Annotated in this window: 57 protein-coding genes (1 of these 57 only partly in view); 30 read left to right on the top strand and 27 right to left on the bottom strand. The window is 71.5% G+C overall.

Features of this window, described 5'->3' with window-relative positions; translation table 11 throughout:
* A protein-coding gene (locus ACZ6SA_RS14965) for an alpha/beta fold hydrolase (RefSeq protein WP_347642526.1) crosses the window boundary here: on the bottom strand, positions 1–307 show its beginning. Its footprint begins 383 nt before the window's first position; only the first 307 of its 690 coding nucleotides appear in the window; it begins with the start codon at positions 305–307; the stop codon falls past the left edge of the window.
* Between the two features lie 269 nt (positions 308–576).
* Here ACZ6SA_RS14965 and ACZ6SA_RS14960 point away from each other — a divergent pair, with 269 nt between their 5' ends.
* Positions 577–1,749, top strand: coding sequence for a trans-sulfuration enzyme family protein (locus tag ACZ6SA_RS14960; RefSeq protein WP_465828334.1), 1,173 nt, complete (start codon positions 577–579; stop codon positions 1,747–1,749).
* Positions 1,750–1,795: 46 nt separating this feature from the next.
* Positions 1,796–2,734: a serine/threonine dehydratase gene (locus ACZ6SA_RS14955; RefSeq protein ID WP_465828332.1), complete on the top strand. Its 939-nt coding sequence runs from the start codon at positions 1,796–1,798 to the stop codon at positions 2,732–2,734.
* A gap of 50 nt (positions 2,735–2,784) precedes the next feature.
* Here the strand turns inward: ACZ6SA_RS14955 and panB are convergent, their stop codons facing one another.
* Entirely contained in the window at positions 2,785–3,615 is an 831-nt protein-coding gene (gene panB / locus ACZ6SA_RS14950) for a 3-methyl-2-oxobutanoate hydroxymethyltransferase (protein ID WP_347642529.1), read from the bottom strand.
* A gap of 134 nt (positions 3,616–3,749) precedes the next feature.
* On the opposite strand from panB, the gene ACZ6SA_RS14945 reads away from it, so the two are divergent.
* Complete coding sequence (locus ACZ6SA_RS14945) at positions 3,750–5,114, top strand: MFS transporter (RefSeq protein WP_347642530.1); 1,365 nt, start codon at positions 3,750–3,752, stop codon at positions 5,112–5,114.
* A 130-nt stretch (positions 5,115–5,244) separates the two neighbouring features.
* On the opposite strand, the gene ACZ6SA_RS14940 is transcribed toward ACZ6SA_RS14945, so the two are convergent.
* A complete protein-coding gene (locus ACZ6SA_RS14940; protein WP_443151920.1) occupies positions 5,245–5,877 on the bottom strand; it encodes a TetR/AcrR family transcriptional regulator in 633 nt (210 codons plus the stop codon).
* 120 nt (positions 5,878–5,997) lie between these two features.
* Between ACZ6SA_RS14940 and ACZ6SA_RS14935 the strand changes: the two genes are divergently transcribed.
* Positions 5,998–7,020: a hypothetical protein gene (locus tag ACZ6SA_RS14935; protein WP_465828331.1), complete on the top strand. Its 1,023-nt coding sequence runs from the start codon at positions 5,998–6,000 to the stop codon at positions 7,018–7,020.
* A gap of 116 nt (positions 7,021–7,136) precedes the next feature.
* Complete coding sequence (locus ACZ6SA_RS14930; protein WP_465828330.1) at positions 7,137–8,699, top strand: FAD-dependent oxidoreductase; 1,563 nt, start codon at positions 7,137–7,139, stop codon at positions 8,697–8,699.
* A 64-nt stretch (positions 8,700–8,763) separates the two neighbouring features.
* Here the strand turns inward: ACZ6SA_RS14930 and ACZ6SA_RS14925 are convergent, their stop codons facing one another.
* Positions 8,764–9,159, bottom strand: a complete 396-nt coding sequence (locus ACZ6SA_RS14925) for a winged helix-turn-helix transcriptional regulator (protein ID WP_347642534.1) — start codon at positions 9,157–9,159, stop codon at positions 8,764–8,766.
* A 106-nt stretch (positions 9,160–9,265) separates the two neighbouring features.
* On the opposite strand from ACZ6SA_RS14925, the gene ACZ6SA_RS14920 reads away from it, so the two are divergent.
* From ACZ6SA_RS14920 to ACZ6SA_RS14910, 3 genes are all read left to right on the top strand, one after another.
* Positions 9,266–10,132 carry an SDR family NAD(P)-dependent oxidoreductase gene (locus tag ACZ6SA_RS14920; RefSeq protein ID WP_347642535.1) on the top strand — a complete coding sequence of 289 codons (867 nt, stop codon included), beginning with the start codon at positions 9,266–9,268 and terminating at the stop codon, positions 10,130–10,132.
* Positions 10,133–10,278: 146 nt separating this feature from the next.
* A complete protein-coding gene (locus ACZ6SA_RS14915) occupies positions 10,279–11,829 on the top strand; it encodes an MFS transporter (protein WP_443151915.1) in 1,551 nt (516 codons plus the stop codon).
* 7 nt (positions 11,830–11,836) lie between these two features.
* Positions 11,837–12,445, top strand: coding sequence for a TetR/AcrR family transcriptional regulator (locus ACZ6SA_RS14910; protein ID WP_347642537.1), 609 nt, complete (start codon positions 11,837–11,839; stop codon positions 12,443–12,445).
* Positions 12,446–12,460: 15 nt separating this feature from the next.
* Here the strand turns inward: ACZ6SA_RS14910 and ACZ6SA_RS14905 are convergent, their stop codons facing one another.
* Entirely contained in the window at positions 12,461–13,237 is a 777-nt protein-coding gene (locus ACZ6SA_RS14905; protein ID WP_465828326.1) for an ABC transporter permease, read from the bottom strand.
* A complete protein-coding gene (locus ACZ6SA_RS14900; RefSeq protein ID WP_465828325.1) occupies positions 13,234–14,142 on the bottom strand; it encodes an ATP-binding cassette domain-containing protein in 909 nt (302 codons plus the stop codon). The genes ACZ6SA_RS14905 and ACZ6SA_RS14900 overlap by 4 nt, the downstream gene beginning before the upstream one ends.
* An 85-nt stretch (positions 14,143–14,227) precedes the next feature.
* Between ACZ6SA_RS14900 and ACZ6SA_RS14895 the strand changes: the two genes are divergently transcribed.
* Positions 14,228–14,989 carry a TetR/AcrR family transcriptional regulator gene (locus ACZ6SA_RS14895; protein ID WP_465828324.1) on the top strand — a complete coding sequence of 254 codons (762 nt, stop codon included), beginning with the start codon at positions 14,228–14,230 and terminating at the stop codon, positions 14,987–14,989.
* Here ACZ6SA_RS14895 and ACZ6SA_RS14890 read toward each other — a convergent pair.
* Positions 14,963–16,099: a DUF885 domain-containing protein gene (locus tag ACZ6SA_RS14890; RefSeq protein ID WP_465828322.1), complete on the bottom strand. Its 1,137-nt coding sequence runs from the start codon at positions 16,097–16,099 to the stop codon at positions 14,963–14,965. The genes ACZ6SA_RS14895 and ACZ6SA_RS14890 overlap by 27 nt on opposite strands.
* A 90-nt stretch (positions 16,100–16,189) precedes the next feature.
* Here ACZ6SA_RS14890 and ACZ6SA_RS14885 point away from each other — a divergent pair, with 90 nt between their 5' ends.
* Positions 16,190–16,861 (top strand): TetR/AcrR family transcriptional regulator, encoded by a 672-nt coding sequence (locus ACZ6SA_RS14885; RefSeq protein WP_347642542.1) that lies wholly within the window; start codon positions 16,190–16,192, stop codon positions 16,859–16,861.
* Between the two features lie 31 nt (positions 16,862–16,892).
* Here ACZ6SA_RS14885 and ACZ6SA_RS14880 read toward each other — a convergent pair whose 3' ends face one another.
* Positions 16,893–17,255, bottom strand: coding sequence for a MerR family transcriptional regulator (locus ACZ6SA_RS14880; protein ID WP_347642543.1), 363 nt, complete (start codon positions 17,253–17,255; stop codon positions 16,893–16,895).
* A gap of 90 nt (positions 17,256–17,345) precedes the next feature.
* Here ACZ6SA_RS14880 and ACZ6SA_RS14875 point away from each other — a divergent pair, with 90 nt between their 5' ends.
* Complete coding sequence (locus ACZ6SA_RS14875; RefSeq protein WP_465828320.1) at positions 17,346–17,978, top strand: SDR family NAD(P)-dependent oxidoreductase; 633 nt, start codon at positions 17,346–17,348, stop codon at positions 17,976–17,978.
* Positions 17,979–18,090: 112 nt separating this feature from the next.
* Here the strand turns inward: ACZ6SA_RS14875 and ACZ6SA_RS14870 are convergent, their stop codons facing one another.
* The 4 genes from ACZ6SA_RS14870 to ACZ6SA_RS14855 all read right to left on the bottom strand — a co-directional run bounded on the left by ACZ6SA_RS14870 (position 18,091) and on the right by ACZ6SA_RS14855 (position 21,030).
* The gene (locus ACZ6SA_RS14870) at positions 18,091–18,786 is read right to left on the bottom strand and encodes a GNAT family N-acetyltransferase (protein WP_465828318.1); all 696 of its coding nucleotides are present in this window, start codon (positions 18,784–18,786) and stop codon (positions 18,091–18,093) included.
* A 185-nt stretch (positions 18,787–18,971) separates the two neighbouring features.
* Positions 18,972–20,069: a DNA alkylation repair protein gene (locus ACZ6SA_RS14865; protein WP_465828316.1), complete on the bottom strand. Its 1,098-nt coding sequence runs from the start codon at positions 20,067–20,069 to the stop codon at positions 18,972–18,974.
* A 74-nt stretch (positions 20,070–20,143) separates the two neighbouring features.
* Positions 20,144–20,656, bottom strand: coding sequence for an SRPBCC family protein (locus tag ACZ6SA_RS14860; protein ID WP_465828315.1), 513 nt, complete (start codon positions 20,654–20,656; stop codon positions 20,144–20,146).
* Positions 20,653–21,030, bottom strand: a complete 378-nt coding sequence (locus tag ACZ6SA_RS14855) for a metalloregulator ArsR/SmtB family transcription factor (protein WP_465828313.1) — start codon at positions 21,028–21,030, stop codon at positions 20,653–20,655. The genes ACZ6SA_RS14860 and ACZ6SA_RS14855 overlap by 4 nt, the downstream gene beginning before the upstream one ends.
* A gap of 128 nt (positions 21,031–21,158) precedes the next feature.
* Between ACZ6SA_RS14855 and ACZ6SA_RS14850 the strand changes: the two genes are divergently transcribed.
* Entirely contained in the window at positions 21,159–21,515 is a 357-nt protein-coding gene (locus ACZ6SA_RS14850; RefSeq protein ID WP_347642549.1) for a hypothetical protein, read from the top strand.
* 14 nt (positions 21,516–21,529) lie between these two features.
* Here ACZ6SA_RS14850 and ACZ6SA_RS14845 read toward each other — a convergent pair whose 3' ends face one another.
* Entirely contained in the window at positions 21,530–23,302 is a 1,773-nt protein-coding gene (locus tag ACZ6SA_RS14845; protein ID WP_347642550.1) for an NAD+ synthase, read from the bottom strand.
* Between the two features lie 61 nt (positions 23,303–23,363).
* Complete coding sequence (locus ACZ6SA_RS14840; RefSeq protein ID WP_347642551.1) at positions 23,364–24,578, bottom strand: MDR family MFS transporter; 1,215 nt, start codon at positions 24,576–24,578, stop codon at positions 23,364–23,366.
* 58 nt (positions 24,579–24,636) lie between these two features.
* On the opposite strand from ACZ6SA_RS14840, the gene ACZ6SA_RS14835 reads away from it, so the two are divergent.
* On the top strand, positions 24,637–25,602 hold the full coding sequence (locus ACZ6SA_RS14835; protein WP_347642552.1) for a DUF5937 family protein: 966 nt from the start codon (positions 24,637–24,639) through the stop codon (positions 25,600–25,602).
* 30 nt (positions 25,603–25,632) lie between these two features.
* Here the strand turns inward: ACZ6SA_RS14835 and ACZ6SA_RS14830 are convergent, their stop codons facing one another.
* Both ACZ6SA_RS14830 and ACZ6SA_RS14825 read right to left on the bottom strand, forming a co-directional pair.
* A complete protein-coding gene (locus tag ACZ6SA_RS14830; protein WP_347642553.1) occupies positions 25,633–26,619 on the bottom strand; it encodes a terpene synthase family protein in 987 nt (328 codons plus the stop codon).
* Positions 26,620–26,651: 32 nt separating this feature from the next.
* Entirely contained in the window at positions 26,652–27,197 is a 546-nt protein-coding gene (locus tag ACZ6SA_RS14825; protein ID WP_347642554.1) for an EF-hand domain-containing protein, read from the bottom strand.
* Between the two features lie 187 nt (positions 27,198–27,384).
* On the opposite strand from ACZ6SA_RS14825, the gene ACZ6SA_RS14820 reads away from it, so the two are divergent.
* Complete coding sequence (locus ACZ6SA_RS14820) at positions 27,385–28,746, top strand: glutamine synthetase family protein (RefSeq protein ID WP_347642555.1); 1,362 nt, start codon at positions 27,385–27,387, stop codon at positions 28,744–28,746.
* 27 nt (positions 28,747–28,773) lie between these two features.
* Here the strand turns inward: ACZ6SA_RS14820 and ACZ6SA_RS14815 are convergent, their stop codons facing one another.
* Both ACZ6SA_RS14815 and ACZ6SA_RS14810 read right to left on the bottom strand, forming a co-directional pair.
* Positions 28,774–29,118 carry a YciI family protein gene (locus tag ACZ6SA_RS14815; RefSeq protein WP_347642556.1) on the bottom strand — a complete coding sequence of 115 codons (345 nt, stop codon included), beginning with the start codon at positions 29,116–29,118 and terminating at the stop codon, positions 28,774–28,776.
* Between the two features lie 97 nt (positions 29,119–29,215).
* The gene (locus tag ACZ6SA_RS14810; protein WP_347642557.1) at positions 29,216–29,833 is read right to left on the bottom strand and encodes an AAA family ATPase; all 618 of its coding nucleotides are present in this window, start codon (positions 29,831–29,833) and stop codon (positions 29,216–29,218) included.
* A 548-nt stretch (positions 29,834–30,381) separates the two neighbouring features.
* Between ACZ6SA_RS14810 and ACZ6SA_RS14805 the strand changes: the two genes are divergently transcribed.
* Positions 30,382–31,095, top strand: coding sequence for a PaaI family thioesterase (locus ACZ6SA_RS14805; protein ID WP_347642558.1), 714 nt, complete (start codon positions 30,382–30,384; stop codon positions 31,093–31,095).
* A 40-nt stretch (positions 31,096–31,135) separates the two neighbouring features.
* On the opposite strand, the gene ACZ6SA_RS14800 is transcribed toward ACZ6SA_RS14805, so the two are convergent.
* Positions 31,136–32,317: a mandelate racemase/muconate lactonizing enzyme family protein gene (locus ACZ6SA_RS14800; protein ID WP_347642559.1), complete on the bottom strand. Its 1,182-nt coding sequence runs from the start codon at positions 32,315–32,317 to the stop codon at positions 31,136–31,138.
* Positions 32,318–32,396: 79 nt separating this feature from the next.
* Here ACZ6SA_RS14800 and ACZ6SA_RS14795 point away from each other — a divergent pair, with 79 nt between their 5' ends.
* The 3 genes from ACZ6SA_RS14795 to ACZ6SA_RS14785 all read left to right on the top strand — a co-directional run bounded on the left by ACZ6SA_RS14795 (position 32,397) and on the right by ACZ6SA_RS14785 (position 37,166).
* The gene (locus ACZ6SA_RS14795) at positions 32,397–33,077 is read left to right on the top strand and encodes a type 1 glutamine amidotransferase (protein ID WP_465828307.1); all 681 of its coding nucleotides are present in this window, start codon (positions 32,397–32,399) and stop codon (positions 33,075–33,077) included.
* Positions 33,078–33,151: 74 nt separating this feature from the next.
* Positions 33,152–36,067, top strand: coding sequence for a bifunctional [glutamine synthetase] adenylyltransferase/[glutamine synthetase]-adenylyl-L-tyrosine phosphorylase (locus ACZ6SA_RS14790; RefSeq protein ID WP_347642561.1), 2,916 nt, complete (start codon positions 33,152–33,154; stop codon positions 36,065–36,067).
* Positions 36,068–36,131: 64 nt separating this feature from the next.
* Complete coding sequence (locus ACZ6SA_RS14785; RefSeq protein WP_465828305.1) at positions 36,132–37,166, top strand: hypothetical protein; 1,035 nt, start codon at positions 36,132–36,134, stop codon at positions 37,164–37,166.
* Here ACZ6SA_RS14785 and ACZ6SA_RS14780 read toward each other — a convergent pair.
* Entirely contained in the window at positions 37,150–38,502 is a 1,353-nt protein-coding gene (locus ACZ6SA_RS14780) for an aminotransferase-like domain-containing protein (protein ID WP_465828303.1), read from the bottom strand. The two genes, ACZ6SA_RS14785 and ACZ6SA_RS14780, sit on opposite strands and share 17 nt — an antisense overlap.
* A gap of 118 nt (positions 38,503–38,620) precedes the next feature.
* Here ACZ6SA_RS14780 and ACZ6SA_RS14775 point away from each other — a divergent pair, with 118 nt between their 5' ends.
* The 8 genes from ACZ6SA_RS14775 (at position 38,621) to ACZ6SA_RS14740 (ending at position 45,028) form a co-directional block, all read left to right on the top strand.
* Positions 38,621–39,562: a type 2 periplasmic-binding domain-containing protein gene (locus ACZ6SA_RS14775; protein WP_465828301.1), complete on the top strand. Its 942-nt coding sequence runs from the start codon at positions 38,621–38,623 to the stop codon at positions 39,560–39,562.
* Positions 39,559–40,359 carry a deaminated glutathione amidase gene (locus tag ACZ6SA_RS14770; RefSeq protein ID WP_465828299.1) on the top strand — a complete coding sequence of 267 codons (801 nt, stop codon included), beginning with the start codon at positions 39,559–39,561 and terminating at the stop codon, positions 40,357–40,359. Before ACZ6SA_RS14775 ends, ACZ6SA_RS14770 begins: the two co-directional genes overlap by 4 nt.
* Positions 40,352–41,290, top strand: coding sequence for an ABC transporter substrate-binding protein (locus tag ACZ6SA_RS14765; protein WP_347642566.1), 939 nt, complete (start codon positions 40,352–40,354; stop codon positions 41,288–41,290). Before ACZ6SA_RS14770 ends, ACZ6SA_RS14765 begins: the two co-directional genes overlap by 8 nt.
* The gene (locus tag ACZ6SA_RS14760; RefSeq protein ID WP_347642567.1) at positions 41,287–42,195 is read left to right on the top strand and encodes an amino acid ABC transporter permease; all 909 of its coding nucleotides are present in this window, start codon (positions 41,287–41,289) and stop codon (positions 42,193–42,195) included. The genes ACZ6SA_RS14765 and ACZ6SA_RS14760 overlap by 4 nt, the downstream gene beginning before the upstream one ends.
* Before the next feature lie 8 nt (positions 42,196–42,203).
* Positions 42,204–42,956, top strand: coding sequence for an amino acid ABC transporter ATP-binding protein (locus tag ACZ6SA_RS14755; RefSeq protein WP_465828624.1), 753 nt, complete (start codon positions 42,204–42,206; stop codon positions 42,954–42,956).
* Positions 42,957–42,961: 5 nt separating this feature from the next.
* Positions 42,962–43,306: a GNAT family N-acetyltransferase gene (locus ACZ6SA_RS14750; protein WP_465828296.1), complete on the top strand. Its 345-nt coding sequence runs from the start codon at positions 42,962–42,964 to the stop codon at positions 43,304–43,306.
* A gap of 253 nt (positions 43,307–43,559) precedes the next feature.
* Positions 43,560–44,252 carry a B3/B4 domain-containing protein gene (locus ACZ6SA_RS14745; RefSeq protein WP_347642569.1) on the top strand — a complete coding sequence of 231 codons (693 nt, stop codon included), beginning with the start codon at positions 43,560–43,562 and terminating at the stop codon, positions 44,250–44,252.
* 302 nt (positions 44,253–44,554) lie between these two features.
* Positions 44,555–45,028, top strand: coding sequence for a hypothetical protein (locus ACZ6SA_RS14740; protein ID WP_465828294.1), 474 nt, complete (start codon positions 44,555–44,557; stop codon positions 45,026–45,028).
* Between the two features lie 138 nt (positions 45,029–45,166).
* On the opposite strand, the gene ACZ6SA_RS14735 is transcribed toward ACZ6SA_RS14740, so the two are convergent.
* Positions 45,167–45,655, bottom strand: a complete 489-nt coding sequence (locus tag ACZ6SA_RS14735; protein ID WP_347642571.1) for an Lrp/AsnC family transcriptional regulator — start codon at positions 45,653–45,655, stop codon at positions 45,167–45,169.
* Positions 45,656–45,748: 93 nt separating this feature from the next.
* On the opposite strand from ACZ6SA_RS14735, the gene ACZ6SA_RS14730 reads away from it, so the two are divergent.
* A complete protein-coding gene (locus ACZ6SA_RS14730) occupies positions 45,749–46,222 on the top strand; it encodes a rhodanese-like domain-containing protein (RefSeq protein ID WP_465828291.1) in 474 nt (157 codons plus the stop codon).
* 273 nt (positions 46,223–46,495) lie between these two features.
* Here the strand turns inward: ACZ6SA_RS14730 and glnA are convergent, their stop codons facing one another.
* A complete protein-coding gene (gene glnA, locus ACZ6SA_RS14725; protein WP_132512635.1) occupies positions 46,496–47,920 on the bottom strand; it encodes a type I glutamate--ammonia ligase in 1,425 nt (474 codons plus the stop codon).
* A 185-nt stretch (positions 47,921–48,105) separates the two neighbouring features.
* Between glnA and ACZ6SA_RS14720 the strand changes: the two genes are divergently transcribed.
* From ACZ6SA_RS14720 to ACZ6SA_RS14710, 3 genes are read left to right on the top strand one after another with little or no spacing between them, the layout of a single operon-like run.
* The gene (locus ACZ6SA_RS14720; RefSeq protein WP_347642573.1) at positions 48,106–48,567 is read left to right on the top strand and encodes an RDD family protein; all 462 of its coding nucleotides are present in this window, start codon (positions 48,106–48,108) and stop codon (positions 48,565–48,567) included.
* A gap of 39 nt (positions 48,568–48,606) precedes the next feature.
* Positions 48,607–49,263: a TetR/AcrR family transcriptional regulator gene (locus ACZ6SA_RS14715; RefSeq protein ID WP_465828289.1), complete on the top strand. Its 657-nt coding sequence runs from the start codon at positions 48,607–48,609 to the stop codon at positions 49,261–49,263.
* The gene (locus ACZ6SA_RS14710; protein ID WP_465828287.1) at positions 49,241–50,179 is read left to right on the top strand and encodes a hypothetical protein; all 939 of its coding nucleotides are present in this window, start codon (positions 49,241–49,243) and stop codon (positions 50,177–50,179) included. Before ACZ6SA_RS14715 ends, ACZ6SA_RS14710 begins: the two co-directional genes overlap by 23 nt.
* Here ACZ6SA_RS14710 and ACZ6SA_RS14705 read toward each other — a convergent pair.
* The 5 genes from ACZ6SA_RS14705 to ACZ6SA_RS14685 form a co-directional block, all read right to left on the bottom strand.
* Positions 50,160–50,924, bottom strand: coding sequence for a class I SAM-dependent methyltransferase (locus ACZ6SA_RS14705; RefSeq protein ID WP_465828285.1), 765 nt, complete (start codon positions 50,922–50,924; stop codon positions 50,160–50,162). The two genes, ACZ6SA_RS14710 and ACZ6SA_RS14705, sit on opposite strands and share 20 nt — an antisense overlap.
* Positions 50,924–51,604, bottom strand: a complete 681-nt coding sequence (locus ACZ6SA_RS14700; RefSeq protein ID WP_132595668.1) for a DUF4191 domain-containing protein — start codon at positions 51,602–51,604, stop codon at positions 50,924–50,926. Before ACZ6SA_RS14700 ends, ACZ6SA_RS14705 begins: the two co-directional genes overlap by 1 nt.
* Positions 51,605–51,745: 141 nt before the next feature.
* Complete coding sequence (locus ACZ6SA_RS14695) at positions 51,746–52,558, bottom strand: alpha/beta fold hydrolase (RefSeq protein ID WP_347642577.1); 813 nt, start codon at positions 52,556–52,558, stop codon at positions 51,746–51,748.
* Positions 52,534–52,920 carry a VOC family protein gene (locus tag ACZ6SA_RS14690; protein WP_465828283.1) on the bottom strand — a complete coding sequence of 129 codons (387 nt, stop codon included), beginning with the start codon at positions 52,918–52,920 and terminating at the stop codon, positions 52,534–52,536. The genes ACZ6SA_RS14695 and ACZ6SA_RS14690 overlap by 25 nt, the downstream gene beginning before the upstream one ends.
* Positions 52,921–53,027: 107 nt before the next feature.
* Positions 53,028–53,987 (bottom strand): AraC-like ligand-binding domain-containing protein, encoded by a 960-nt coding sequence (locus ACZ6SA_RS14685; protein WP_347642579.1) that lies wholly within the window; start codon positions 53,985–53,987, stop codon positions 53,028–53,030.
* Positions 53,988–54,434: the final 447 nt, after the last annotated feature.

Raw genomic sequence — 54,434 nt, 5'->3', positions numbered from 1 at the left:
CGTCGCGCGGCGGGAGGCCCGCGTCGGCGAACACGCAGGCCACCACCTGCCCGTCGAGCCCTTCCTTGATCAACGGCAGGTAGAGCCCGGCGTTGCTGTGCCCGGCCAGCACCACGCTGGTGCCGGGAGGGGTGGCCGCGCGCACCTTCTCCACCACCCGCGGCCAGTAGGGCGCCTCTCCCGCGGTCACGCCGGTCAGGTCGGGCACCACCGCCGCGTGCCCGCGGCGCTCCAGCGACTCGGCCACGGGAGCCCAGGTCGAGGGCCCGACCGCTGGGCTGTGCACGAGTACGAAGGTCGTTTTCATGACCCCACCCTGTCAGATGACCAGGGTCCGATGGGAGACCGATTTGTCCGAATTCTTGAAGACGTCCCAGGCCGCTGCCAGGGTGTTCACCGCCCGCGAAAGGCCGTCCTCGGGACTGCGCGCGGTCGCGCCCGCAGCCTGGCGGCGAGCAGCGAGTACGGCGGCCCGCGTCCCGGCGGATCGACGGGGTCATCATGGCCGGCCTCTCCGGAGCGATTCCGGCGCATGGGCTCTGCCGTGGAGTCCCTTTTATGGGCGATCCTTAACCTATGAGCGAATTCCGACCTGAAACGCGGGCCGTGCACCCGCCACAGCCGGCCGTCGAGGGCAGCCGCCCGATCAGCGTTCCCATCTATCAGACCTCGGGGTTCGTGTTCGATGACCCCGCCGTGATGGCCACGTCGATGGGCCGCCCCGACGGCGCGTTCGTCTACGGGCGTTACACCAACCCCACCGTCCGCTCCCTCGAACTGGCCGTCTCCGGGCTCGAAGGCGGCGCCGGAGCGGTGGCCACCGGATCGGGCATGGGCGCGATCAACACCGTCCTGCTCGCCCTGCTCAAGCCCGGCGACCACATGGTGGCCCAGCGATCCCTCTACGGGGGGACCGCCGCCATGCTCAACGAGCTGACGGGCAGGTTCGGGATCGCGGTCACGTACGTGCCGGAGAACGACCCCGCGGCCCTGCGCGCCGCCGTGCGGCCCGAGACCAGGCTCGTCTACCTGGAGACGATCAGCAACCCGATGACCCTCGTGGCCGACCTGCCCGGGATGTGCGCGGCCGCACGCGAGCTGGGCATCCTGTCCGTGGTCGACAACACGTTCGCCACGGCCATGCTCTGCCGGCCGATCGAGCACGGGGCGGACGTCGTGGTCCACTCCACGACCAAATATCTGTCCGGGCACACCGACGTGGTCGGCGGGCTCGCCGTCTTCGCCGACGCGGCACTCTACGAGAAGGTGTGGCACTTCTCGATCGAGCTCGGGGCCTCGGCCGACCCGTTCGCGGCCTGGCTGACGCTGCGCGGGCTCCAGACGCTGGGACTGCGCATGGAACGCCACTGCTCCAACGCCCGTCACCTGGCGGTCCGGCTCGCCGAGCACCCCGCCGTGACGGCGGTGCACTGGCCGGGGCTCGCCTCGCACCCTTCGTACGAGCTGGCGGGCAAGCTGCTGCCGGGGTTCGGCGGGGTGTTCGCGTTCGACCTGGCCGGCGGGCGGGCGGCCGGTGAGAAGTTCATGAGCTCCGTACGCCTGGCGCTGCTCGCCCCCTCGCTGGGCGGCGTCGAGACGCTCATCCTGCACCCCGCCACCACCTCGCACCGGTCGCTCAGCCCGGAGGAACTGGCGCGCAGCGGCATCGGCGAGGGCACGGTGCGCATCGCGGTGGGCATCGAGCACCCCGAGGACCTGTGGTCCGACATCGCCCAGGCGCTGGCATAGGGTCGGGTTCTGCGATCAGATCCGCAACGACGAACAAGGGGACACCGTGACCACCGTCGCCCACGAGCACGTGCTGGCCGCCGCCAGGAGGATCGGCGGCCTCGCGCTCCGCACCCCGGTGCTCGAGATCTCGCCCGGGCTGTTCTTCAAGCTCGAGCTGCTCCAGCACTCGGGGTCCTTCAAGGTGCGCGGGGCGTTCAACCGCATCCTGTCGGCGGGCGAGCTGCCCGCGGGCGGAGTGATCGCGGCCAGCGGCGGCAACCACGGGCTCGCGGTGGCGTACGCGGCGCGAGAGCTGGGTGTGCGGGCCGAGATCTTCGTCCCCGAGGTGACCAGCCCGGTGAAGGTGGCGGGGCTGGAGGCGCTGGGCGCGCACATCACGCAGACCGGCGCCATCTATGCCGAGGCCGCCGAGGCCGCCGCCAAACGCGCCGCCGAGACCGGCGCGCTGGCGGTGCACGCCTACGACCAGCCCGAGGTGATCGCCGGGCAGGGCACCACCGGGCTGGAGATCGTGGAACAGACCGGTGGCGTGGACACGGTGGTGGTGGCCGTCGGCGGCGGCGGCTTCGCCGCCGGCGTCACGCTGGGCACCGCGAGCACGGCGGGCGGTTCCGGCGCGGGACCGCGGATCGTCGCCGTGGAACCCGAGCGGATCCCGACCCTGGCGGCGGCGCTGCGGGCGGGCCGGCCGGTGCCCGTCGAGGTGAGCGGCGTGGGGGCCGACGCGCTGGGCGCCAGCAAGATCGGCGGCCTGGCCTTCGAGATCCTCTCCGGCCCCAGGGTGGAGAGCGCGCTCGTGACCGACGAGGCCATCCTGGCCGCCCGTCGCACTCTCTGGCAGCGGCACCGGATCGCGGCCGAGCCCGCCGGCGCGGCCGCGTACGCGGCGCTCCTGTCGGGCGTCTACGCACCGAGCCCGGGGGAGCGGGTGGGGGTCGTCGTCTGCGGCTCCAACACCGATCCCGCCACCCTGGCCGCCTGACTGCCCGTGAGCCGCCCCCGCCCCGACAGGAAAGCGCCGGTGCGCCGCGGTCAGCGGTAGGTGTGCTCGGGCGCGGGGAAGGCGCCGGATGCGACGTCGGCCGCGAAGGCGCGGACGGCGCGGTCCATCTCGGCGGCCAGATCCGAGTACTGCCTGACGAACTTGGCCGGCCGCGGCGTCAGTCCCATGAGGTCCTGCCACACCAGCACCTGCGCGTCCGTCGACGGGCCCGCTCCGATGCCGATGGTCGGGATCGCGAGCGACGTCGTCATCCGCTGCGCCAGATCGGCCGGCACGCACTCCAGCACCACCGAGAACGCGCCGGCCCCTTCCAGGTCCTTGGCGTCCGACATGAGCTCGTCCCCCGCCTGCCCGCGGCCCTGGACGCGGTAGCCGCCCATGACGTTGACCGACTGCGGGGTCAGGCCCAGGTGCGCCATGACCGGGATGCCCGCCGAGACGAGCGCCTCGACCTGGGGAACGACCCGGCGGCCGCCCTCCAGCTTGACCGCGTGCGCGCCCGCCTCCTTCATGAAGCGCGCCGCCGTCTCCAGCGCCTGCCGCGGGGAGGACTGGTACGACCCGAACGGCAGGTCGGCGACCACCAGCGCGCGCGACGACCCGCGTACGACGGCCGCCGTGAGCGGCAGCAGGTCGTCGACCGTGACGGGGAGCGTGGAGTCGTGGCCGTAGACGACCATGGCCGCCGAGTCGCCCACCAACAGGACGGGGATGCCCGCCGCGTCGAACACCCTCGCCGTCATCGCGTCGTAGGCGGTGACCATGGGCCACCGCTCTCCGCGCTCCTTGGCGGCGACGAGGTCGCGGACGGTGACGCGGCGTCCGGCGGCGCCGCCGTACAGCGTGGTTGAAGAGGACATGTGTCATCACTCCAGAAAGGTCTCGAGGCGCCCCGGCGGCGTCCCCGGACTCCTCCGATGATGGCACGCGCGGAAAACGAGTGGCAGAACTGTCGGTGCCTCTTGCCAGAATCAGCGCGGAGGTAACGAACACCATGGCTCTTGACCCCTACCGGCGCCTGCTCAGGATTCCGGGTCTCCCCACGTTGCTGCTGGTGGGGCTGCTGGCGCGCATCCCGTCCACGGCGGTCGGCATGGCGCTGACCCTGCACGTCGCCACCACGCTCGATCTGGGCTTCGCCAAGGCCGGGCTGGTCACCATGGCCAGCACGATCGGCATGGCGATCGGCTCGCCCCTGGCGGGCAGGTTCGTCGACAAGCACGGGCTGCGTCCCGTGGTCGTCGTCACGACCGTGGCGCAGGCGGTGTTCTGGGCGTGCGCGTGGGCGCTGCCGTTCCCCGTCCTCGCCGTGGCGGCGGCGGTGGCGGGGCTGCTGGGGCTGCCGGTCTTCAGCGTGACGCGGCAGTGCCTGGCCGCCATGGTGCCCGAGCCCCAGCGGCGCAGCGGCTTCGCGCTCGACTCGATGCTGGTCGAGCTGTCCTACATGACCGGTCCCGCGCTCGCGGTGGCCGGCGTCACGACGCTCGGCAGCGGCCCGACGATGGCCGTCATCGGGCTCGGGGTGACGTCGGCGGGGGTGGGGCTGATCGTGCTCAACCCGCCCACCCGCTCGGCCGACGAGATGGCGGAGCAGGCGGTCAAGGTGCCCAGGAGGCAGTGGGTCACGCCGGCGTTCGTGGCGCTGCTCGGCACGGTCGCGGCGGCCACGTTCGTGCTCACGGCGGCCGAGCTCGCTCTGGTCGCCACCATGGAGCACGCAGGCCAGACAGCGTGGGTCGGGCTCGCCGTGGCTATCTGGGCGGTCTACTCCCTGATCGGTGGTTTCCTGTACGGTGGCCTGTCCCGCGGCTTCTCGCCGCTGGTCCTCATCGGAGCCATGGGCCTGCTGACCGTCCCCGTGGCGTGGGTGGGCGGCGGCTGGCACTGGCTGGTCCTGGCGTTGCTGCCCTCGGGCATGCTCTGCGCGCCGTCCCTGTCGTCCACCGTCGACGTGCTCAGCCGCTGGGTGCCCGCAGGGGCGAGGGGAGAGGCGATGGGCTTCCACGGCACCGCGCTGCTGGTGGGCGGTGCCGTCTCGGCGCCGATCGCGGGGGCCGTCATCGACGGGACGGGTCCGGCCTGGGCGTTCGCCGTGGCCGGCCTGGTGGGGGTGGCCACGGTGATGATCGCCCTCCCGTTCTGGCGCCGCCGCCCGATGACATCCACCGCGCTGAGCCGGTCCGCTGCGCCGCGGCCGGAGGGCGGGTCCGCGGCGGCGGTGGAGGGGACGTCCGGCGTGCAGGGACATGAGGTCGTCCGGGCACTGGAGAACGACGCCTCGCTCACGCCGATGGGGGAGCCTCCGGTCCTGGTGGAGGACGCTCCGCTACGTCAGGAAGGACCCGCCGCACTCACTTGAGCAGGTCGTCGCGGGTCCGCGTGGTCGCACGTGAGCGGGCGCGGTCTGATCGGGGGTGTTCGGCGGGTTCCCACGCGCCTGCGACGCCCCGGCGGCAGAGGCCGGGGCCGCCGCTTCTCGAGGCGGGAGGTCACCGATGCCGGCGGTGGAGTGCTCGTTGCTCGGCGGCGTCGAGTGCGGGTGCGAGGGGTGCGAGCGTGGTGCGAAGGAGGTCCGGTAGCGAGCCGGACGGCACGACGAGCCCGCTGGTCGTGAAGGACGAAGCAGTCGTCTGCAGCCACTGCTCGAGCGCCACGCGAACTGCGGCGGCCACGCTCGCCGCGAGCACCCGTGCGGTGTGCGGGTCGCCATCGCCCAGACGGTCGGCGATCGCGTCGGTAAGAGGATGTTCGATCGCGGTGGTGGTTTCGACGAACGCGTCGCGCAGTGCGGGACGGGTGGTGATCAGCAGCAGCGCGTCCCGGCCGGATTCGTCCGGGACGGTGTACTGATCCACGATCGCTTCGATGACGGCGTCGGCGAGGCCGACGCCGGCGGGCCGATCGGCCACCGCCGCCGCGGCTCGCGCTTCCCGTTCGCCGGCGACGGCGGCGACGATCGCCTGCTCGCGGCTGGAGAAGTAGTTGTTGTACGTCCTCGGTGAGACGCCGGCGGCCTCGGCGATGTCATCGACGCGCACGTTGTCCGGCCCACGCTCGAGGGCCAGCCGCAGGGCCGCCGCGCGCAAGGCCTCTCGGGTGGCCTGCTTCTTCTGCTCGCGCAACCCCGTCCGTCTCGTCGTCACCGTCCCAGCATTCCAGCTTGAATGCGTGTGCGCAAACTTGCGTGCACGCAAGTTTCTTCATAGCCTGGGCGTCCTCATCCCACAGGAAGGACCCGTGCAATGAGGGCCAAGGGCATCACCTACGACACCGGCTTCATCCGCAACAGAGGGTCCTCCCGCGAGCGCTTCGACCCGGACGTGGTCAAGCGCGAGCTGGAGATCATCAGGGACGACCTGCACTGCACCGCGGTCCGCGTCATCGGCGGTGACCCCGGGCGGCTGGAGCTGGCCGCGACGTACGCCGCCGACCTCGGCCTGGAGGTCTGGTTCTCGCCCTACCCTCTGGAGCTGACCTCCGAGGAGACGCTGTCGCTGTTCGCCGACTGCGCTGAGCGGGCGGAGCGGATCCGGCAGCGGGGCGCCGAGGTCGTGTTCGTCGCCGGCGCCGAGCTGAGCCTGATGAACAAGGGATTCCTGCCGGGCGACACCCAGGAGGACAGGCTCGGGCTGCTGGCTCGGCGAGATCGGCTGGCCGAGCGGGCAGGCGAGCTCAGCGCGCGGGTCAACGACTTCCTGTCCGGCGCCGTGGCACTCATTCGCGAGCGATTCGGCGGCCGGATCACCTACGCCTCCATACCGCTCGAGCGCGTCGACTGGGCCTCCTTCGACATCGTGGGCGTGGATCTCTACCGGTCGGCCGAGGTCGCCGGCCCGTTCGCCGAGGCCGTACGCACCCTCGTCGCGCAGGGGAAGCCGGTCGCGATCACCGAGTTCGGCACCGCCGCCTACCGTGGCGCGGGTGACAGGGGCGGCCGCGTACTGGAGGTCGTCGAGTTCGGCGAGGACACCGGCGTGCCGGTCCGGCTGAACAGCGAGTGCGTCCGCGACGAGCCCGGCCAGGCCGCATACCTGCGGGAGCTGTTGGAGATCTACGACGCCGCAGGTGTCGACAGCGCCTTTGTCTTCCTCTTCGCGCTCGACAACTTCCCGCACCGCCCCGACGGCGATCCCCGCGACGATCTCGACCTGGCCAGTCCGGGCATCGTCAAAGTCCTCGAGGACCGCCGCGGGGACACCTACCCCGACATGTCCTGGGAACCCAAGGCCGCCTTCATCGCCCTCGCTGAGTGCTACCGCGGCTGACCGCGTCGCCATGCCCGCGTCTTGCGGCGAGCCTCGCCGGCCGCCGCCCGCCGGCCGGGCGAGCGCTTCAGCGCCTCATCCGACCCGCCCCCCTGCGGGCGAACAAGGGAGTACATATGATCACAGATGTTGTCATCGTCGGCGGCGGCCCCAACGGGCTGATGCTGGCCTGCGAACTGAGCCTGGCAGGGGTCCGGCCGCTCGTGCTGGAGCGGCTGCCCGAGCCCAGCCGGGAACCGAAAGCGAACGGACTGCTCGGTCAGGTCGTGAGGATGCTCGACCACCGCGGGTTGCACGAACGTCTCAGCGGCAGCCAGGAACCGCCGCGGCCGAACTCCGCGTACTTCATGTTCGGCGCGATGGGCCTGGACCTGAGCCTGCTGGAGGACAGCCCCGTCCACGCCCTGCCGGTGCCGCAGCGACGTGTCGTGCGGGTTCTGCAGGAGCGAGCGGTCGAACTGGGCGTGGACATCCGGCGGGGGCACGAGGTCGTCGGCCTGGCGCAGGACGACGACGCCGTCACCGTCGACGTCACGAGCCCGGACGGGGAGTACCACCTGCGGGCCCGGTACCTGATCGGTGCCGACGGAGCCCACAGCGCCACGCGCAAGCTCTCCGGCATCGGGTTCCCCGGAATCACCCACGACCGGATGACCGTTCGCTCGGCGCATGCGACGATCCCAGAGGACTGGGTCGATCCCGCGACCGGCGCGCTGAACGTGCCCGGCTACGGCGCCGTCATGCCGTTCATGCCCCACCGCACCGATAACGGGGGGTTCTCCTACGCGCCGATGCCCGGCCATCCACCGCTGGTCAGCACCACCGAGTGGGACCAGCCCGCGACCGACGCTCCGATGAGCCTGGAGGAGCTGGGGACGAGTATCCGCCGCGTGCTCGGCGTCGACGTGCCGCTCGGGCCACCCGACGGCCAAGGACCGCACGCGCTGCGCCGGCTGACCGGCGGTAACACCCGGATCGCCGAACGGTTCGCCGACGGCCGGGTGTTCCTGATCGGTGACGCCGCCCACGTGTACGCCGCCACGGGAGGCGGTCCGGGGCTCAACCTCGGCCTGCAGGACGCGGTCAACCTCGGCTGGAAACTCGCCGCCGAGATCCGGGGAAGCGCCCCGCCCGGGCTGCTGAACAGTTACGAGACAGAGCGGCGATCGGCCGCCCGGCGCATGGTGCTGAACGCGCAGGCACAGGCGGCCCTGATCGCCCCCGGCAGCGATGTCACCGGACTGCGCGAGGTGTTCGCCGAACTGCTCCGCGACCCGAGCGCGGTGCGGCGCCTGGCCGGACTCACCGCAGGCGCCGACGTCCGCTACGACATGGGCGTACCCGAGGCGCACCCGCTGACCGGCCGGTTCGCCCCGGACATGGACCTGCACACCGCGACCGGGCCGGTCCGGCTGGCCGAGCTGACCAGAACCGCACGCCCTCTGCTGCTCGACCTGACCGAAGAATCATCACTGGCGGAGACACTCGCCCTGGGGCACGACCAGGTCGATGTCGTCACGGCGCGCTCCCAGACCCCCGCGCCCACCGCCCTGCTCCTCCGGCCGGACTGTTACGTGGCCTGGGCATCTGCATCGCCTCGGCCCGATCCCACGGAGATCGGGACGCTCCGAGCAGCCTTGCAGCGGTGGTGCGGAGTCATCAAGCCCGCCCGCACCTGACTCGGGCACCTACGGAGGCAGCCGACGCGGGCCGGTGGCAGGCTTGCGGAGGGCCGGGACGGGGTCAGGACCCGGCTGCGGCGCGGTGGGCGCGGATCTCGTCGTGGTGGTCGGAGGCCCAGCCGATCAGCTGTTTGACGATGTCGAGCAGGCCACGGCTGAGGGGGGTGAGGGTGTACTCCACGCGCGGCGGGACCTCCGCGTAGGCCGTGCGGGTGATCAGCCCGTCCTGCTGAAGCTGGCGCAGGGTGTGGCTGAGCATGCGCTGGGAGATGCCGGGGACGTCGCGCTGCAGGTCGGTGTAGCGCAGGGCGCCGTCCTCCAGGATCGCGATGATCAGCATGCTCCACTTGTCGCCGACCCGGTCCAGGATCTGGCGGATGAAGGCCATCTGGTCGGCCGGGATCGCCGCGCAGGGCCCCCGGCTCGCGGCGGCCGCCGATCCCCCTGCGTGCTCCATGACGCACATTCCTCTCCGTGACGCACAGTGATGTGCCTTTTGTAGGCCCCTCCATGCTGTCCTATCTTGACGTTACGCACAAATAGTAAGAATTGGAGGGGATGCCATGAAGGTCGAGCTCTGGTCCGAGGTGGCCTTCCCCTGGTGCGGGCTGGGCGGCCATCGCCTGGCGCGAGCCGTCGAGCACGTGGAGGTGGTCACCTCGCCCCCGGCGGCCATGCTCCTGCCTGCGCTCCGACGGCTGCGCCGTCCCCTCCGCAACCTCCTGACCCCGTACTCGAGAGAAAGTGAACTGATCATGCCTGCTCTCGCCATCGTCGGCGCCGGCCCCGGCATGGGCCTCGCCATCGCCCGCACCTTCGGCGCCCAGGGCTACGATGTCGCTCTCATCGCCCGCAACCGGGCCAAGCTCGACGACCTCGTCGGCCGGCTCACCGCGGAGGGCATCACCGCCGCCGCGTTCCCGGCGGACGTGCTCGACCACGACGCGCTGGCCCAGGCCCTCAAGGACGCCGCCACTCTCTTCGGCGGCATCGATGTCCTGGAGCACTCCCCGGCCCCGAGCGTCGGCTCCATCGCCCTCGCCTCGCCGTCCCAGACCAACCCGTCCGACGTGCAGTGGCTGATCGACTTGCTGCTCTACAGCGCCATCACCGCCACCCGGGCCGTCCTCCCCGCGATGCGTGAGGCCGGCGCGGGCACCCTGCTCTACACCAACGGAGGCGGCTCGCTCGACCCGCACCCGATACTCGGCAACGTCAACGCCGCCCAGGCGGCGCTGCGCAACTGGGTGCTCAACCTGCACAAGGAGCTGGCCGGCACCGGTGTCCAGGCCGCGCACGTCGCCATCGACGTGTGGATCGGCGGGGGCGGCCCTCCCGGAGCCCCGACCGCGGAGCCCGAGGAGATCGCCCCTCTCTACTGGGACCTGCACACCCGACGCGACGAAGCCGAGCGCGTCTTCTCCGGCTGACGTCTCGCGTGGCGGGGGTGGCGGCAGTGATCCGGTTCGGTCGCGGAGTTCGCACGGATTAACGAAACGGGACCGTTGCGTATCGGAATGCATTGCGCTACGGTGTCGTTGCGAAACTTGGGCGTATCGAAATTAAGGACCTTGTCATGGACCCGAAAACGGGGCATCCACGCCGATGGGCGATTCTCGGCGTGCTGGTGTTCAGCCTGCTGGCCGTCGTGTTGGACAACACGATCCTCAACGTCGCGATGAAGACCATCGCCGACGAGACGGTGGGCTTGGGGGCGACGCAGAGCGAGCTCGAATGGGCGATCAACTCCTACACGCTGGTGTTCGCCGGCTTGTTGTTCACGTTCGGCGTGATCGGCGACCGAACAGGGCGAAAGCGCATGCTGTTCATCGGCATGGTGCTGTTCGGGCTGGCCTCGCTGGCCAGCGCCTACGCCCAGGATCCGACGCAGCTGATCCTGGCGAGGGCGGCGATGGGCATCGGCGGCGCGGCCATCATGCCGGCCACGCTGGCGATCATCTCCAACGTGTTCCCGCCCGGTGAGCGTGGCAAGGCCATCGGCGTGTGGGCCGGCGGCGTCGGTCTCGCGGTGGCGATCGGCCCGATCACGGGCGGCCTGCTGATCGAGCACTTCTGGTGGGGCTCGGTGTTCCTGGTCAACGTGCCGATCGTGCTGGTCAGCCTGGTCCTGATCTCCATGGTCGTGCCCGAGTCGCGTGACCCGAAGCCGTCCAGGCTCGACCCGCTGGGCGTGGCGTTGTCGATCATCGGTCTGGTGGCCATCGTGTACGGCATCATCCGCGGCGGCGAACTCGCCACCGTGGCCAGCGCCGAAGTGCTGGTGCCGACGTTGTTCGGCCTGGCGGTGCTCGGCGTGTTCGTGTGGTGGGAGCGGCGCATCGACCACCCGGTCTTCGACGTCCGTAACTTCGCCAACGTCCGCTTCAGCTCGGCCATCGGCATGATGGGCATCGTCTTCTTCGCGATGATGGGCGGGATGTTCTTCCTGACCTTCTACCTGCAGATCGTGCTGGGGTTCACGCCGGTGCAGGCGGGAGCGCTGATGATCCCGTTCGCCGCGGCGCAGCTCATCTTCGCGCCGCTCAGCCAGCGGGTGAACGAGCGGTTCGGCGCCAAGCTGTCGGCCACGGTGAGCATGATCGTGGTGACCCTGGCGTTGAGCAGCTACGCTCTGATGGACCAGAACACGCCGATCCTGCTGATCGAGATCGTCTTCTTCGTGCAGGGTGCGGCGATGGCCAACATCATGCCGCCCGCGACCACCGCCATCATGGAGTCGCTGCCCAGGGAGAAGGCCGGTGTCGGATCCGCGATGAGCAACACCGTCCGCCAGCTGGCCGGCGCGCTCGGCGTGGCGGTGCTCGGCTCGGTGCTGTCCTCCAGCTACCGGGGCGAGATGGCGCCGGTGCTGGCGGGCCTGCCCGCCGACGCCCAGCACGCCGCCGGTGAGTCGATCATGGGGACGATGGGCGTCGCCCAGGCTCTGGGGGAGCAGGGCCAGGCGCTGATCAAGCCGGCGTTCGCCGCGTTCGTCGAAGGCATGCACGTCACGGCCATGGTGTCGGCGGTGGTCGGCTTGCTCGGCATCGTGGTCGTGGCGAGGTGGATGCCCGGCAAGCCGCGACCGGTGCGGCAGACGGAACAGAGGGAACCCGCTACAGTGTGAGGCCGCGATGACGATCCAGGAACCAGCGGTTGCCCGCCCGGCGGGCCGTCCGCGCAGCGAGAAGGCCGAGAAGGCGATCATCGAGGCGACCCTCGACCTGCTCGGCGAAGGCATGGGTGTGTCCGAGCTGTCCATCGAGGCGATCGCGTCGAGGGCCGGCGTCGGCAAGACCACGATCTACCGGCGCTGGTCCAACAAGGAAGATCTGGTCGTCGACGCCCTCGCCACGCTCAAGGCGCCGCTGCCGGAGCTCGGCGGCACATCGGTGCGCGACGACCTGATCAGCCTGCTCGACGCCATGCGCAGGGAGGCGGGCCAGCCCCGCAGCCGCTGCGTGATGAACATCGCGATGAGCGAGGCCGATCGATATCCGCAGCTGATGGAGCGGTTCGTCAAGCGGGCCATCACACCTCGCAGGGAGGCGATGCGCGCGGTGATCGAGCGCGGCATCGCCTCCGGCGAGCTCAATCCCGACCTCGACGTCGACATGGGCATGGCGTTGCTCTCAGGGACGATGCTCTGGCACACCAAGTGGGGGCCCGGTGGCGAGCTCGCTCCCGACCTCGCCGTACGGGTGGTCGACGTGGTCCTGGCCGGGATGACGCCCAGGCCCTGATCGGCGGAGCGGCCGTCAGGCGGCGGTCCTGCGGCGGAAGAGCAGGGCCGCGACCGGGACGCTGATCACCACCACACCGATCAGCCACGCCGCCGCCACCGCCCCCGACGAGCCCACGGGCCGGTCGAGGAGCAGTGCCCGCAGCGTCTCGATGATCGGTGTGGCCGGCTGGTTGTAGGCGAAGTCGCGCAGCACGCCCGGCATCGTCTCCGCGGGGACGATCCCGTCCGAGACGTACGGCACGAAGAGCACCGCGAAGCTGAACGCTCCCGCCGCCTGGGCCGACTTGACCAGCAGCCCCCACACGACCGCGAGGGCGGACATCGCCAGGACGTATCCCGCGACCAGCGCCAGCACCAGAGCCCAGCCGGTGAGGGTGGCCTCGGGGCGGAACCCGAGGACGATCGCGGCGAGCAGGGCGATGGCGGACGATGCCACGTTGCGCACGACCGATGCCACGACGTGCCCCGCGGGCACCACCCACCCGCTGATGGGCAGGGTGCGGAAACGGTCGATCATGCCTCCGGTCAGGTCCTCGGAGATGTTCACGGCCGACAGGGCGGCTCCGTACCCGCCTGACATGAGCAGCACGGCGGGGACGACGAAGTCGATGTAGGCCAGGCCGCTGGAGCCGGTGGTGATCGCGCCGCCGAACACGTACACGAAGAGCAGCATGATGATCACGGGCAGCGCCGTGTTCACGATGAGGCCGTCGAGGACGCGCAGTTCGCGGCGCAGGTCGCGGACGACGAGGCGGCGAAGGTCGCCCGCCGAGGTGACGAGGGCGCTCACGCCGCGGCCGCCGTGAGCTCGAAGAACACGTCGTCCAGGGTGGGGGCGCGCAGGGCCACGTGCTCGACGTCGATCGCGGCCCGGTCGAGCAGGTCCAGCGTCCTGTGCAGGTGCCGGGGGTCCTGGACGGCCACGGTGACCTCGCGGGAGTCCTGGCCGAGGTGGGCGTCGGCGAGCGCGGCCCCGGCACGGGGCACGTCGTCGGCCCGCGACAGGCGCATCACCAGGCGTTCCGCGCCGACCTGGCGTTTGAGCGCGGCGGGGGAGTCGTCGGCCACGACCCGCCCGCCGTTGATCACCACGACGCGGTCGGCGAGGTGGTCGGCCTCGTCGAGGTACTGGGTGGTCAGCAGGATGGTGGTGCCGGAGGCGAGCAGTTCGCGGATCACCGACCACAGTTCGGCCCGGCTGCGCGGGTCGAGCCCGGTGGTGGGCTCGTCAAGGAAGAGAATCCTGGGGTTGGAGATCATGCTGGCGGCGAGATCGAGGCGGCGGCGCATCCCCCCGGAGTAGGTGGAGACCTGACGGCCGGCCGCGGCGGTCAGGTCGAAGCGTTCGAGCAGTTCGCCCGCTCGCCGGCGGGCCTGCCTCCCGCCGAGGTGGTAGAGGCCGGCGAACAGCTCGAGGTTCTCCCGGCCGGTCAGCAGCCCGTCGACCGTGGCCTGCTGAGCGGTCAGCCCGATCACGCGGCGTACCGCGGCACCCTCGCGGGTGACGTCGTGGCCGCCCACGGTGACGGTGCCGCCGTCCGGCGCGAGCAGGGTGGTCAGGATGCGCACGGTGGTGGTCTTGCCGGAGCCGTTCGGCCCGAGCAGGGCCAGCAGGGAGCCGGTGGGCACGGTCAGGTCGATCCCCGCGAGCACCGGCCTGCCGCCGAAGGACTTGGTTAGTCCTCTGGCGTGCACAGCTTCTGTGAATGGCGTACTGTGTATGACGTTCATAGTTTTAAGGTAATGCAGAATCCTAGGAGTGAGTCAAGGAGGAACCCGAATGTCGCAGGAGCGGTCGTTGCCGCCCGTGGTGGAGCGGTTGTGGGGGCGCGAGCCGGTCTCGCGCCGAGGCCCGAGGCCGCGGCTCGACCTGGCCACGATCGCCTCGGCCGCCATCGAGATCGCCGATGCTGAAGGCCTGACCGGGGTCTCGATGGCGAGCGTGGCCTCGCGGGTGGGGGCGGCGGCGACGGCGCTCTACCGCTACGTCGGGAGCAAGGAGGACCTTCTCACCGCGATGGCCGACTTCGTCGTGCCGATGCCGCCCGACCCCGCGGGCCGGCCCTGGCGCGACTATCTCGAGCTCTGGACCCGCGCCCAGCGCGACACCCTCCTTGAGCACCCGTGGTTGTTGCCGATCTCGCGGCTCACCCCGCCGCTGGGCCCCCGGCGGCTGCTCTGGCTCGACCGCCTGCTCGCCGCGCTCGACGGCATGGGGCTGGACGGCGGGGAGAAGGTCAACGTGGCCAGTGTCCTGGCGGGCTACGCGCTGACCGACGCGGCGCTCGTGGCCACGTCCGGAGAGCCGCAGGCCGACGGCCCGGGCGTCGAGGGAGCCGAGGACTACGGCGAGGCCCTGGCCGGGCTGCTCGACGCCGGGACCTACCCGGCGCTGTCGGCCGCCGTGCGCGCGGGCGCGCTGCGCGGCGCCGAAGGGTGGGTCGACGACAGCGACTTCCGCTTCGGCCTGGAGCTGCTGCTCGACGGCGTCGAGGCGCTGATCGCGCGGCGCGCGTCAGGCGATGACGTCGGCGGGAAGTAGCTGCTCGGTGAGCAGGCGGCGGACCCGGTCGGGGGTGGTCGCCCAGGGCCGCAGAAGCTCCCATCCATGGAAATATCCCAACAGGTACGGGCTCGTCGGCGACGGCTTGATCAGCCCCATGGCCAGCGCCACCTCGCTCTCGCTGTACAACGCCCACCGGCCCAGGTACGCGGCCAGCTCCGCCTCGCCCCTCCCCTCCTCCGCCATGAACACGGCGTTGCCCCAGACGCCCCACAACACGTTCTTCGCGTGGTGGATCGCGGCCAGGTCGCTCCCGTCGGGCCGGATGCCGGCCTCGGGAAAGACGTGCTCGTCCAGCCAGGCCCGCGCCTGCTCGCCGGGGAAGACGAGCTCCTCGGCGAGCAGGCCGAGGCCCTCGCTGAGCACGAACGACGGCGACAACATGAACCGTACGCTCTGGCCGTCCCGGTGCTCCTTGAGCAGCGACTCGGCGATGTGCCCGGGATGGCCCTCGTGCGCGATGACGTACAGCAGATCGGCCAGGTTGAACGGGATCGCCTTGTTGACGTGGATCGTGGACTTCAGGCCGCCCTCGTACGCGCCGGCCGCGTGGAACGCCACCCCCTCCACGAGCCGGACCTCCACACTCTCCTCCGGCAGCGCGATGATCGCGCTCGTCCGCGCCCGTGTCTCGGCCACCGCCCTGGCCGCCAGCTCCGGCAGCCGCTCGATCGGCTCCAGGGTGTGGGCCGCCTGCCACGCCCGCATCCGGTCGGCCAGCGACCCGCCGGTCCTCGGGAGCGCCGCGTCCAGCTCCGCGTGCGCCTGCTCGAACACCTCCTCGGGCAGCCGTCGCGGCTCCAGGCCCAGGCACTCGCGCGCGTACTCGGCCAGGGGCAGCCGCTCGCCGTCCAGCCGGCGGGCGACGGCCCGCAGCGCGCGCACCTGTGCGGCCAGGTATGCCGACGGGGCGGACTCCAGCAGCCGATCCGCCTCCCCGGCCAGCTCGCCCGGGGCGGCGGGCGGCTCCGACTCCGCCGTCGCCCTCCACGCCGCCGGACCCGAGTAGATGAGCATGCCGCCGCCCAGCGCCTGGTCGACCCGCAACGCCAGCATCGCGAAGTCGTGCTGCCACCGCTGCTCTGCCATGGATTCTCCTCCTCTGTCCTGGGCGCCCTAAGCTAGCCGTACGGTTTTCCGTACAGTGCACGGAAACGCGCGCGGAAAGGGAGCGGGAGCGTGCCGGAATCCATCTGGTTCCGCGACGACGACCGGCCGCGCCGGCCACGGCTGACGCGCGAGCGCATCGTCACGGCCGCCGTCGCGCTCCTTGATGCCGAGGGCGTGGCCGGATTCTCGATGCGGGCGCTGGCCGCGCGCCTGCGGGCGGGGACGATGTCGCTCTACGAGTACGTCAGGAGCAAGGAGGACGTCCTCGACCTGGCCCTCGACGAGGTGATCGGCGAGATCGAGCCGGCGGAGGCGGGCCCGTGGCGAGAGCTCCTGGTGCGCCAGCTCGCCCAGAGCAGGCAGGTGATGCGCCGCCACCCCTGGGTGCCCGCGCTCACCGCCACGCGTCCCCTGCTCGGGCCGAACGCGGTGGCCCGCTCCCGCGTGTTCTACTCCGCGCTGGCCGGCGCCGGGCTGAGCGGCGCCACGCTCGTCGCCGCCGTCGGCACGCTCAGCTCGTACGTCAACGGCTTCGTCGCGTCGGAGAACACCTGGTGGGACACCGTACGCACGGCCGGAGCCGACGCCGAGATCCGCGGCAAGGTCACCCGGCATCTCGACGACCACGCCGGCGAGCTCGCCCGGCACGCCCAGGTGGACAACGGCGACTTCGACGCCCAGTTCCTGCTCGGGCTCGACCTCATCCTCGACGGCATCGCGACCCGCCTGCCACCCGGCTGAGGTCGCCGGCTCGGGCCGGGCCCGTCCGCGGTCACCGCTGTTCCGCGACGGCGGCCAGCAGGGAGTCGAGGGCGCGCTGGGACGTCTGGAGCCGTTCGATGGTCTCGGCGAGGCGCCGGCGTTCCCTCCGCAGGCTGCCGGCCATGCCCTGGCAGCCGGACGGCACCATCCGTCCGCCGTCGTCATGCACGCAGTCGAGCAACCGCGCGATCACCGACGTCGGCAGTCCGGCGGCCAGCATCATCCGGATGTGGCGGACGGCGGCGACGTCCGCGTCGCCGTAGTCGCGGTAGCCGTTGGGCAGCCGCACGGGCCTGAGCAGGCCCTGCTCCTCGTAGTAACGCAGCAGCCGCCTGCTCACCCCGGTCTCCCGGGCCAGGTCACCGATCCGCATGTGCTCCCTTGTCCCTCACACTTGACCTTCACATCGATGTGACGCCTTACCGTCCCATTGTTCTAGAGCAACAACACGAAGGAGCTGATGATGCCGGGTGCGGTGGTGATCGGGGCAGGACCGGGGATCGGGCGGTCCGTCGCCCGCCGGTTCGCGAATGAGGGCATGGAGGTCGCCCTCGTCTCGCGGTCAGGGACGACGCTGGACCTGGAGGGTGCGCGCGCCTACCGGGCCGACAGCGCCGACGAGGACGAGTTGCGCGCGGCGCTCGACGCGGCCGCCGCCGAGCTGGGCACGCCGGACGTCGTGGTCTACAACGCGGCCGTCATCCGGCCCGACACGCCCGCCGAGGCGAGCATGCGCTCGCACCTCGACGCCTGGGCGGTCAACGTGGTGGGTGCGCTGATCGCGGCCGCGCACGTCGTACCGGCCATGGCCGGGCGCGGCGGCGGCTCGTTCCTCATCACCGGCGGGATGCCCGAGCCCAAGGCGGCTTACACCAGCCTCTCGCTCGGCAAGGCCGGCGTGCGGACCCTGGTGGACATCCTCGACCAGCAGTGGGGATCGTCGGGCGTGCACGTGGCCGGCGTCACCGTGGCCGGGCCCGTCGCGCCCGGCACGGACTTCGACCCCGACGACATCGCCGAGCACTACTGGCGCCTGCACACCCAGCCGAGGTCCCGCTGGGACCGGGAGGTGCTGCACGGCGGCGCCGGCGGGTGAGCAGGAGACCGCCGATGGCGGGAAGGGAGCTGGTGCAGCAGGTGGCGGGGTGCCCGCATGCGGCGACGGTCAGCGAGGTCGCACCGGGCGGGCGGGATGTCCGCGGGCCATGTCAGCGGGTGAGCTTCCACAACCAGCCGATGGAACGGAGCCCGAGCCGCGCCGCCACCCGCTGCGAGGAGTGGTTGTCCGCGCCCGTGCTGTAGAACAGGCGGGTGCCCGGCAGGAGACCGGCCCAGGTGGCGGTGGTCGCCGCGGCGAGGCCACGACCACGGAACGCGGGTGCGGTCCACACCCCGGCCTCGGCGCCGGCCGCTGTCAGGCGCGCGGTGTGGCAGACGGCGGCCACCTGGTCGTCCGCCGCGACCATCGCCCAGGGCGCGCCGTCGCAGCCGTCGAGGAGGTCGTGCCACTCGTCGCGGGCCCAGTTCGCGGGCCGCAGGGGGCGTACGCGCTCGGCGTGGGCCGGGTCGTCCGACCGCAGCACCTCGGCTGCGGGAGCGTCGAAGGGCACCGGTGGCGGCGGGATCAGATAGCACGGCCCGCCGGACACCGTCGCCTCTCCGAGGAGCGCGCGGCACCGCTCCAGCACTTCCGGCGGCCGGCCTGGGGAGGAAGGGAGGCCGCGGGCGACCAGATCGAGCAGCCGGGCGGCGAGCGCGCCGGGCACGTCGGGCCCCACCGCCGCGGTCATGCCGTCGGCCGCCACACCCACCACCAGGTCTTCCGGCCCGGGCAGGCGGCCGCGGTCGTCGAGGCGCCAGATGACACCGATCTCGATGGCCAGCAGGTCGACGTCGGGGGTCACGGTGGGTCCGCCTCCAGGTCGGTGCGACGGCTGCGAACAGCCCGGGGCAATTTACCTGAAAGCCGCCTGCCTTGCCCGCTGGTTTCCGCGCCGGCCGCCGGATCCTTCTGTCTTTACGAGCACGACGACTACAAAGGCGGCCATATCTGTTTCACAGGCAGTGACGTGTTCCTGAAGAGGGACAACTAGCCGACGCTTCCACGTGGCCCGGGTGCGGGATCGACGAGGGTGAACGCGGTCGTCGCGGCCACCCTGCCGTTGACGATCACGTCGAGCTCCCTCCCGCCCGGCGGCTCGTCACGGGTGGTGACCGGGCGGAAAGAATGGCTCTTGCGCAGGGTGAAGACCGCGCCGGATCCGTCGGCCGCCCGCTGGCCGAGGTGGAACACGCGGCGCGAGCCGGGCCGCCGGATCGCGTATTTCAGCAGCATCGGCCCCGGCGCGCCGGCCGTGACCGTGACGGTGAAGGACAGCTTCCCGCCGATGGTCACGGTGTCGGCCTCCAGGGCCAGAGCGTCGACCGCGCCGCTGCCCGGGGTGACGCCCATGAGCGCGAGCGCCTCGGGGTGGCCCGTGCGCAGCAGCCCGCGCGCCGCGTGCCGCAGCACCTTCTCCACGTGGGAGCCGCCGTCGGAACGCCAGCGGGCGAGCAGCTCCAGAGCCACCTGGGGATGGTCCTTGGCCAGGTCGTTGACGTGGTTGGCGACCGAGCGGCGCACGTATTCGCTCGGGTCGTCGCGCAGGCGGTCGAGCAGGGGCAACGTCGGCCCAGGCGTCATCAGCCAGGCCACCCGCCCGGCCCACGGCAGCCGGGGCCGTGAGCCCTCTGAGGCCAGACGGCGCAGGTGCTCGTCGGGGGACTCGGCCCAGGCACGCATGATCCTGAGAGCGTCGTCGCGGTAGCGCTCCAGAAAGGGGCGTACGGCGAACTCGCCCGTCGCGTACGGCGTGAGCGCGGCCAGCGTGGCCATCGCGGGCTCCAGATGATCGAGCCCCGCCGCGGCCGTGTGGTCGGTGGCCGGCCAGCCGCTCCACATGTCGAGCCGCACCCGCGACGCGCACGCGCGCACGATCTCGGCGGCCTGGGGATAGGGCAGCGGCAGCGCGTCGTGCAGCGCCGCCGAGACATGCCTGACGCGGTCCTTGAGCTCCAGCCCGCCGAGCCCGGCCAGGGCGCGCTCGGTGAAGCGGGCGCGGGGGAACGGCGCCCAGGCCGCGCTCAGCCCGTCGGCCAGGACCTGCACGGAGGCGGAGTTGATCATTTCTTTCAGGGGTTGAGCCACGGCGATACTGTGCCAGCCGCCACCGACAGTTCTCACCCCCCTGGAGAAGCCGCGGGCGGCGCCGCGCCGGCGACCTATGCGCCGTTCGGCGTCTGCGGCGACAGGCCGCGGTAGTACGCCTGCATGGCGGGGTGGTAATCGTGGAAATCAGGTGCGGGGGAGCCGTCGCGGGAGGCCACCAGCATGTCGAGGTAGTACTCCCAGCCGGGTCCGACGTCGCCGGCCAGGTCCGTGCCGTCCAGGTGCTGGACGAAGCGCAACTCCGTCATGCCGGCGGTCTCCGACAGCAGCAGGTCGATCCGCCAGGCCCCGTACGCGTCGAGCGCCGACACGGTCAGCCGGTGCGGCGGCTCGCAGGCCTCGATGCGCAGGTCGTACCAGGGCTCCTGCTCCTCGTGCACCATCCGCACCTTGATCGTGCGGCCGGGCGCGGCCTCGCCCTCCCAGGGCCCGAACCAGCGGGCCGTTCGCTCGGACTCGGTGATGCTCGCCCACACGTCCTCGGCGGGTGCGCGGAACGTCCGGGTGAGGACGAGATCGTTTCCTGAGGCCGTGCCGAACAGCCTGCCGGTGGGGATCGGGCTCATGCGGTGTTCTCCTCGCTGCTGGTGCTGGCGCTGGCGCTGGTGCGGCGCTCGCGGCGCGTTCGGTGCACCTCCGTCTCCAGCGCGTCGAAGCGGTGCTCCCACCCGGAGGGCCGGGCGAACTGGGAGAGCCAGGCGAGCAGCTCGCCGAGCCTGCCGGGGTCGAGCGCGTAGAGGCGCTGCCTTCCGACCAGCTCGTCGCGCACCAGGCCGCTCTCTCTGAGCACGCGCAGGTGACGGCTCACGGCCGGCCTGCTGATCGCGAACTGCCCGGCGATCTGACCGGCGATCTGACCGGCGGACAGCCGCCCGTCGCGCAGCATCACCAGGATCCGCCGCCGCACGGGGTCGGCGATCGCTCCCGCCACTTCGTCCACCCAGAAAGCGTAACCTACTGGTTACGTGTTCGGTCAGAGTTGGGGTGCCACGTCGGGGCAACCTCCCGTGGGCCCAGATACATGAAGAACCTTCTTCGCAGCGGCCACGGATGGCGGAGGTACGCAGCATGAGCAAGCCGCAGGGCGCCGTAGACCTCTCCGCATCGATCGACCACGGCGGCGCGGGCTCTCCCGGTGTCACCGATGCGCCGGATCGGGCCTTCCGCTCCCATCCGACCCTCCAGCCGGCCGTCCGCCAGCTCCAGGTGCTGCGCGACACCTACCCGGGGTGGCGGATCTGGCGCGAGCGCACCTCCACGGCCGTGGTGTGGCACGCGGAGTTACGGCGGCAGGTCAGCGCGGGCATGCGCGGTGCCGGGGTGGCCGAGCGGATCCAGCGCGGTGGAGCCCTGGAGCTCGCGTCCGCGCTGGCCCACCAGGCGTCGCTGGTGCACAACTCCCGGGCCTGGGCCCGGTCGTCATGAGCCGGGGTGGGGGATCAGCTCGTGGTCTCGCGCCACCTGTTGGTGATCGGCAGGCGGCGGTCCCGGCCGAAGTTCTTGGGAGTGATCTTGGGGCCCGGCGGATACTGCCTGCGCTTGTACTCGGCCACGTCCACCAGCCTGATCACCCGCGTCACGAGCTCGGGATCGTGGCCGGCCGCGATGAGCTCCCGCGAGCCCATGTCCTTCTCCACGTAGTCGTCCAGCAGCCGGTCCAGCACCTCGTACGGGGGCAGCGAGTCGGTGTCGCGCTGCCCTGGCCGCAGCTCGGCGCTCGGCTCCTTGGTGATCGAGTTCTCCGGGATCGGCCGCTCGGCCTGCAGCAGGAAGGAGGGGTCGGAGTGGGTGTTGCGCCACTTCGACAACTCCCAGACCATCGTCTTCGGCACGTCCTTGATCGGCGCGAAGCCGCCCGCGGAGTCGCCGTACAGCGTGGAGTAGCCGGTCGCGAGCTCGCTCTTGTTGCCCGTCGTCAGCACCAGGTGGCCGTGCTCGTTGGACAGGCCCATGAGGATCATGCCCCGCACCCTGGCCTGGATGTTCTCGGCGGCCAGGCCGGACAGGTGGATCTCCTTCTCGTACGCGTCGACGATCTCGGCGATCGGCACGACCTGCGACTGCACCCCCTGCCTGCGCACCAGCTCTTCCGCGTCGCGCAGCGAGTGGTCGGAGGAGTAGCGGGACGGCATGGGCACCACATGGACCCGCGAGGGCCCGATGGCGTCCGCGGCGATCGTGGCCGTCAGCGCCGAGTCGATGCCCCCCGACAGGGCCAGGATGACCGACTCGAAGCCGTTCTTGGCCACGTAGTCGCGGACGGCCAGCACCAGCGCGGAGTAGACCTCGGCGTGCGGGTCCAGCCGCTCGGCGATGGGGGCGGGCACCGGGGGATAGGGGGCGACCGGGTCGGCCGACACCACCAGGCGCTCGACCGTGATCGTGGTGCCGTCGCCCGCGTCGTACGGGAACGTCCCCGTCTGCGCCTGCGAGGGCGGCAGGTCGAGATCCACGACCAGCAGCTCCTCCTTGAACTGCCCGGCCCGCGCCAGGAGCTCTCCCGAGCCGTCCACCACGATCGAGTCGCCGTCGAAGACCAGCTCGTCCTGCCCGCCGACCTGGTTGACGTAGACGAGCGCGCAGCCTGCCTCGCGCGCCCTGCGCGCGCACAGCTCCAGGCGGACGTCGTCCTTCTCCTTCTCGTACGGCGAGGCGTTCGGGACGACGAGCAGCCCGGCTCCCGCCTGCCCGACGACGGACACAGGACCGCCGTCCTGCCAGAGGTCCTCGCACACCGCGATGGCCACGTCGACCCCGTGCAGGCGGAAGACGGGCAGGCGATCGCCGCGCACGAAGTAGCGGTACTCGTCGAACACCCCGTAGTTGGGCAGGTGGTGCTTGGCCGTACGGGTGACCACCTCGCCCTTGAACAGCAGCGCGGCGGCGTCGAGCGGCGCGCCCTTCGGCTGGCCGGTCCTGGGAGCCCGGGCGGCGCGGTCGACGTAGCCGACCACCACGGGCAGATCGCCGAGCCCTTCCCGGTCCAGCCTGCGCGCCACCTCTTCCAGGGCCCTGATGCTGGCGTCCACGAACGACGTACGCAGCACGAGGTCCTCGACGGGATAGCCGGTGAGGAACATTTCGGTGAAGACGACCAGGTGGGCACCGCGTTCGGCGGCGTCGCGGGTCCACACGATCAGCCGGTCCGCGTTGGCCGCCAGATCGCCGACGGTCGGGTTGGTCTGTGCCAGGGCAATCCGCAGTTGAGCCACGCGCTCAGCCTAATACGTCACGCTTTTTATCGTCCAAGCGACGAAAAGTGATATATGTCGCTCAGCGGCGCCGGATCGCGGGTCCGAGCGCCAGCATGCCGAGCGCCGACACCGCGCCGACCCCGCCGACCGTGAACCACAACGCCTTCGAGCCCAGCTCCAGCAGCGGGCCGCCGATCAGCGGCGCCAGCACGGCGGCCATCGACCACGCGAAGCCGAACAACCCCGCGTACCGACCGCGCAGGTGCGCGGGCGCGAGCGCGGCCACGACGGCGCCGGGGACGCCGGCCGTGATGATCTCCCCCGTCGTCCACACCGCGATCGTCACGACCAGCCCGAGGGTGCTGGTGACGAACGCCGTCATCGCGAACCCCAGACCCATCACGGCCAGCCCCGTCGCGAGCGTGCGGGAGGCGTCCCTGCGCCCGAGCCAGCCCGACACGAGCGGCTGCACGAGCACGATGAGCACCCCGTTGAGCGCCATGGCCAGCCCGAACTGCCCCGGCGACAACTTCACGACCTCCGTCATCGCCACCGGCAGCATGGTCATCGTCTGCCCGTAGACCAGCGCGTTGCCCAGCACGACCAGCGTGAACCCCACCATCACCCGGTCGCGCAGGACCACGCCGAAGCCGCCGGCCGACTCCCTCGCCTCCGGCCTGGTCTCCGGGACCGCCCGCCACACCAGCGCGGCGAAGACCAGGCAGGAGACCGCGTCGATCCAGAACAGCCAGACGAACCCGAGCTCCGCCAGCCGGCCGCCGCTCGTCATGCCGATCGCGTAGCCGAGGTTGATCCCCCAGAACAGCAGCCCGTACGCCCGGGGCCGTTCCGCGGGGGAGACCAGGTCGGCGACCAGGGCGGTCGAGGCGGGCCTGTAGACGTCGATCACCAGGCCGAGCGCGAACATGGAGACCAGGATCGCCGGCAGCGTGGAGCTGTAGCCGAGCGCCAGCATGCTCACGGCGGTGGCCACCATGCCGCCCGACAGCGTGGCCCGGCGCCCGATCCGGTCCGTGAGGATCCCGGCGAGCAGTTGCGACAGCAGCGAGCCCACGCCGTAGACGCCCATCACGAGGCCCGCCGCGGCCAGCGACAGGCCACGGCTCTGCGTCAGGTAGACGCCGGTGAAGGGGACGACCATGGTGCCCAGGCGGTTCACCAGGGTGCCGCCCCACAGGGCCCAGAACGGGCGGGGCAACCCGCCCACCATGGACTGGAGGAAGGACGGCTTCCGCTGCGGGTCTGACGGCTTCTCGGCGGTGGTGTGTGACACGCAGGAATCGTGATGTTTGGGTCTTTAGGGTGCGAACGATTTAGGGGAGACTAAAAGCATGTCGCTTACCTGGGCGCTCACCCCGGAGGACGTCGCCCGCATCCGGTTCGCGTTCTCGCCCATGTGGGAGCTCGTCGCGAGCCTGCGCACCCTCCAGAGGCCCGCCCGGCAGTCACTCCACCTGCAGTGGATCAAGGCCGTCCGGCCACGGCTCGCCGGGCTCGACCTCAGCGAGCTGTTCGCGCTCGTCCCGCCCTCCGGCTACGTGGCCGACTTCATCACCCCGCCGCCCGACACGCCGATGCCCGACTTCACCGCCGAGCTCGACCGGGTCAGGCGTACGCCGCCCGAGACGGCCCGGCGGGAGGCCCTGCGGGTCGAGGGGACCGACCGGGCGGTGATCGAGCGGTTCACGGCCGACCCCGAGGCGGGCGTGGCCAGGGTCGCGCGGGCGCTGGAGGCGTACTGGGAGACGTGTTTCGCGGAGTTCTGGCCGCGCGTGTACGGGCTGCTGGAACGCGACGTGCTGCGCCGCTCCCGCCTGCTGGCCGAGGGCGGCGCGCGCCAGTTGTTCGCCACGCTCGACCCCGCCGTCACCTGGACGGGCGAGAAGCTGCTCATCGACCGGCCGTGGTGCGCCGACGAAGCGGTGCGCGGTGACGGCCTGGTGCTGGTGCCCAGCGCGTTCTGGTGGCCGTCGGTGGGGGTGATCGCGCCGCCGTACCAGCCGATGCTCGTCTATCCCGTGCTCGGCGTGGGCACGCTGTGGGAACAGGGGCCGCCGCCCGCGCCCGGCGCGCTGGCCGCGCTGATCGGCAGGAGCAGGGCGCAGATCCTCCTCGCGCTCGCCGAGCCCGCCACCACCTCGGCCCTGGCCGCCCGGATGTCGCTCACCCCGGGCGCCGTCAGCCAGCACCTCGGCGTGCTCAGCGGCGGCGGGCTCGCGGTGGGGATGCGGGTCGGCAAGCAGGTCGTCTACCGCCGCACCCCCACGGGCGACATGCTCGCGTGCGGCGCCGCCTAGCGCCCAGGCGCCGCGGCCGTGACCGTGCGGTCAGGCGTAACGCTGGGACTCCAGGAGCCAGTCGAGGTGGGCGCGCGGCGCCGCCAGGTAGGCGCAGGCGACCTTGCTGACGTCCCTGGCCGCCTTCGGCGCGAGATCCGCGAGGGGCAGCCGCCTGGCCGCCTCCTGCATGTCCTGGCACCGATCGGCGATCCGGTCCAGCACCCACGCGGTCGCCTCCCGCTCGCCCAGCCCGAGCTGGCGCATCGCGAGCACGACGAAGTTGTGCACGTCGCCGCGCTCCTTCGGCCGGGAGGCGACGTCGTTGCACCACGCGGTGACGTCGCTGCAGGCGTCCACCAGCCGGCGCCAGGGCTCGCCGTCGTGGACCCAGCCCGGCACCTCCACCCGCAGGCACGGCTCCACCAGGTCGTACAGGTAGGGCCCCACCGTGCCCCTGCGGAGCTCGGGATATTCCTCCAGCGTCGGCATGCGGCCGGCCGCCCTGTTGTCGGCCTCCGTGCGGCACGCGTCGTGCTGGCGCTGCAGCCCCACCGCGAACCTCGACCGCCACCGGTCGCTCATCCGCGCGCTCGTCACCCGCCACAGATCGGCGAAGGCCGCCTCCAGCGGATGGCCGGCCGCGCCCCTGAGCATGCCGTCGAAGATGTCCAGCCGGCACGACCCCTCGTCCAGCTCGTCGTCCAGGTGGAACAGCCACGTCAGCCACTGCGCGAACAACGCCGCCGCGGCCGCGTCGAACTCCGCGAAGGCCCGGCCCGCCATCCGGTGGAAACCGACGCCGGGGTCGGCGCGCAGGCCGGTGCGCCTGGCCCAGTCGATGACCGCGGCCTCGATCGCGTACACGGCCGGGTGCATCCGGCACGGAGCCGCCATCGCGGGCACCCGCTCGGTGAGCGGCAGCAGCGCCACGGCGGCCGAGTGGCCCCTGCGCGGCAGGGGCAGCATGGACGTCAGCGCGGAACGCAGCGCGGTGCGCACCGTGGCGAACACGGTGGGGCTCGCGGTGGTGTTCACACTCGTCCTCACGGTCGTCTTCAGCGGAGTCTTCACAGCGGTCCGAAGAGCCAGTTGCCCGCGGCGTTGGGGTCTCCGCTCGTGTAGTAGTCGCAAGCGGCCCGGACCAGCCCGTCCACGGTGAGCGTGCCCCTGCCCTCCCTGTCGAGCCGGTCGAACGCCTCGTCCACGTCGTCGTAGGCCACGCCGAACGCGCACAGCAGCGTACGGAACTCGGCGGGGCCGATCTCTCCGTCGCCGTCGGCGTCGCACAACTCCGCCACCGCCACCGTCGCCGGCCTGAACACCGGGTCGTAGCGGTCGCCGGTGACGAACGCCGCCGTCATCCCCTTGCGGAAATCCTCCCGCGCGATGCCGGAGTCGCCGTCGCGCTCGAGCGCCAGCGACAAGGTGGACCAGATGCCGTCGAAGCTGCCGACGAGGCTCGCCCCGGTGACCGAGGTGGGGGACTCCCCGAAGCCCACCAGAATGCGGGCGCCCAGACCCAGCAGGTCCTCACGCTCGACGACGCCGTTGCCGCTCGCGTCGATGTGGTCGAACGCTCGATCGAGCTTGTGATTGAGCAGGTCGATAGCCACCAATGCCTCCCCCGAGACTGACTGCGTGATCACAGTAAGTCGGGGCGGGCCCTTTGTCAGCGAGGCTCGCACCGGCTTGTTCACGGGCTCCTCCGCGGGAGCCTTCCCCGGCACCCCCCGTAACGTGTGCGAAACACGGACACGGCATGCTGGTAGGGGACCCGTACTGTCGTCTTGAGGGGATGCCGTGGACCGCCAGCAGGAGTTCGTGCTCCGCACGCTCGAGGAACGCGACATCCGGTTCATCCGGCTGTGGTTCACCGACGTGCTCGGCTTCCTCAAGTCCGTCGCGATCGCCCCCGCGGAGCTGGAGGGCGCGTTCGCCGAGGGCATCGGCTTCGACGGCTCGGCCATCGAGGGCTTCGCCCGGGTCTACGAGTCCGACATGCTCGCCAAGCCCGATCCGGCCACGTTCCAGATCCTGCCCTGGCGCAGCGAGACGCCCGGTGCGGCGCGCATCTTCTGCGACATCCTCATGCCCGACGGCTCGCCGTCGCACGCCGACCCCCGCTGGGTGCTCAAGCGCACGCTCGCCAAGTGCGCCGACATGGGCTTCACCTTCTACACCCACCCCGAGATCGAGTTCTTCCTGCTGAAGAACCGGCCCGAGCCGGGCGGGCGGCCCGAGCCGATCGACTCGGGCGGCTACTTCGACCACACCCCCCACAGCGCCGGCCACGACTTCCGGCGCCAGGCGATCATGATGCTGGAGTCGATGGGCATCTCGGTGGAGTTCAGCCACCACGAGGGCGCGCCCGGCCAGCAGGAGATCGACCTGCGCTACGCCGACGCGCTGACCACGGCCGACAACATCATGACCTTCCGCCTGGTCATGAAGGAGGTCGCGCTGGAGCAGGGCATCTGGGCCTCGTTCATGCCCAAGCCGTTCACCGAGCACCCGGGCTCCGGCATGCACACCCACATGTCGCTGTTCGAGGGCGACCGCAACGCCTTCCACGAAGCCGGCACCGACTACCGCCTGTCCAAGATCGGCCGCTCGTTCATCGCCGGGCTGCTCAAGCACGCCGCCGAGATCACCGCCATCACCAACCAGTGGGTCAACTCCTACAAGCGGCTCTGGGGCGGGGCCGAGTTCATCGCCGGTCAGGGCGGCGAGGCGCCCTCCTACGTGTGCTGGGGCCACAACAACCGGTCCGCGCTGGTCCGGGTGCCGATGTACAAACCACACAAGGGCGGCTCGACGCGCATCGAGTTCCGCTCGCTCGACTCGGCGTGCAACCCCTACCTGGCGTTCGCGCTGGTCCTGGCGGCCGGGCTGAAGGGCATCGAGGACAGCTACGAGCTGCCGCCCGCCGCCGAGGACAACGTGTGGACGCTGACCAGCGCCGAGCGGCGGGCCCTCGGCATCCAGCCGCTGCCCGGGTCGCTCGACGAGGCGATCGCCGTCATGGAGCGCAGCGAGCTGGTGGCCGAGACACTGGGCGAGCACGTCTTCGACTTCTTCCTGCGCAACAAGCGGGCCGAGTGGCGCGACTACCGCCGCACCGTCACCGAGTTCGAGCTCGGCCGCTACCTGCCCGTGTTGTGACGAGGCCCGTTCCGGGGCGGAGCCTGCTCAGCCCTGGAACTCGCGCACCTCGATGGGGAGCAGCGCCACGGCCCTCGCCATCTTGCGGCCCCACCCGAGCGCGGCCTCCATGTCGGCCGCCCGGATGATGGTGAAGCCGCCGACGTGCTCCTTGCCCTCGGTGTACGGGCCGTCGGTGGTGAGCACCTCGCCCTCCCTCAGCCGCGCCACGGCGGCCTGGTCCGGCGGGCGCAGCCCGCCGGAGAAGACCCACACGCCGGCGTCCTTCATCTCCTGCTCCAGCGCCCCCAGGTCGCGCATGACCGGGTCGAGGATCTCGGGTCCCGGCGGCTCGCCGTCGGGCTGGTACATGGTGAGCACGTAATGCCTCATCGCGGTGTCCTTTCCTCGGAGTTCACCCTTCACACGAACGGCCCGCGCCCGGATCGACACGCCACGCGGAAAAAATCGGCCGTGTTCCGGCCCGCCGTCATCCGTCGTGGTCGGGCGACGATCCGGTGATCCGGATCTCGCGCAGGCGGTCGTCGTCCCCGCCGTCGAAGGTGATGGCCTCCAGCAGGGCCGCCTCCGCCCTGTCGAGGATCAGCACGCCCGCCGCCGGCGTGGGGTCGCCGCCCTTCACCCGCGCGACCAGGCGGGCCCACCGCCGCTGATGGCGGGCGAACGTGCGCGGCGCCACCACCCGGCCCCTGGCCCGCTGCCCGGCCAGCGCCGCCTCCGGCGTCGCGTCCAGCAGGAGCAGGTGCAAGCGGGAGTGGTGCCGCCGCGCCAGCCACGCGAAGCCCCTCAGCACGTACGGGGCGCAGCCCCGGTTGTGGGCGATGACCGAGCGGCCGCCGGCGAGCGCCCCCCGGATGCGGCCCACATGGGTGGCGAACACCAGGGCGCGGCGCACCGGGCCTGGCATCCAGCCGAGCCTGCCGTGCCAGTGCCGCTTGGCCTGCGCCGAATCGATCACCGCGACCGCGCCCGCGGTGACGGGCAGGCTCTCGGCGCCGCCCAGGCCGTACAGGCGGCGGAGCAGGGTGGTCTTGCCCGCGCCCGGAAGCCCGGTCAGGATGACCAGGGATCCGGGCGGGTATCGCAATCTCGACCCTTGCACAGGCCCACCCCCGATGATCAACGTACATGTCCCGGTGCCGTGCCGGCGAGGGGACCGCGTGCCTAAGAGACTCGTCGAAGCCGGGCCGTGGCGCGCGGCCCGGCCGCCATCGGCGGGCCAGGCGTGTGGTCAGGGAGCCCGGCCGATCCGTCCCGGCTCCCTCTGCCTGTGGCTCTGGGCCGGTATCGGCGGATTGGTCGCGGGAGGCGGAGGAGGCGGGATAGGCTACTGCCCGACGCCTTGATCGGCCTCACTCCCGGCAGCGGTTCGGAGTGAGGCCGATTTTCGTTACTTCTCACCCCCGGCTCACGTCCGCGCGATGTGGGGCGCCCACCATCTCTCGGTGGGCGTGACGGCAGGCATGGCCGCGCGACGGGCGGGAAGCAGCGGACCTCGTCGAGGCGTTGTAGGTCATGTCGATCAGCCGTGAGACCCCCGGCATCTGCGGGGATCGGGAGTCTGGGTAAAATCGGCCTGCCTCTATTGACATTTACGGACTTTTCGCCCTGTGCGGCGATATAGGAGGGTGTGGCATGACGACGGCTGCCTTGCAGACCGTGCTGACCGTTCCCGAGCGCTTCCGTGGCCCGGTGGGGGTCGCCAACGGCGGCTGGATAGCGGGCACCATGGCGGAGGCTCTGAACGGTGGCCGATCAGCCGTCGAGGTCACGCTCCACGCTCCCACCCCGCTGGAGACCGAGTTGCGCCTCGAACACGTGGCCAACTCCGTCTCCCTCTCCCACGGCGACCGGCTCCTGGTCGAGGCGATCCCCGTGGCCGAAGACCTGGAGGGCCCCGGCTTCGTGCCGTTCACCGACGCCGCCCGCGCCGAGGCGGGATTCGTCGGCCTGCGGGCGCACCCGTTCGCCGAGTGCTTCGCCTGCGGCATGCGCGAGCCCGGCGACGGCCTGCGCATCTTCCCCGGGCCCGTCGAGGGCTCCGACCTGGTGGCGGCCGGATGGCGGGTGCCGTTCAACGTGACGGGCGAGGTCGGCGTTCCCGCCTCGATCGTCGGGGCGGTGCTCGACTGCATCACCGGCTGGGCCCACTTCGGCCCGGGCGAGAGCGCGCTGCTCGGGCGGCTCGGCGTGCAGATCCACCGGCCGGTCCAGCCCGGCGCACGCTACTCCGTGGTGGCCCGCCCGACCGGCCGCGACGGGCGCAAGATGTTCGGGCAGAGCGCCATCTACGAGGACGACGGCACCCTGGTGGCCGCGGCCCGCGCCACCTGGATCGCTCCACGCTGACACCGCGCCGTCACCGCCGGTCGCCGGCTCGCATCGATCGTCAGGGCGGCAGGCGGGAGACGCGCCGCTGCGCGGCCAGGTCGCCCTCCCGCAGCCGTACACCGTGACCGGGCTCGCGGCCCGGCGTGACGACGCCGTTCTCGATGACGGGCAGCCCGGTGACGAGCTCGCCGTACCAGGTGTGCAGGAAGGCCCTGACCGTCTCCTGGATGAGCCCGTTGGGCTGGCCGCACACGAAGTGCACGCAGCCCGCCAGCGTGGCGGGCCCGGTGCAGTCGTGCGGCGCCACCGGCACGCCATAGGCGTCGGCGAGGGAGGCGACCTTGCGGGCCTCTGTCAGGCCGCCCGTCCACTGGACGTCGAGAGTGAGGACGTCGACGGCGCCGGAGTCCAGCAGCGGCTTGAAGCCCCGCCGCCCGACGCACGTCTCCCCGGCGGCGATCGGCACGGGCGACTCGAGGCGGGCGTAGGCGTCGGCGGCGTCCGAGCGCAGCGGGTCCTCCACCCAGAACGGCCGGTACGGCTCCAGCGCGGCCAGGATCGTCTCGGCGGCGGGCCGGCTCCACAGGCCGTGCAGCTCGACCATCAGCTTCATGTCCTGGCCGGCCTCCTCCCGGATCGCGGCGATCACCTCGAGCCCCTGGTCCAGGTCGGCCCGGGAGATGCCGGCGCCGCCCGTACGCTCGGCCGCGGTGTCGAACGGCCATACCTTCATGCCGCCGATGCCCTGCTCGCGCAGGTCGCGGGCGAGCCGGGCCGGGTCGGTGAGGAAGGCGTCCAGGTCCTCGTAGCGGCCGGTGGCCAGGCCCCAGTTGCCGCTCTCCTGCCGGGCCGAGGTGGCGATGTACCCGGGGCCCGCGCAGGTGTTGTAGATGGGCATGCCGTCGTGGACGGCGCCGCCGAGCAGGTCGACGAGCGGCAGCCCGGCGGCCTGTCCGAGCAGGTCCCAGAGGGCGAGATCGACGGCGCCGTTGCCGCGTGTCTCGGCGCCTGAACCCTGGTAGCCGGTGTACGGGGTGAGCAGGCGGGCGACCCGTTCCGGCGTGGGACCGGCCAGGCCGAGCAGGACGGGGGCGACGCTCTCGTGCAGGTACGCCTCCACCGTCAGCGCGCCGAAGAACGCCTCGCCGAGCCCGGTCAGCCCGGAGTCGGTGTGCAGGCGGACGAACAGCAGGTTGGGTTGGACGGCGGGCCGGACGGTCTCGAGGGCGACGATCTTCACGAGTTCCCCTTTCAGCTCTAAGACCGGATATACGCAGGTGACATGGCCACCAAACGAAATTTCCGGATAATGGGCCGATATGAGCGTTACCGTCATCCAGCACGAGGCCGACGCCGGGCTCGGATATCTGGGCGAATGGCTGGGACTGGACTTCGACGTCGTGCGGCCGTACCTGGGCGATGAGATTCCCGTACGCGCGGGCGACGGGCTGATCGTGCTCGGCGGCGCGGCGGCCGCCTGGGAGGACGAGCGCAGCCCCTGGCAGCCCGCCACCCGCGACCTGCTGCTGCGGGCGGTAGAGGAGAGCACGCCCACGCTGGCGATCTGCCTCGGGGCGCAACTGCTGACCATGGCCTGCGGCGGCGCCGTCGATCGCGGCGCGTACGGGCTCGAAGTGGGCGCCCGCGACGTCGCCGCCCTGCCCGGCGCCGCCGCCGACCGGCTCTTCTCCGGAATCGGCACGGCCGTGGCCGTGCAGTACCACCAGGACGTCATCACGCGGCCGCCCGGCGGCGCGGTGCCGTTGATGACCGGCACTCCGTACCCTCACCAGGCCTACCGGCTCGGGGATGCCGCCTGGGCGGTGCAGTTCCGCCCGGAGGCCACCCCCGAGATCTTCGCGTCCTGGACCGGCGAGACGGCCCTGGAAGGGGCCGGGGAGCTCGACGCCGAGGTCAAGGCGGCCGAGGCCGACCTCATCGCGACCTGGCGCCCGGTGGCGAGGGCGTTCGCGGACGTGGTCCGGGATCCCGCCCGCTGACCTGGTGCGGCCACGGGCCGAAACGGAGGCCGGCCTGCTACGGCCCGCGGCGGGGGAACTGCCACTATGGAGGGGTGCCCAGGATCGAATCCACCGCCGCGAGGCTCGCCAAGCTCGGTTTCGCCGACGGCGCCAGGGCGGCCAGGCTCGTCGGCCAGGCCGGAGCCGATCTGGACGACCTGCTGGAGCCGCTGGTCGACGTGGCCGACCCCGACCTGGCGCTGGCCTCGCTGGCCCGCCTGGCCGAGCGGGACCCGTCCGTGCCGGGAAAGCTCCGCGCCGACGGCGAGCTGAGGGCCAGGCTCGCCGCCGTGCTCGGGGTCAGCGAGGCGCTCGGCGACCACCTGGCACGCCACCCGGAGCAGGTGGCGCTGCTCGCCGAACACCGCCTGGGCGATCCGCGCGAGGAGCTCCTCCGGGCGGTCGGCGCCGGCGGGCCGGACGCGCGGAAGCGTGACGGGGCCGAGGCGATGACGGCGCTGCGGGTGGCCTACCGGGGCAGGGTGATGCACCTGGCCGCGCGCGACCTCACCGGCCAGGCCACGCAGGCGGAGGTCATGGCGGAGCTGTCCGACCTGGCGGGCGCGGCGCTGGAGGCCGCGCTGGCCATCGCGCGGGCCGAGGTCGACGCCGCCGACGTGCGCCTGGCCGTGATCGGCATGGGCAAGTGCGGCGCCCGCGAGCTCAACTACATCAGCGACGTCGACGTGATCTTCGTGGCCGAGCCGCGGGAGGGCGCCGACGAGGAGAAGGCGCTGCGCTCGGCGACCCGGCTGGCCCAGGCCATGATGCGGACCTGCACCGCGACCACCCCCGAGGGCTCGCTGTGGGAGGTGGACGCCGGGTTGCGGCCGGAGGGCCGGTCGGGGCCGCTGGTGCGCACGCTGGCCAGCCACCTGGCCTACTACCGGCGCTGGGCGAAGACGTGGGAGTTCCAGGCGCTGCTGAAAGCCCGGCCGGTGGCCGGCGACCTGGAGCTGGGCGCGGCCTACGTCGAGGCGGTCAACGAGCTGGTCTGGTCGGCGGCCACCCGCGAGCACTTCGTCGAGGACGTGCAGGCGATGCGCCGCCGGGTGGAGGCGCATGTGCGCGCCGAGGGCGAGCGCCAGCTCAAGCTGGGCCCCGGCGGGTTGCGCGACATCGAGTTCGCGGTGCAGCTGCTGCAGCTCGTGCACGGCAGGCTCGACCCGCTGCTGCGCCGCCGGGGCACGCTGCCCGCCCTGGCCGCGCTCTCCCGCGGCGGCTACGTCGGGCGTGACGACTCGCGCGGCCTGGCGGAGGCGTACGCGTTCCTGCGCCGGGTCGAGCACCTGCTGCAGCTGCACCGGCTGCGGCGTACGCACATCGTGCCGGAGGACGAGGCCGATCTGCGCAGGCTGGGCCGGGCGCTGGGCATGCAGGCCGACCCGGTGGGGGAGTTCACCGCCCGGTGGCGGCGGCACGCGATGGAGGCGCGGCGGCTGCACGAGAAGCTGTTCTACCGCCCGCTGCTGCAGGCCGTGGCCCGGCTGCCGGAGTCGGAGGCGCGCCTGTCGGCGACGGCCGCCGCGGCCAGGCTGGAGGCGCTCGGCTACGACGACCCCACCGGCGCGCTGCGCCACATCGCCGCGCTCACCACGGGGGTGTCCAGGCGGGCCGCGATCCAGCGCACGCTGCTGCCCGTCATGCTCGGCTGGTTCGCCGACACGCCCGACCCGGACGCGGCGCTGCTCGGGTTCCGCCAGGTCAGCGACAAGCTGGGCAGCACGCCGTGGTATCTGCGGCTGCTGCGCGACGAGACGGCGGTGGCGGCCAGGATGGCGCGCGTGCTCGGCACCAGCCGCTACGCGACCGGCCTGCTCATGCACGCGCCCGACGCGGTGGCGATGCTGGGCTCGGACGAGGAGCTGGCCGTGCGCTCGCGCGAGTCGCTGCTGGGCGAGGCGTCCGCCGCGGTGTCGCGGCACGCGGGCGGCCCGGAGAACGCCGTCGCGGCCGTGCGGGCGCTGCGGCGCAAGGAGCTGTTCCGTACGGCCGTCGCCGACATTGCCGGGCTCATCGACATCGAGACGGTGGGCACGGCGCTGTCGCGGCTGACCGACGTGACCCTCCAGGCCGCGCTCGACGCCGCTTCTGACAGGGCCGCGCGGGTCACCTCGTTCGCGATCGTCGCGATGGGCCGGCTCGGCGGCATGGAGTGCTCCTACGCCAGCGACGCCGACGTCATGTTCGTGCACTCGCCGCTGCCGGGGGTGGACGAGCGCGAGGCCACCGACGCCGCCCACGCCGTGGCCAACGAACTGCGCAGGCTGCTGTCACTGCCCGCCCCCGACCCGCCGCTGGCCATCGACCCCGACCTGCGGCCGGAGGGGCGGCAGGGCCCGCTGGTGCGCACGCTGGCCTCCTACCGCGCCTACTACGCGCGCTGGTCGTCGCCGTGGGAGGCGCAGGCGCTGCTGCGGGCCAGGTTCTCGGCCGGCGACCCCGAACTGGGCGCCGCGTTCGTCGCGATGATCGACGAGCTGCGCTACCCGGGGCAGGGCCTGCCCGACGACGCCGTCAGGGAGATCAGGCGGCTCAAGGCCCGCATGGAGGCCGAGCGTCTGCCGCGCGGCGCCGACCCCGCCCTGCACACGAAGCTCGGCCCCGGCGGCCTGTCCGACGTGGAGTGGGTGGCCCAGCTGCTGCAGCTGCGCCACGCGGGCGGGCTGCCGTCCCTGCGCACCACCCGCACGCTGGAGGCGTTGCGCGCGGCCGTGGCGGAGGGCCTGCTCGACCGGGCGGACGAGGAGGTGCTCGCCGAGGCGTGGCGTTTCGCCTCCCGCGTCCGAGACGCGATCATGCTGGTCAAGGGCAGGCCGGGCGACAGCGTGCCGCGCGACTCGGGGGAGCGCGGGCTGATCGCGCAGGCGCTCGGCTATCCGCCGGACGGCTCCGAGGACTTCCTCGACGACTACCGCCGCGTGACGCGCCGCGCCCGCCAGGTGGTGGAGCGCGTCTTCTACGCCTGACGGCCCGCCGCGACAACCCGGTGAGGGCTTGCTCGCTCGATCCGGCGGGGTGTATCAAAGCGCGATGCTCTCCGTTTACGTGGACCTGGCGCTCGGCCTCGCCGTGTCGTTCCTGCTGCTGTCGCTGCTCGTGAGCGGCTTGAACGAGGCCGTGGTGCGGCTGCTGTCCATCCGCAGCAAGTTCCTGTGGGCCTACCTCAGGGACACCTTGGACGGCTCGGACGCCCAGGGCCGGTCCTGGTTACCGGCCGGCGTACGCGACGTGTTCGCGGCGCTGCCGTTCCAGCGCGACCCGCGCCCTCGGCACAGGGGCCGGCCCGCCCCCGCGGAGGCGGGAGAGCTGCCCGCCCGCGCGGGCGAGTCCGACGACGCCCTGGTCACCCTGCTCTACCAGCGGGTGCGCGAGATCGACCACCCCAAGAGGGGCCGCACCAGCATCGCCGACCTCCCGCCTGGGCGGTTCGCGGTGGCCGTGATGGAGCTGGCGGCGGGCGCGCCCGGCGGCGTCGAAGGGTTCCTGGCGAAGCTGAAGGAGATCGGCAGCCCGCTGCACGGGCCGCTCAACGGCGTGTGGGAGACGGCACAGCGCGACCTCGACCGGTTCAGGCAGGGCGTGGAGGCCTGGTTCGACGGCGAGATGCAGCGGCTCACCCTGCTCTACCGGCGTTATGTGCGGTGGGTCGTCACCGTGTTGTGCGTCGCGGTGACGCTGCTGTTCACCGTGGACGGGCTGGAGCACGCCAAGACGCTGCTGCGGGACAACGCCTTCCGCGCCTCGGTGACGGCCGTCGCCGAGGCGGGGCCCGCCGCGTACGACGAGCTCAGGGCGCGGTGCACGGGCGGCGACCCGGTGTCGTGCGTCTCGGAGACGCTCAGCCGGCCGGCGCTGGCCAGGATGCTCGGCCAGGCGCCGCTCAGCGTGTCGATCCCGGAGCGGGGCGATCCGGTGTTCGCCTGGAACGGCGGCGTGTGGTGGGACCGGCTGACCACGCCGAGCCACTGGCCGGGATTCCTGCTGACGTACGTGGCGTTGTTGTTCGGTGCCCCGTTCTGGTGGGACGTCCTGCGCCGGCTGACGGGGATCAGGTCGAGGCGCTGAGCCGCGAGCCCGTGGCCGCCAGCGCGATCACGTCGGCCAGCTCCGCGAGCTCGCCGGGGTCGTCGGTCAGCCGGGCCGTGGCCAGGCGCAGGTGGGGAGCGGGCGCGGGGTCGATCACGTAGCGGCTGCCCGGCGCCGCCGAGATCCCGTGCGCCGCGAGGGTGACCAGCGCCGCGGACTCCTCGCGTACCGGGACCCACAACACCAGGCCGTCGCGCCCGCCCGTACGGACGCCGCGGGCGGACAGTTCCGCGGCCAGCCGCGCGCGCCGGCCCGCGTAGGTGTCACGGGCGCGTTCGACGCCGGCCCGTGCCGCGGCGTCGCCGAGCAGGTGGGCCAGCGTGTCCTGCAGGATCCTGCTGGTCCAGCCGGTGCCGAAGCTGCGCAGCACGCGCACCCGCTCCACGGCCTCGGCCGCCCCGCCGACGATCGCGATGCGCAGGTCGGGGCCGTGGGACTTGGAGTACGACCGCACCAGCACCGTACGGTCGGGAAAGCGCGTCCCCATGCTCACCATCGGCGAGACCGACAGCTCGCCGATCCCGTCGTCCTCGACGATGAGGGTCGCCGTGGGCTCCAGCAGGGCGGCCAGCTCGGCGGAGCGCTCCGGGGTGACGGCGTGGCCGCAGGGCGACTGGCCGCGCGGCTGGTAGACGAACGCCACCGGACTGGCCCGCAAAGCTCTGTCCAGCGCGCCGGGCAGCGGGCCGTCCTCGTCGCAGGCGACCGGGATGATCTGGACGCCGATGGTCTCCAGGATGTCCAGCAGCCGCGCCGCCGTCGGCTCCTCGATCGCTATCCGGTCGCCGGGCAGGGCCGCGGTCTGGCAGAGCAGCTGCACGCCCTCGTAGCCGCCGCCGACCGCGAGCCAGCCCTGGGCGGCGAACGGCCAGTCCGGCTCCACGGCGGCGCGCAACCGCGGCGTGATCGTCTCGCGCGTGTAGTCGTTGAGCCGGTCGGTGCGGGCGGCCGCGGCCAGGGCGCTCTCCAGCGGCGGCAGCAGCGCCGGGTCGGGGGAGGCGATCGCCAGGTCGATGGCCAGCCGGTCGCCGAAGTGGCCGATGCGCTCGTACCGGATGGGGCGCGGCACGTCGGGCGGGCCGAGCACCACCGTGCCCCTGCGGCGGTCGGTGCGGATCATCCCGTGCCGGCGCAGCTCCGACCAGGCCTCGGCGACGGTGCCCGAGCTGACCCGCAGCTCCCTGGCCAGGGCGCGCACGGTCGGCAGGCGGGTGTCGGCGGTCACCGTGCCCTGCCTGATCAGGTCGGTCAGGACGGTCGCGATCCCGCGAGCACTCGGTTCGCCGATGCGTTCCGCCAGCCATGCGGCGTCCACTCCACCCCCATGGGTTCCGCAAATCTTTGTTCAGCAACAAAGATCGTCTTGTGTTGGCCTTTCCCCTGAACATATGGTTCTTCGCAATTCGGGGCAACTAATGTCGTTTGGGGGGTTTGTGGCCGAGATTCGGATTCGGCTGGCGGCGCGGGACTGGGACCACCTCGTGCCGATCGCGACGGAGGCGGTCAAGCCCGAGGGTTTCGCCCTCGACCTCGACTCGCGTGCCGTCACGCCGGACGTGCTGGGCGAGCCGGGGCTGGACGGCGGCGAGACCTCGTTCAGCAGGTACGTGCTCGGCCGCGCGGCCGGCGACGACCGGCTCGTGGGCCTGCCCGTCTTCGTCATGCGCGGCTTCCGGCACCGCTGCGTCCTCGTCCGCCGCGACAGCGAGCTGACCTCGCTGGAGGAGCTCAAGGGCGCCCGCGTCGGGCTCACCGGCTGGCCCGACTCGGGCAACACCTGGACCCGCGCCCTGCTCAGAGCCGCGGGCGTGGACCTCGGCGGCATCGACTGGACGGTCGGCCCGCTGGTCGCCGGCGAGACCGGCAAGGACAGGACCGGCCCGGTCCCGCTCCCCGGCAACGTCTCGCTGACGGACGAAGGGCTCGCCGAAGGGCTCGCGGCCGGCCACCACGACGCGATCATGACGCCGTTCATGCCTCCGGAGCTCTTCACCCCCGAGAGCCGCCTGCGCCACCTGCTGCCCGACCACCGCGCCGCCGAACTCGCCTACTACGAGCGGACCGGCTTCGTGCCCGGCATCCACCTGGTCACGCTCAAGCGCGAGAGCGTCGAGCGCCACCCGTGGCTGCCGCAGGCCGTCCAGGACGTGTTCGAGCGCTCCAAGCGGCACTGGCTGGCCCGGCGGCGGCTGCTCGCCGACACCACGCCGTGGCTGCTGTCCGACCTGACCGCGACGGCGCTGACCTTCGGCCACGACTGGATGCCGTACGGCGCCGCCCCGAACGCGGCCATGGTCGCCGCCTTCTGCGCCGAACTGCACGCCCAGGGCATCTCACCCCGCCCCATCGGAGCCGAGGAGGTCTTCGCCGCATGAGAATCGCCGTCGGACAGTTCGCCTCCGCGGAGGACTGGACCCAGAACCTCAAGACCTGCCAGGCCCTGATCGACGAGGCCGTTGCGGGCGACGCCGGACTGCTGGTGCTGCCCGAGGGTTCGCTCGCGCTCTTCGTCGACGAGCCCGCCCGCATCAGGCAGGCCGCGCAGCCGCTGGACGGGCCGTTCGTCAGCGGGCTGGTCGAGCGCACGCGCGGCTCCGCCACCACCGTGATCGCCGGCGTGCACATCCCGGCGGACGACGGGCGCGTGTACAACGTCCTGGTGGCCGCCAGGGACGGCGAGCTCGTCGCCACCTACACCAAGCTCCACCTGTACGACGCCTTCGGCAAGCTCGAGTCCGACAACGTCGTCCCCGGCACCAACGCCCCTGTCGTGATCGACTGCGCGGGCTGGAAGGTCGGCATGATGACCTGTTACGACGTGCGCTTCCCCGAGATGGCCAGGCTCCTGGCCGACCAGGGCGCCCAGATCATCGCGCTGCCCACCGCGTGGGTGCGCGGCCCGGCCAAGGAATGGCACTGGGAGGTCATGGTCACCGCCCGCGCCCTGGAGAACACCTGCTACGTGGCCGCCTCCGGCGAGTGCGGCCGGCGCAACATCGGATCCAGCATGGTCGTCGACCCGCTCGGCATCACCCGGGCCCGCCTCGGCGCCGCGCCGGGCATGCTCTGGGCCGACGCCTCGGCCGCCGAGCTGGCCGACGCCCGGCTCACCCTGCCCGTCCTCGAGAACCGGCGCTTCGCCGTCGACCCGCGATTGGAGCGACATGACTAGGCACACGACGCCCAGAGGCGTGACGGCCGCCCTGCTCGGCGCGGCCCTCCTGCTGGCCGGATGCGGCGCCAACCCCGAGGAGGCGGAGGGCGTGCTGAACTCCCAGCAGCCCCAGGGCACGACCGCCGCCCAAACCAAGGACCAGGCGCTGTACGACCGGCTGCCCGACAAGGCCAAGCAGGCGGGCAAGCTCGTCTCGGTGAACAACGGCTCCTTCCCTCCGTACGAGATCGCCGGGGCCGACGGCAGGTCGCTGACCGGCGCCGCCGCCGACATGTCCGAGGCACTCGGCCAGCTGCTCGGCGTCAAGATCGAGCACGTCACCGTGGACGGGCTGCCCAGCTCGCTCACCGGCATCGCCTCCGGGCGCTACGACTTCGCCATCGGACCCGTCGGTGACTTCCGCGAGCGGCAGAAGTCCAACGACTTCGTCGACTGGGTCAAGGAGTTCGTCGTCTTCGCCGTGCTGAAGGGCAACCCCAAGAACATCGGCTCCCTCGCGGACACCTGCGGGCTGAAGATCTCCGTCATGGCCGGCGGCTCCGCCGAGAGCGTGATCAAGGGCCAGTCGCAGACGTGCGTCAAGGAGGGCAAGCCCAAGATCAACGTCCAGTCGTACAAGGACCAGCCCACCTCCGTGCTGGCGGTCAGCTCCGGGCGGGCCGACGCGTTCTTCTCCTCCCAGGCGCCGCTCACCTACTTCGTGGACCAGGCCGGCGGCAAACTCGAACTCGCCGGCAAGGGGCAGTCCAACGGGTTCGACGACCTGTACCAGGGCGCCGTCGTGGCCAAGGACTCTCCGCTGCGCGACGTGCTCAAGGACGGCATCCAGAAGCTGATGGACAACGGCACCTACGACAAGATCATGGACAGGTGGGGCACGTCCGACAACAAGCTCGACCAGGCCGGCGTGAACCTGGCGGAATCATGAGCCTGCCCGACGTCGACGTCGCGGGCGCCGCCCGCACCCGCCACCCGCTGCGCTGGGTCGCCTCGATCGTCCTGCTCGTGCTGGCCGTCCAGCTCGTGAGCCTGCTGGTCACCAACCCCAACTTCCAGTGGGACGTGGTCGGCCGGTACGTCAACGCCCAGATCATCGGCCAGGGCATCTTCACCACGCTGCTGCTCACCGTGATCGCGATGGCCGTGGGCGTCGTCCTCGGGGTGCTCCTCGCCATCGGCCGGCTGTCGGAGAACCCGGTCGCGCGGGCCGCCTGCGGCCTGTACGTGTGGTTCTTCCGCGGCACTCCGGTGCTGGTGCAGCTCGTGCTCTGGTACAACCTGTCGTACCTGCTGCCGGAGATCTCGTTCGGCGTCCCGTTCGGGCCCGAGTTCGTCAGCGCCGACACCAACGTGCTCATCACGCCGCTGCTCGCCGCCATCCTCGGCCTCGGCCTCAACGAGGGCGCCTACATGGCGGAGATCATCCGCGGCGGTCTCATGTCGGTCGACCACGGCCAGACCGAGGCCGCCTCCGCGCTCGGCATGAGCGGCGCCAGGACGTTCCGCAGGATCGTGCTGCCCCAGGCGATGCGCTTCATCATCCCGCCCACCGGCAGCCAGGTCATCAGCATGTTGAAGGCCACGTCGCTGGTCAGCGTCATCGCGCTGGCCGACCTGCTCTACACCGTGCAGTCCATCTACAACCGTACGTTCCAGACCATCCCGCTGCTGATCGTCGCGTGCGTCTGGTACCTGGTGATCACCTCGATCCTGTACGTCGGCCAGTCGTTCATCGAGCGTCACTACGCGCGCGGCGCCACCAGGAACGCCCCGCAGAGTTTCTGGTCGTTCCTGACCTTCCGCCGCCGCCCCACCCCGGAGGTGCCCTCGTGACCGTACCCATGGTCAGCGCCCGCCGCGTGCGCAAACACTTCGGTCACCTGGAGGTGCTCAAGGGCATCGACCTGGAGGTGACGCAGGGCGAGGTGGTGGTCGTCCTCGGGCCGTCCGGATCGGGCAAGTCGACGTTCCTGCGCTGCGTCAACCACCTGGAGACCATCGACGGCGGATCCATCCACGTCGACGGGGAGCTGATCGGGTTCGAGGCGTCCGGAGGCCGGGTGCGGCACCTGCGCAAGCGGGAGGTCACCCGCCAGCGCAGGGAGATCGGCATGGTCTTCCAGCAGTTCAACCTCTTCCCGCACTTCACCGTGGTGCAGAACGTCATCGAGGCCCCCGTCGGCGTCCGCGGCGAACCCCGCGACCAGGCCAGGGAACGCGCGCACGCGCTGCTGCGCCGGGTCGGGCTGGAGGAGAAGGCGGGCGCCTACCCCCGCCAGCTGTCCGGCGGGCAGCAGCAGCGCGTCGCCATCGCCCGCGCGCTGGCCATGCGCCCCAAGCTGATGTTGTTCGACGAGCCCACCAGCGCCCTCGACCCCGAGCTCGTCGGCGAGGTGCTCGCGGTGATGAAGGGCCTGGCGGAGGACGGCCTGACCATGATCGTGGTGACCCACGAGGTCGGGTTCGCGCGGGAGGTGGCCGACCGGGTGGTGTTCATGGACGACGGCGTCGTGGTCGAGTCGGGCGCCCCCGCGGACGTGATCGACCGCCCGGCCAGCCCGCGGACGAAGGCGTTCCTGAGCCGGGTACTCTGACCCGGGTGGAGACCGAGCGGGCCCTTCATCGGCTTCGCCGGGCTGGCCCCGCAGACGTCGACGCTCCCTTCCTGCCCGCCGTGGAGATCGGCCGGCGGCAGGCCCGCCCGGCGTGGGGGCGCGGCTACGCCACCGAGGCGGCCAGGCGGGCCGCCGCGTACGCGTTCGCCGAGGCGGGGCTCGACGTCATCATCTCCATGACGGCCGTGCGCAACGCGCGCTCGCGTGCCGTGATGGAGCGCCCGGGTATGACCCGCGACCCGGCCGAGGACGTCGACCACCCGAGGGTCCCCGGGAACAGCCCGTTGCGCCGCCACGTCCTCTACCGGCTCAGGCGCGACACCCGGTGAAGACGATCCCCGGCGTGCGGTCCCGCACGCCGGGGCCCAGCCGGCCGGCAGGGCGGCCTTGATGAGCGGTCCTGGAGAGCGGCGCTGGAGAGCGGCGCTGACGAGCGGTCCTCGCGCGTGGTGCTGGTGAGCGGCGGGACGGCCTCGGCCGCGCGCGCGTCCGGCGTGTCCGTGTCGCGCCTTCCGCGTTCCCGCACCGGGGTGCGGGTATTGTGATCGGCCCGTCCTCCCTGGCCGAGACGACGAGGTGACCGTGCACTTCCAGCATTCGACCGACATCTGGCGCGACTTTCCCGAGCTCGTCCCGGGGGTGATGTCCGTGGCCGGCGTCACCAAGGACGTCCGCGTGGACGACCGGCTCGCGCACTACGGCGAGCTCGCCGCCAGGCGCCTGGCCACCGCCTCCGAGGGCGAGTTGCCGGAGATCAGGGCGTGGCGGCGGGCGTTCTCGGCGATGGGCCTGAAGCCGACGCAGTACCGCTGCGCCTCGGAGTCGCTGCTGCGCCGCTTCAGGAAGGAGGGCGCGCTGCCGCGGTTGCACCCGCTGATCGACCTGTGCAACGCGGTGTCCCTCGCGTACGCGGTCCCGGTGGCCGTCTTCGACGTCTCCCGGATCTCCTCCTACGTCGAGGTCCGGTACGCGGCGGGTGATGAGACGTACGTGACCTTCTCCGGCGAGACGGAGCGCCCGCCGGCCGGGGAGGTCGTCTTCGCCGACGCCGACGCGATGGCCCACGCCCGCCGCTGGACCAACCGCCAGAGCGGCCGGTCGGCCGTGCGCGACACCACGACCGACGTCCTGATCGTCGCGGAGGCCCTGCACGGTACGGCACGCGCGGACATCGAGGCGCTCACCGCCGGACTGGCCGGTGAGGTGCGCGGCCTCTGGCGGGCGACTCCGGAACCCGTCCTCCTGACCGCCTCGGCGCCTCGCTTCACGTTCTGAGATTCCGTACGGGACACCGCCGGTGCGACGACTCCTGGAGATATGTCCCGGAACCCGTAAGTTCTGTCCAGATCATTATTGGACGTTTAGGTTTTGACGGGACGTTTGGGTTTATAGAGGTAGCTGAGAATATGTGCATGGGTACGTCTGCTTGCGTCTGAGCACCCGAGGTGGGTGCCTGGTTTCGGCTGATCTATCCATGAATGGGAAACGAGCTCGTGAATACTAGAAGTCGGCAATCGCGGACGCCGCGCCATGGGCGGTTCGCGGTACTAGCTCTGGCCGGCGCCGTCGCCGGTGGCATGTTCCTTCCGCTGGGCCAGGGGGTGGCCAGCGCGAGCGCGGGCTACGTCGCCGTCGAGGCCGGTGGCCCGCCGTCCGCGCCGGTCCGGCACGTCTCGAAGCCGAGGCGCGTCGTGAGGGAGAAGCCGATCCTGCGCAACCCGCACTGGCACCCGCCGAGGATCGACATCATCGTCCACAACCTCAACCGCAACAAGAACAAGCACCGCCGCCACCATCACCACCAGGACGAGGTCAAGGTCAAGGTCGTCAAGAAGAAGAAGGACTTCAAGGACCACGACTTCAAGGACCACGACTTCAAGGACCACGACTTCAAGGACCACGACTTCAAGGATCACAACTTCAAGGACCACGACTTCAAGGACCACGACTTCGAGCACGGTGACTTCGACCACCGCGGCCCCGAGCAGGACGGCTCCAACAACGACCGCGACGAGTGGTGGCCGACGGATGGTGATCTGACCGAGTGGTGACCGCGAGAGCGGCTGACACCATGGCCGGGCCGGCGTCCCGTTCCAGGAGCTGAGGCCCGCATCGAGGGCGCGCGTGAAAGGCCATCGGCGAAGCAGCCGATGGCCTTTCTCGCGCCCGTTTCGTCCCCGGGCGGCCGGTCACCGCGGGCGGCGGGAACCCGCGGCGCGCCAGGTGGTGGCGGTCGTGGTGACGGCGCGGTCCTGGAGCGGACTGGAGTAGACGACGCTGGTCGTGACGGAGCCCAGCCCGGAGATCCGGCCGGTGACGTGTTCGAGGTGCTGCATGGAACCGGCGACGACCTTCAGGACGAAGCAGTCCTCGCCGGTCACATGGTGGGCCTCCATGATCTCGGGTGTGGTGGCGATCAGGTCGTGGAACGGCCGGTAGTTGCCGGTCGGATAGCGCAGCCGGACGAAGGCCAGGATGCCGAGCCCGAGCCGTTCGGGATCCACGACGGCGGAATAACCGCTGATCACGCCGGTCTCCTCCAGCCGGCGGACCCGTTCGGTGACGGCGCTGGCCGACATGGACACGATCCGGGCCAGTTCGGCGTAGCTCGCGCGCCCGTCGCGTTGCAGCGCTTCGAGGATGCGCATATCCGTCTCGTCAAGGGAAACACCGGCCACAATCGATATTTACCATGAAAGCCCCGGTAAAAGGGTGCAAGTGCCGTTGATCGTCGCTTCCAGCGCGAGAGCGGGGCTCATATCGTCGTGGCCATGACCACCCCGTTCACCAGTCCGGCCCTCCGGGTGCCGCCCGCGGCTCCGGCGGACGCCACCGCCTTCTTCACCGCACGCCTCACCTACCAGGCCGACGTCTCCGACGTTCATGCCTCGCTCGAGTCAGGAGACCCAGGGTTCGTCCTGGTCGACTCGCGGTCCGCCGACGGCTGGAGGCAGGGCCACGTGCCGGGCGCCGTACACCTGCCCACCGGCCACATCCCGGCCCGCGCGGCCGGCCTGCTCGACCCCGCGGTTCCAGTGATCACCTACTGCTGGGGGCCGGGCTGTGACGGGGCCACCCGCGCGGCACTCGCCCTCGCCATGCTCGGCTACCGCGTCAAGGAGATGATCGGCGGCATCGAGTACTGGATCCGCGAGGGTTTTCCCGTCGGCACCACGACCGGCGCCGAGCGCCGCGCACCCGATCCGCTGACCGCCCCGGCAGGCTCCGCCACCTGCGCCTGCTGACGGCGCCGACCGGGAACCGCTCGTGACGCTCGTCCCGCCGCATCGGGCGTCCGGGTGCCGAAACAGACGCTCCACCGGACGAGCCTGGACGGTTCGGGGGGCCGTTCACGTGCCGGAACGGCCCGGCATCACGAGGCGATGCCGGGCCGTTCCGCTCCGGTCCCGTGCCGCCAGAGGACGGTGAGGACCGGGAACAACGAGCAAGGACGAGAACGGTTTCTCCAGCTCGGCGACCGTCATGAGACAGGTCGCCGGGGCCGGGGAACCGCACCGTCACACGTCGTAGTAGAGCTCGAACTCGTGCGGGTGCGGGCGCAGCCGGATCGGGTCGACCTCGTTCTCGCGCTTGTACGCCACCCACGTCTCGATCAGGTCGGGCGTGAACACGCCGCCCTCGAGAAGGTAGTCGTGGTCGTCCTCCAGCGCGTTGAGCACGTCGGTGAGCGAGCCCGGCACCTGCGGCACCTGGCGGGCCTCCTCCGGCGGCAGCTCGTAGAGGTCCTTGTCGACCGGCTCCGGCGGCTCGATCTTGTTGCGGATGCCGTCGACGCCGGCCATCAGCATCGCCGAGAACGCGAAGTAGGGGTTGCACGACGGGTCGGGCACCCGGAACTCGATGCGCTTGGCCTTCGGGTTGGAGCCCGTGATCGGGATCCGGACGCAGGCCGAACGGTTGCGCTGGGAGTAGACCAGGTTGACCGGGGCCTCGTAGCCGGGCACCAGACGGTGGTAGGAGTTGACCGTCGGGTTGGTGAAGGCCAGCAGCGACGGCGCGTGCTTGAGCAGGCCGCCGATGTAGTAGCGGGCGGTGTCGGACAGGCCCGCGTAGCCGACCTCGTCGTAGAAGAGCGGCGAGCCGTCCTTCCACAGCGACTGGTGGCAGTGCATGCCGGAGCCGTTGTCGCCGAAGATCGGCTTGGGCATGAACGTGACCGTGTGGCCGTATTCGAGCGCCGTGCTCTTGATGATGTACTTGTACAGCATCAGGTTGTCAGCGGTCTTGAGCAGCGTCCCGAACTTGAAGTCGATCTCCGCCTGACCGGCCGTGCCGACCTCGTGGTGCTGCATCTCGACGTCGATGCCGCACTCGATGAGGTTGCGCACCATCTCCGAGCGCAGGTCGGTGAAGTGGTCCATCGGCGGCACCGGGAAATAGCCGCCCTTGTAACGCGGCTTGTAACCGAGGTTGCCGCCCTCGGTCGCCTTGCCGGTGTTCCAGGCGCCCTCGATGGAGTCGATGTAGTAGTAGCCGGCGTTCTGGCGCGTCTCGAAGCGCACGTCGTCGAAGATGTAGAACTCGGCCTCGGGCCCGAAATAGACCGTGTCGGCGATGCCGGTGCCCTTGAGATATTCCTCGGCCTTGCGCGCGACGTTGCGCGGGTCACGGCTGTAGGCCTCGCCGGTCAGCGGGTCGTGCACGAAGAAGTTGATATTGAGCGTCTTGTGCTGGCGGAACGGGTCGACCACGGCGCTGGCCGGGTCGGGCAGCAGCAGCATGTCGGACTCGTGGATCGCCTGGAATCCACGGATCGACGATCCGTCGAACATGAGCCCGTCGGTGAAGACGCTCGCACTGAAGTTCTCTACCGGGAAGGTGAAGTGGTGAGTCGTCCCCGGCAGGTCGGTGAACCTGACATCGACGAACTGCACCCCTTCGTCACTGATGAACTTCAGGACGTCGTCGGCGGAGTTGAACACTCTCGAACCTCCCTGGGGACTGGCCATCATGCCGACGCTAGAACTCGGCCGTTTCCGTCCGGTGTCCCGACTGTTTCGCACGTGTTACGCGGGGTCACGTGAGCTGCGACGCCTCACGTTCCCAGCCGGCCGATGCGGCCGGGTCACGAAGCGGACCGCCTCATCGGGCGGCTACCGTTGACTTCATGAGCGGCAAGGAACCTCGGTGGACGCAGACGTGGCTGGGCGGGCTCCGCTCCGCCGGGGTCGATCTGGGATATCCGGGGGAGCGCCTCGGGCTGCCCGAGGAGGGCAGCGGGTCGATCGCCGGCTGGGGTCGCAGGATCGCCGCGCTCGTCATCGACTGGATGATCTGCACGTGGGTCGTCGTGCAGTTGTTGTTCCGGATGAACCCGGCGGAGTCGCCGTGGGCGCCGGTGCTCGCCTTCGCCGTGCAATATCTGATCCTGGTCGGGCTCATGGGGCAGACGTTCGGGCACCGCCTGGCGGGCATCAGGGTCGCCGCGATGGACGGCGGGAATCCGCGGCTGCTGCCCGTGGTGGTGCGCACCGTGCTGCTCGCCCTGGCCCTGCCGGCCCTGATCTGGGACCGCGACCACCGCGGGGTGCACGACCGCGTGTCCAACACGATGGTCGTCCGCATGTAAGTGAGAAAAAACCATACCGGGTTCGAAAATGAACCCGGTATGGTTTACGCTGTCCGCATGATGATGGCGGGGCTCAGGGAGCGGAAGAAGGAGCAGACGCGCCGGCGCATCTCCCAGGTGGCGCTGCGGCTGTTCGACGAGCGCGGTTACGACCAGGTGACCGTCAACGAGATCGCCGAGGCGGCCGGCGTCGCCAAGGTGACGCTGTACAGCTATTTCCCCACCAAGGAGTGCCTGGTCACCGACGGCGTGCAGGACGACATGGCCGCCGTCGTGACCGGCCGCCCCCAGGGGTGCTCGCCGATCGGGGCCCTGCGCGCGCACTACCGGGCGACGGCCGTGCCGGTCGCGAAAGACCTGGACGTCCAGACGCTGATCACCAGGATCCGCGTGATCTCGTCCAGCCCCGCCCTGCTGGCCGCGGTGCACGGAGTCCAGATGGGCCAGCGCCACGAACTGGCCGCGGCCCTCGCCGGCGACGGAGAGCCGGATCTGACGGCGCACCTGATGGCCGCGCAGATCACCGCCGCCATCACCACCCTCCAGGAGGTCTTCTTCCAGCGGCTCGCCGCGGGCGCGCCGCTGGAGGAGGCGGCCAGGCGGCTGGCCGCAGACGTCGAGGTGGCCTTCGACCTCCTGGAGCACGGGCTGACGCACACGGACGAGGAGAAACATGAAAAAGGGCATCAACTATGACACCGGGTTCCTCCCGGGTGACGACCTGAGCCGCAAGTCGTTCGACCTCGAAGACGTCGAGCGCGACATGCGCGCCATCGCCCGCGACCTGCGCTGCGACTCCGTCCGCATCTCCGGCCGCGACCCCGGGCGCATCGCCGCCGCCGCCGAACACGCGGTGGCGGCCGGCCTGGAGGTCTGGTTCGCCCCCTTCCCCGTGGACCTGACGGAGGACGAGATGCTGGCGCTCTTCGCCGAGTCGGCCGGGCGAGCCGAGGCCCTGCGCCGGGCGGGCGGCGACGTGGTGCTGGTCACCGGCTGCGAGATCACCGCCTTCGGCCACGGCTTCATGGAGGGCGCGACCTACCGCGACCGGCTCGACACGATGATGGCCGGCGACGTGACGTGGTGGACGACGCTCATGCAGGTCATGCCGCGCTTCAACACCTACCTGGCGACGGTGGCCGAGCACGTCCGGCCGCTGTTCGGCGGCCGGCTGAGCTACGCCGCCGGGCCGTGGGAGCCGGTCGACTGGACGCCGTTCGACGTGGCGGGCGTGGACGCCTACCGCGCTGCGTACAACGCGCACGACTTCACCGGCGAGCTGCGCGCACATTTCAAGCAGGGCAGGCCGGTCGCGGTCACCGAGTTCGGCACCTGTCCCTACAGGGGGGCGGGCGAGCGCGGCGGCTCGGCGTGGGTGGTGCCGGAAGGCGCGGTGCCCGACGAGGGGGAGCAGATCCGCTACTACACCGAACTGATGGACATCTTCGAGCAGGAAGGCGTCGACACCGCCCTGTGGTTCACCTTCGCCGCCTACAACAGGACCGGCGAGGACGACCTCGGCTCCTACGGCGTGGTCAGGATGCTCGACGAGAAGAGGTGGGAGCCCAGGGAGGTCTTCCACGCCATGGCCGCTAGGAACGCGAGCAGCTGAAGATGGCCGTGCCCGGGAGGTGACGGCCGCGCAGCGGGCTCCAGCCACCCCACACCCGCTCGTGCCCCTCGGGCCATTCGGGCTCCAGCAGCCCGGTGACGGTCAACCCCGACATCACCAGCAGATTCACCCAGTCGCCCATCGTGCGGTGGTGCTCGACGTACGTCACGGTGCCGTGCTCGTCGTGCTCCACGTAGGGGGACCGGTCGAAATAGGGCCGGTCGGACGTCAGGCCGCGCGGCCCCGGATCGTCGGGGAACGCCCACCTGACGGGATGGCTCACCGAGAACACGAACCGGCCACCCGGCCTGAGCACCCTGCGCACCTCGCGGAACACGGCGAGAGGATCGGCCACGAACGGCAGCGCTCCGTACGCCGAGCAGGCCAGGTCGAAGGACGCCCCGGCCAACGGCAGCGACTCGGCGTCGGCCTGCAGCACGGGAACGTGCAGGCCGGTGTCGAGGTCGATGCGCCTCGCGTGGAGCAGCTGGCGGTGGGAGATGTCGAACGCGGCGACCTCGGCCCCCTGCGACACCAGCCACCTGGCGCACTGCGCCGCACCGCAGCCGATCTCGAGCACGCGCCGGCCGCGCACCTCCCCGAGGAGGTGCGCGGCGGCCTCGTCCACGCCTTCCGGACACCACACGAACCCGCTGTCACGCAGGAAGCTGCCGTGCTCGACCTGGTAGTCGTCGGCGTTGCCGTCCCACCAGCCGCGATTGGCCCGCGACGAGACCGACGGCACTAGCGCATCTTCGGGCCGCGCGGCATGCGGGCGCCCTTGGGCATCGGCCCCTTGGGCATCGGCATGTTCTTCGGCAACGACCGCAGGCGGTCCTTGACCTCGTTGACCGAGGGCTTCTTCAGGTTGCGCGGCAGCTTCATGATGTGGCGCTGCAGCTTGCTGATCGGCACCTGCCCTTCGCCGTCACCACACTGGATGTCGTAGATCTCGACGCCCAGCACCACCCGCGCGACCCGCTTCTTCTCGGCCGCCAGCATCTTCGCCACCCGGTTGCCCGGCCCTTCGGACACGAGCACGACGCCCGGATAGCCGACCACGAGATGGATCAGGTCCTGGTCGCGGTTGACCGCGATGGCCGGGGTGACCTGCCAGTTGCCCCGCATGCCCTGCAGCACCGCCGCCGCGGCGCCCGTCTGGCCGTGCAGGATCGAGTATTGGGCCTTCTGCGCCAGCTGCCCGAACACCACCAGGCCGACGGTGAACGCGGCCAGCACGCCGATGAACACCGAATACCACAGGTAGTCCGTGACCAGACCGATCACGACGACCACGGCCAGCGTGCCCACCGCCGAGAGGAAGACGATCGGCATCCCCTTGGGATTGGCCTGCTTGATGATCTTCGCGATCATGCGGAGCTGCTTGATGCGCCCCGGCTTCTCTGGGTCCTCGGACTTCGCCATGCTCAGAAGGATACAAACCAACTGGTGCGGGATGGAAAACGCGGCCCGGCCGTTGTCCCTTCCAAGCTGGATCGTGACCTACGCCGACCGCACGCCCACCGCACGCCCACCGCACGCCCGCCGCACGCCGGGCGCGCGTCCTCACGCGGCGACGAAGAACTCCAGCAGCTCGGGCACCAGGGCCTCCGGCGCCACGTTGTGCGCCTGCCCCTCCAGCACGCGGTGCACCGCCCCCGGTACCGCCGCCGCCACCTCCTGCCCCGCCCGAGCCATCCACGCGGGACTGGCCTCGCCGTTGAGCACGAGCGTCGGCTGGGTGAGTGCCGCCAGACCGGCGGGCAGCCGGTTGCCCGGCCCCATCACGGCCGCCTCGTAGGCGAGGGTGTGCGCGACCGCCTCCATCGGCGCCCAGGACGGCAGCGCGCGCATCGCGGCGACGGCCTCGGGCGGCGCCTCGGCGGCCTCCACCATGAACCGCTCCACCGCCTCGCCCCGCCTGCCCGCGCGTACCAGAGCGTCGAGCTGCGCCGCGAAGTCGTCCGGCAGCGGGGGCGCGCTGTCGTCCACATGGTACGGCGGCTCCCACAGGGCCAGTTTCGAGATCTCCGGGTTCACGGCCGCCGCCTCGATCGCCAGCGCGGCCCCCGACGAGCCGCCGAACACCATGGCCGTGCCGCCCGCCGAGCCGATGACGGCGGCCAGATCCTCCACTTCCCGCTCGACGGCGTACGGCGCGGTGTCGCCGCTGTCGCCGCGGCCCCTGCGGTCGTAGTTGACGACCGTGAACCACGGGGCCAGGGCGGCCGCCACGCTCGCCAGCGTGGCGTGCCCCCTGTCGGTGAAGGCTCCGTTGACCAGGACGAGGACGGGTCCCGAGCCGTACCGGTCGAAGGCGATGGCGGTGCCGTCCGCCGAGGTCGCCTCGCCGCTCAGCCGGCGGGCTGGAGCAGGCACAACGCCTCCCAGTGGTGGCCGTCGAGGTCGGCGAAGCCGCGCTGGTAGCGGAAACCGTCGTTCGGCTGCACGCCCGCGGGCGTGGCGCCGAGCGCCAGCGCCTTGTCCACCAGCTCGTCCACCTGCGCCGGGCTCTCCACGCCGAGCACCAGGATCGATTCGGTGGCCTTGGCGGCGTCGCCGACGTCCTTGGTGATGTACTGGGCGAACACCGGTTCGGTGAGCAGTATGACCTGCGTCTCCTCACTGATGATCACCGACGCCATGTCGGGGGACGCGCCGAACAGCTGGAAGCCGAGACCGGTGAAGAACTCCTTCGACCGCTCCAGGTCCTTGACCGGGAGGTTCACGAAAAGCTGCATGTCCGAGACCTTTCATCGTCGGAGAGGAACACCCTCGAGTCTGCCGACCGGTGGCTCCCGGGTCTTGGATCTGCATGCCAGGCGACTTGACGATCAGCGCACTGTGCTCAGAGCAGGCCGGCGCGGCGGTACTCCGCGGGCGGCATCCCGTACGCGCGCCGGAACAACCTGCTGAAGTGCGCCGAGTCGGGCAAGCCCCACCTGGCTCCGACGCTGCTCACGGACAGGTCGCGCATCGCGGCGTCGGCCAGGTCGGCGCGGCAGCGCTCCAGCCGGCGCTGGCGGATGTAGGCGGCCACCGTCGTGTGCTCCTGCTCGAACAACCGGTGCAGATAGCGCACGGAGATGTGGTGGGCGGCGGCGACGGTGGCCGGGTCGAGGTCGACCTGGCCGAGGCGCTCCTCGATGAAGGCGCGGACGCGCAGCAGCAGCGTGCGCCTGCGCGTGTCGGGTGCCAGGGCCTGGGCCTGCTCCATCCGCTCGGCGACGGCCGTGCCGATCAGGTCGAGCACCACGGTCGCCAGCCTGGCGGCGCTGGCCGGCTGGTAGCTCTCGAGGTCGAACGCCACCCTGCGCAGCAGCGGGGCGGCGAGCGCGGCGGCGCCCGTCTCCGCCGTGATGGGCAGCGCCGTCAGCTCGGACATGGCGCCCGGAGGCAGGGCGAGCAGGTCGTGCGGCAGGCTGAACACCGCGAGCTGCACCGCCCCGTCATAGGCCAGCTCGTACGGGCGGGTGAAGTCGTAGATGGCGAACTCGTCGCGGCGGAGCTGGGTGGCCCGGCCGTCCTGGGAGATCCGCGGGCTGCCTGACACGGCCAGCACGACCCGGTAGACGTCGGGGTTGTCGCGGCGGATCAGGCCGGGGGTGCGGTGAACGCTGTGCGGGGTCGAGGTGCGAACCCTGCCGACCCCCACGGAGCCGAGCTGGCCGAGCTCCATCTCGCCCCGCAGCGGGGCGTCGGGGTCGATGCGCAGGTCGAGCGGGCCGAGCGTGTCACACACGAGAGCCCGCCAGGCCTCGTGGCGGCTCTTGGCGGGTAAGTCGCTGGTCCTGATCAGCACGGCCATCAGAGCCGCCTGAAGGGACCGTCGCCTTCGGGCGATGGGGGCATCGGGAGCGGGAGGGCCGCCAAGGCGCGAGCGTGCAGTGGCAGATCCTCGGACATTGTCGCCACCTCCGGATAGGACTGAGCTTGTGCTTTCGGGCATCGGTCAGGGCTTGGCCGTCGTCTCCGGCGCAAGCGGGGCGACAAGCCGCTCCTTCGGGGAGCGGAGGAGTCACGCCCGTCATCCTCCCGTCGGGCAGCCCAGGTCATGCTAACGCCGACGAACACGGCAGAGCGGGCACGGCAGAGCGGGCACGGCAGAGCGGGCACGGCAGAGCGGGCACGGCAGAGCGGGAACTGCAGAGCGGCACAGACGTGGGGGGGGGGGGGGGGGGGGGGGGCGGGGGGGGTGGCGTCGGCCTCCCCGGCCTTGTGTGTCTCTGCGGCGTTCTTTTCTTGTCTTCTCCCC

Source organism: Nonomuraea sp. NPDC049378 (genome assembly GCF_055586745.1).
The sequence above is the reverse complement of the archived record's forward strand: the minus strand, read 5'-3'. Positions and strand labels throughout refer to the sequence as shown.

Coding starts and splice junctions, on each gene's coding strand:
- ACZ6SA_RS14960 (WP_465828334.1), top strand. CDS start 577: ATGAGCGAATTCCGACCTGAAACGCGGGCCGTGCACCCGCCACAGCCG.
- panB (WP_347642529.1), bottom strand. CDS start 3,615: ATGTCCTCTTCAACCACGCTGTACGGCGGCGCCGCCGGACGCCGCGTC.
- ACZ6SA_RS14945 (WP_347642530.1), top strand. CDS start 3,750: ATGGCTCTTGACCCCTACCGGCGCCTGCTCAGGATTCCGGGTCTCCCC.
- ACZ6SA_RS14935 (WP_465828331.1), top strand. CDS start 5,998: ATGAGGGCCAAGGGCATCACCTACGACACCGGCTTCATCCGCAACAGA.
- ACZ6SA_RS14930 (WP_465828330.1), top strand. CDS start 7,137: ATGATCACAGATGTTGTCATCGTCGGCGGCGGCCCCAACGGGCTGATG.
- ACZ6SA_RS14925 (WP_347642534.1), bottom strand. CDS start 9,159: ATGGAGCACGCAGGGGGATCGGCGGCCGCCGCGAGCCGGGGGCCCTGC.
- ACZ6SA_RS14920 (WP_347642535.1), top strand. CDS start 9,266: ATGAAGGTCGAGCTCTGGTCCGAGGTGGCCTTCCCCTGGTGCGGGCTG.
- ACZ6SA_RS14915 (WP_443151915.1), top strand. CDS start 10,279: ATGGACCCGAAAACGGGGCATCCACGCCGATGGGCGATTCTCGGCGTG.
- ACZ6SA_RS14910 (WP_347642537.1), top strand. CDS start 11,837: ATGACGATCCAGGAACCAGCGGTTGCCCGCCCGGCGGGCCGTCCGCGC.
- ACZ6SA_RS14895 (WP_465828324.1), top strand. CDS start 14,228: ATGTCGCAGGAGCGGTCGTTGCCGCCCGTGGTGGAGCGGTTGTGGGGG.
- ACZ6SA_RS14890 (WP_465828322.1), bottom strand. CDS start 16,099: ATGGCAGAGCAGCGGTGGCAGCACGACTTCGCGATGCTGGCGTTGCGG.
- ACZ6SA_RS14880 (WP_347642543.1), bottom strand. CDS start 17,255: ATGCGGATCGGTGACCTGGCCCGGGAGACCGGGGTGAGCAGGCGGCTG.
- ACZ6SA_RS14875 (WP_465828320.1), top strand. CDS start 17,346: ATGCCGGGTGCGGTGGTGATCGGGGCAGGACCGGGGATCGGGCGGTCC.
- ACZ6SA_RS14860 (WP_465828315.1), bottom strand. CDS start 20,656: ATGAGCCCGATCCCCACCGGCAGGCTGTTCGGCACGGCCTCAGGAAAC.
- ACZ6SA_RS14850 (WP_347642549.1), top strand. CDS start 21,159: ATGAGCAAGCCGCAGGGCGCCGTAGACCTCTCCGCATCGATCGACCAC.
- ACZ6SA_RS14835 (WP_347642552.1), top strand. CDS start 24,637: ATGTCGCTTACCTGGGCGCTCACCCCGGAGGACGTCGCCCGCATCCGG.
- ACZ6SA_RS14815 (WP_347642556.1), bottom strand. CDS start 29,118: ATGAGGCATTACGTGCTCACCATGTACCAGCCCGACGGCGAGCCGCCG.
- ACZ6SA_RS14805 (WP_347642558.1), top strand. CDS start 30,382: ATGACGACGGCTGCCTTGCAGACCGTGCTGACCGTTCCCGAGCGCTTC.
- ACZ6SA_RS14795 (WP_465828307.1), top strand. CDS start 32,397: ATGAGCGTTACCGTCATCCAGCACGAGGCCGACGCCGGGCTCGGATAT.
- ACZ6SA_RS14785 (WP_465828305.1), top strand. CDS start 36,132: ATGCTCTCCGTTTACGTGGACCTGGCGCTCGGCCTCGCCGTGTCGTTC.
- ACZ6SA_RS14770 (WP_465828299.1), top strand. CDS start 39,559: ATGAGAATCGCCGTCGGACAGTTCGCCTCCGCGGAGGACTGGACCCAG.
- ACZ6SA_RS14765 (WP_347642566.1), top strand. CDS start 40,352: ATGACTAGGCACACGACGCCCAGAGGCGTGACGGCCGCCCTGCTCGGC.
- ACZ6SA_RS14760 (WP_347642567.1), top strand. CDS start 41,287: ATGAGCCTGCCCGACGTCGACGTCGCGGGCGCCGCCCGCACCCGCCAC.
- ACZ6SA_RS14755 (WP_465828624.1), top strand. CDS start 42,204: ATGGTCAGCGCCCGCCGCGTGCGCAAACACTTCGGTCACCTGGAGGTG.
- ACZ6SA_RS14740 (WP_465828294.1), top strand. CDS start 44,555: ATGTTCCTTCCGCTGGGCCAGGGGGTGGCCAGCGCGAGCGCGGGCTAC.
- ACZ6SA_RS14730 (WP_465828291.1), top strand. CDS start 45,749: ATGACCACCCCGTTCACCAGTCCGGCCCTCCGGGTGCCGCCCGCGGCT.
- ACZ6SA_RS14720 (WP_347642573.1), top strand. CDS start 48,106: ATGAGCGGCAAGGAACCTCGGTGGACGCAGACGTGGCTGGGCGGGCTC.
- ACZ6SA_RS14715 (WP_465828289.1), top strand. CDS start 48,607: ATGGTTTACGCTGTCCGCATGATGATGGCGGGGCTCAGGGAGCGGAAG.
- ACZ6SA_RS14710 (WP_465828287.1), top strand. CDS start 49,241: ATGAAAAAGGGCATCAACTATGACACCGGGTTCCTCCCGGGTGACGAC.
- ACZ6SA_RS14700 (WP_132595668.1), bottom strand. CDS start 51,604: ATGGCGAAGTCCGAGGACCCAGAGAAGCCGGGGCGCATCAAGCAGCTC.
- ACZ6SA_RS14690 (WP_465828283.1), bottom strand. CDS start 52,920: ATGCAGCTTTTCGTGAACCTCCCGGTCAAGGACCTGGAGCGGTCGAAG.
- ACZ6SA_RS14685 (WP_347642579.1), bottom strand. CDS start 53,987: ATGGCCGTGCTGATCAGGACCAGCGACTTACCCGCCAAGAGCCGCCAC.